Annotated in this window: 55 protein-coding genes, 2 tRNA genes and 3 pseudogenes (2 of these 60 running past the window's edge); 25 read left to right on the top strand and 35 right to left on the bottom strand. The window is 73.7% G+C overall.

All coding sequences use genetic code 11. From position 1 onward, the window contains the following. Both ACSUPR_RS16755 and acs read right to left on the bottom strand, forming a co-directional pair. Positions 1-28 carry the beginning of a phage holin family protein gene (locus ACSUPR_RS16755; protein ID WP_436885543.1) on the bottom strand. Its footprint begins 443 nt before the window's first position, so only the first 28 of its 471 coding nucleotides appear in the window; its start codon is at positions 26-28; the stop codon falls past the left edge of the window. Between the two features lie 200 nt (positions 29-228). After that, the gene (acs, locus tag ACSUPR_RS16750) at positions 229-2,199 is read right to left on the bottom strand and encodes an acetate--CoA ligase (RefSeq protein WP_436885542.1); all 1,971 of its coding nucleotides are present in this window, start codon (positions 2,197-2,199) and stop codon (positions 229-231) included. Positions 2,200-2,447: 248 nt separating this feature from the next. Between acs and ACSUPR_RS16745 the strand changes: the two genes are divergently transcribed. From ACSUPR_RS16745 to ACSUPR_RS16725, 5 genes are all read left to right on the top strand, one after another. After that, positions 2,448-3,272, top strand: a complete 825-nt coding sequence (locus tag ACSUPR_RS16745; RefSeq protein ID WP_436885541.1) for an oxidoreductase — start codon at positions 2,448-2,450, stop codon at positions 3,270-3,272. Between the two features lie 1,425 nt (positions 3,273-4,697). Continuing rightward, positions 4,698-5,762, top strand: a complete 1,065-nt coding sequence (gene ssd, locus ACSUPR_RS16740; protein WP_436885540.1) for a septum site-determining protein Ssd — start codon at positions 4,698-4,700, stop codon at positions 5,760-5,762. A gap of 65 nt (positions 5,763-5,827) precedes the next feature. Continuing rightward, positions 5,828-6,967 (top strand): TadA family conjugal transfer-associated ATPase, encoded by a 1,140-nt coding sequence (locus ACSUPR_RS16735; RefSeq protein WP_436892038.1) that lies wholly within the window; start codon positions 5,828-5,830, stop codon positions 6,965-6,967. A 67-nt stretch (positions 6,968-7,034) separates the two neighbouring features. Then, positions 7,035-7,718 carry a type II secretion system F family protein gene (locus ACSUPR_RS16730; protein ID WP_436885539.1) on the top strand — a complete coding sequence of 228 codons (684 nt, stop codon included), beginning with the start codon at positions 7,035-7,037 and terminating at the stop codon, positions 7,716-7,718. A 49-nt stretch (positions 7,719-7,767) separates the two neighbouring features. Beyond that, on the top strand, positions 7,768-8,472 hold the full coding sequence (locus ACSUPR_RS16725; protein ID WP_436885538.1) for a type II secretion system F family protein: 705 nt from the start codon (positions 7,768-7,770) through the stop codon (positions 8,470-8,472). A 275-nt stretch (positions 8,473-8,747) separates the two neighbouring features. Here the strand turns inward: ACSUPR_RS16725 and ACSUPR_RS16720 are convergent, their stop codons facing one another. The 5 genes from ACSUPR_RS16720 to ACSUPR_RS16700 all read right to left on the bottom strand — a co-directional run bounded on the left by ACSUPR_RS16720 (position 8,748) and on the right by ACSUPR_RS16700 (position 11,374). Then, the gene (locus tag ACSUPR_RS16720; RefSeq protein ID WP_436885537.1) at positions 8,748-9,185 is read right to left on the bottom strand and encodes a hypothetical protein; all 438 of its coding nucleotides are present in this window, start codon (positions 9,183-9,185) and stop codon (positions 8,748-8,750) included. A 141-nt stretch (positions 9,186-9,326) separates the two neighbouring features. Continuing rightward, a complete protein-coding gene (locus ACSUPR_RS16715; protein WP_436885536.1) occupies positions 9,327-9,518 on the bottom strand; it encodes a hypothetical protein in 192 nt (63 codons plus the stop codon). 890 nt (positions 9,519-10,408) lie between these two features. Next, complete coding sequence (locus ACSUPR_RS16710) at positions 10,409-10,807, bottom strand: Rv3654c family TadE-like protein (RefSeq protein WP_436885535.1); 399 nt, start codon at positions 10,805-10,807, stop codon at positions 10,409-10,411. Further along, positions 10,804-11,166, bottom strand: a complete 363-nt coding sequence (locus ACSUPR_RS16705) for a TadE family type IV pilus minor pilin (protein WP_436885534.1) — start codon at positions 11,164-11,166, stop codon at positions 10,804-10,806. Before ACSUPR_RS16705 ends, ACSUPR_RS16710 begins: the two co-directional genes overlap by 4 nt. Then, entirely contained in the window at positions 11,144-11,374 is a 231-nt protein-coding gene (locus ACSUPR_RS16700; protein ID WP_436885533.1) for a DUF4244 domain-containing protein, read from the bottom strand. Before ACSUPR_RS16700 ends, ACSUPR_RS16705 begins: the two co-directional genes overlap by 23 nt. A 186-nt stretch (positions 11,375-11,560) precedes the next feature. On the opposite strand from ACSUPR_RS16700, the gene ACSUPR_RS16695 reads away from it, so the two are divergent. After that, positions 11,561-12,250 carry a hypothetical protein gene (locus ACSUPR_RS16695; protein ID WP_436885532.1) on the top strand — a complete coding sequence of 230 codons (690 nt, stop codon included), beginning with the start codon at positions 11,561-11,563 and terminating at the stop codon, positions 12,248-12,250. A gap of 30 nt (positions 12,251-12,280) precedes the next feature. Here the strand turns inward: ACSUPR_RS16695 and ACSUPR_RS16690 are convergent, their stop codons facing one another. Beyond that, complete coding sequence (locus ACSUPR_RS16690; protein WP_436885531.1) at positions 12,281-14,551, bottom strand: DEAD/DEAH box helicase; 2,271 nt, start codon at positions 14,549-14,551, stop codon at positions 12,281-12,283. A gap of 169 nt (positions 14,552-14,720) precedes the next feature. On the opposite strand from ACSUPR_RS16690, the gene ACSUPR_RS16685 reads away from it, so the two are divergent. After that, positions 14,721-15,068, top strand: a complete 348-nt coding sequence (locus ACSUPR_RS16685; protein WP_073381848.1) for an STAS domain-containing protein — start codon at positions 14,721-14,723, stop codon at positions 15,066-15,068. A gap of 13 nt (positions 15,069-15,081) precedes the next feature. Then, the gene (locus ACSUPR_RS16680) at positions 15,082-15,624 is read left to right on the top strand and encodes an ATP-binding protein (RefSeq protein WP_436885530.1); all 543 of its coding nucleotides are present in this window, start codon (positions 15,082-15,084) and stop codon (positions 15,622-15,624) included. 121 nt (positions 15,625-15,745) lie between these two features. On the opposite strand, the gene ACSUPR_RS16675 is transcribed toward ACSUPR_RS16680, so the two are convergent. From ACSUPR_RS16675 to nth, 3 genes are all read right to left on the bottom strand, one after another. Further along, positions 15,746-16,924 (bottom strand): MarP family serine protease, encoded by a 1,179-nt coding sequence (locus tag ACSUPR_RS16675; RefSeq protein WP_436885529.1) that lies wholly within the window; start codon positions 16,922-16,924, stop codon positions 15,746-15,748. Positions 16,925-16,978: 54 nt separating this feature from the next. After that, positions 16,979-17,632, bottom strand: coding sequence for an NUDIX hydrolase (locus tag ACSUPR_RS16670; RefSeq protein ID WP_436885528.1), 654 nt, complete (start codon positions 17,630-17,632; stop codon positions 16,979-16,981). A 235-nt stretch (positions 17,633-17,867) separates the two neighbouring features. Next, positions 17,868-18,611, bottom strand: coding sequence for an endonuclease III (nth, locus tag ACSUPR_RS16665; RefSeq protein WP_436885527.1), 744 nt, complete (start codon positions 18,609-18,611; stop codon positions 17,868-17,870). A gap of 279 nt (positions 18,612-18,890) precedes the next feature. On the opposite strand from nth, the gene ACSUPR_RS16660 reads away from it, so the two are divergent. Further along, entirely contained in the window at positions 18,891-19,577 is a 687-nt protein-coding gene (locus ACSUPR_RS16660; protein ID WP_084737744.1) for a Crp/Fnr family transcriptional regulator, read from the top strand. 400 nt (positions 19,578-19,977) lie between these two features. Here the strand turns inward: ACSUPR_RS16660 and ACSUPR_RS16655 are convergent, their stop codons facing one another. Genes ACSUPR_RS16655 through ACSUPR_RS16640 form a run of 4 tightly spaced genes read right to left on the bottom strand, consistent with a single transcriptional unit; the run spans position 19,978 to position 22,246 of the window. Beyond that, positions 19,978-20,784, bottom strand: coding sequence for an MBL fold metallo-hydrolase (locus ACSUPR_RS16655; protein WP_436885526.1), 807 nt, complete (start codon positions 20,782-20,784; stop codon positions 19,978-19,980). Positions 20,785-20,790: 6 nt separating this feature from the next. Next, a complete protein-coding gene (locus ACSUPR_RS16650) occupies positions 20,791-21,594 on the bottom strand; it encodes an NUDIX hydrolase (RefSeq protein ID WP_436885525.1) in 804 nt (267 codons plus the stop codon). 14 nt (positions 21,595-21,608) lie between these two features. Continuing rightward, complete coding sequence (locus tag ACSUPR_RS16645) at positions 21,609-22,070, bottom strand: RidA family protein (RefSeq protein ID WP_436885524.1); 462 nt, start codon at positions 22,068-22,070, stop codon at positions 21,609-21,611. 2 nt (positions 22,071-22,072) lie between these two features. Continuing rightward, a complete protein-coding gene (locus ACSUPR_RS16640) occupies positions 22,073-22,246 on the bottom strand; it encodes a DUF4177 domain-containing protein (protein WP_013156298.1) in 174 nt (57 codons plus the stop codon). Between the two features lie 115 nt (positions 22,247-22,361). On the opposite strand from ACSUPR_RS16640, the gene ACSUPR_RS16635 reads away from it, so the two are divergent. Both ACSUPR_RS16635 and ACSUPR_RS16630 read left to right on the top strand, forming a co-directional pair. Further along, complete coding sequence (locus tag ACSUPR_RS16635; RefSeq protein WP_436885523.1) at positions 22,362-23,399, top strand: ArsA-related P-loop ATPase; 1,038 nt, start codon at positions 22,362-22,364, stop codon at positions 23,397-23,399. After that, a complete protein-coding gene (locus ACSUPR_RS16630; RefSeq protein WP_436885522.1) occupies positions 23,396-24,526 on the top strand; it encodes an ArsA family ATPase in 1,131 nt (376 codons plus the stop codon). The genes ACSUPR_RS16635 and ACSUPR_RS16630 overlap by 4 nt, the downstream gene beginning before the upstream one ends. 133 nt (positions 24,527-24,659) lie before the next feature. On the opposite strand, the gene ACSUPR_RS16625 is transcribed toward ACSUPR_RS16630, so the two are convergent. Continuing rightward, positions 24,660-25,004: a WhiB family transcriptional regulator gene (locus ACSUPR_RS16625; protein WP_436885521.1), complete on the bottom strand. Its 345-nt coding sequence runs from the start codon at positions 25,002-25,004 to the stop codon at positions 24,660-24,662. 430 nt (positions 25,005-25,434) lie between these two features. On the opposite strand from ACSUPR_RS16625, the gene ACSUPR_RS16620 reads away from it, so the two are divergent. Beyond that, the gene (locus tag ACSUPR_RS16620; RefSeq protein WP_436892037.1) at positions 25,435-27,819 is read left to right on the top strand and encodes a penicillin-binding protein; all 2,385 of its coding nucleotides are present in this window, start codon (positions 25,435-25,437) and stop codon (positions 27,817-27,819) included. Positions 27,820-27,931: 112 nt separating this feature from the next. On the opposite strand, the gene ACSUPR_RS16615 is transcribed toward ACSUPR_RS16620, so the two are convergent. Further along, positions 27,932-28,387: a GatB/YqeY domain-containing protein gene (locus ACSUPR_RS16615; protein WP_436885520.1), complete on the bottom strand. Its 456-nt coding sequence runs from the start codon at positions 28,385-28,387 to the stop codon at positions 27,932-27,934. A gap of 167 nt (positions 28,388-28,554) precedes the next feature. On the opposite strand from ACSUPR_RS16615, the gene ACSUPR_RS16610 reads away from it, so the two are divergent. The 3 genes from ACSUPR_RS16610 to ACSUPR_RS16600 all read left to right on the top strand — a co-directional run bounded on the left by ACSUPR_RS16610 (position 28,555) and on the right by ACSUPR_RS16600 (position 30,422). Continuing rightward, the gene (locus tag ACSUPR_RS16610) at positions 28,555-29,484 is read left to right on the top strand and encodes a metallophosphoesterase (protein WP_436885519.1); all 930 of its coding nucleotides are present in this window, start codon (positions 28,555-28,557) and stop codon (positions 29,482-29,484) included. A 74-nt stretch (positions 29,485-29,558) separates the two neighbouring features. Further along, a tRNA-Pro gene (locus tag ACSUPR_RS16605) sits at positions 29,559-29,632 on the top strand. Between the two features lie 238 nt (positions 29,633-29,870). Beyond that, on the top strand, positions 29,871-30,422 hold the full coding sequence (locus tag ACSUPR_RS16600) for a hypothetical protein (RefSeq protein WP_436885518.1): 552 nt from the start codon (positions 29,871-29,873) through the stop codon (positions 30,420-30,422). Between the two features lie 93 nt (positions 30,423-30,515). Here ACSUPR_RS16600 and ACSUPR_RS16595 read toward each other — a convergent pair whose 3' ends face one another. Further along, complete coding sequence (locus tag ACSUPR_RS16595) at positions 30,516-30,671, bottom strand: hypothetical protein (protein ID WP_436885517.1); 156 nt, start codon at positions 30,669-30,671, stop codon at positions 30,516-30,518. Positions 30,672-31,038: 367 nt separating this feature from the next. Then, positions 31,039-31,245, bottom strand: coding sequence for a hypothetical protein (locus ACSUPR_RS16590; RefSeq protein ID WP_436885516.1), 207 nt, complete (start codon positions 31,243-31,245; stop codon positions 31,039-31,041). Positions 31,246-31,688: 443 nt separating this feature from the next. Between ACSUPR_RS16590 and ACSUPR_RS16585 the strand changes: the two genes are divergently transcribed. After that, positions 31,689-32,165: a hypothetical protein gene (locus ACSUPR_RS16585; protein ID WP_436885515.1), complete on the top strand. Its 477-nt coding sequence runs from the start codon at positions 31,689-31,691 to the stop codon at positions 32,163-32,165. A 13-nt stretch (positions 32,166-32,178) separates the two neighbouring features. Here the strand turns inward: ACSUPR_RS16585 and ACSUPR_RS16580 are convergent, their stop codons facing one another. The 6 genes and pseudogenes from ACSUPR_RS16580 to ACSUPR_RS16555 all read right to left on the bottom strand — a co-directional run bounded on the left by ACSUPR_RS16580 (position 32,179) and on the right by ACSUPR_RS16555 (position 34,943). After that, on the bottom strand, positions 32,179-32,526 hold the full coding sequence (locus tag ACSUPR_RS16580; protein WP_436892036.1) for a ribosomal protein L7/L12: 348 nt from the start codon (positions 32,524-32,526) through the stop codon (positions 32,179-32,181). 59 nt (positions 32,527-32,585) lie between these two features. After that, complete coding sequence (locus ACSUPR_RS16575; RefSeq protein WP_436892224.1) at positions 32,586-32,771, bottom strand: hypothetical protein; 186 nt, start codon at positions 32,769-32,771, stop codon at positions 32,586-32,588. A gap of 61 nt (positions 32,772-32,832) precedes the next feature. Next, positions 32,833-32,952: pseudogene (locus ACSUPR_RS16570) on the bottom strand (ABC transporter permease); the annotation flags it as partial. A gap of 80 nt (positions 32,953-33,032) precedes the next feature. Further along, a pseudogene (locus tag ACSUPR_RS16565) lies at positions 33,033-33,155 on the bottom strand (ATP-binding cassette domain-containing protein); the annotation flags it as partial. A gap of 216 nt (positions 33,156-33,371) precedes the next feature. Continuing rightward, entirely contained in the window at positions 33,372-33,917 is a 546-nt protein-coding gene (locus tag ACSUPR_RS16560; RefSeq protein WP_436885514.1) for a lytic polysaccharide monooxygenase auxiliary activity family 9 protein, read from the bottom strand. A 501-nt stretch (positions 33,918-34,418) separates the two neighbouring features. Further along, complete coding sequence (locus ACSUPR_RS16555; protein ID WP_436885513.1) at positions 34,419-34,943, bottom strand: hypothetical protein; 525 nt, start codon at positions 34,941-34,943, stop codon at positions 34,419-34,421. Between ACSUPR_RS16555 and ACSUPR_RS16550 the strand changes: the two are divergent. Next, positions 34,864-35,852: pseudogene (locus tag ACSUPR_RS16550) on the top strand (oxygenase MpaB family protein). The gene ACSUPR_RS16555 and the pseudogene ACSUPR_RS16550 sit on opposite strands and share 80 nt — an antisense overlap. Here ACSUPR_RS16550 and ACSUPR_RS16545 read toward each other — a convergent pair. Continuing rightward, complete coding sequence (locus ACSUPR_RS16545) at positions 35,785-38,697, bottom strand: BTAD domain-containing putative transcriptional regulator (RefSeq protein WP_436885512.1); 2,913 nt, start codon at positions 38,695-38,697, stop codon at positions 35,785-35,787. The pseudogene ACSUPR_RS16550 and the gene ACSUPR_RS16545 overlap by 68 nt on opposite strands. A 197-nt stretch (positions 38,698-38,894) precedes the next feature. Beyond that, complete coding sequence (locus ACSUPR_RS16540) at positions 38,895-39,056, bottom strand: hypothetical protein (protein ID WP_436885511.1); 162 nt, start codon at positions 39,054-39,056, stop codon at positions 38,895-38,897. Between the two features lie 756 nt (positions 39,057-39,812). Here ACSUPR_RS16540 and ACSUPR_RS16535 point away from each other — a divergent pair. The 3 genes from ACSUPR_RS16535 (at position 39,813) to ACSUPR_RS16525 (ending at position 42,551) form a co-directional block, all read left to right on the top strand. Beyond that, entirely contained in the window at positions 39,813-40,427 is a 615-nt protein-coding gene (locus tag ACSUPR_RS16535) for a hypothetical protein (protein ID WP_436885510.1), read from the top strand. A gap of 2 nt (positions 40,428-40,429) precedes the next feature. Then, positions 40,430-41,068, top strand: a complete 639-nt coding sequence (locus ACSUPR_RS16530; protein ID WP_436885509.1) for a hypothetical protein — start codon at positions 40,430-40,432, stop codon at positions 41,066-41,068. 928 nt (positions 41,069-41,996) lie between these two features. Next, on the top strand, positions 41,997-42,551 hold the full coding sequence (locus ACSUPR_RS16525; RefSeq protein WP_436885508.1) for a hypothetical protein: 555 nt from the start codon (positions 41,997-41,999) through the stop codon (positions 42,549-42,551). Positions 42,552-42,557: 6 nt separating this feature from the next. On the opposite strand, the gene ACSUPR_RS16520 is transcribed toward ACSUPR_RS16525, so the two are convergent. After that, positions 42,558-43,829: a hypothetical protein gene (locus tag ACSUPR_RS16520; protein WP_436885507.1), complete on the bottom strand. Its 1,272-nt coding sequence runs from the start codon at positions 43,827-43,829 to the stop codon at positions 42,558-42,560. Positions 43,830-43,981: 152 nt separating this feature from the next. Between ACSUPR_RS16520 and ACSUPR_RS16515 the strand changes: the two genes are divergently transcribed. Next, positions 43,982-44,467, top strand: coding sequence for an NUDIX hydrolase (locus ACSUPR_RS16515; protein ID WP_436885506.1), 486 nt, complete (start codon positions 43,982-43,984; stop codon positions 44,465-44,467). Between the two features lie 31 nt (positions 44,468-44,498). On the opposite strand, the gene ACSUPR_RS16510 is transcribed toward ACSUPR_RS16515, so the two are convergent. Further along, on the bottom strand, positions 44,499-46,136 hold the full coding sequence (locus ACSUPR_RS16510; protein WP_436885505.1) for a serine hydrolase domain-containing protein: 1,638 nt from the start codon (positions 46,134-46,136) through the stop codon (positions 44,499-44,501). A gap of 335 nt (positions 46,137-46,471) precedes the next feature. On the opposite strand from ACSUPR_RS16510, the gene ACSUPR_RS16505 reads away from it, so the two are divergent. Both ACSUPR_RS16505 and ACSUPR_RS16500 read left to right on the top strand, forming a co-directional pair. Then, positions 46,472-46,870, top strand: a complete 399-nt coding sequence (locus ACSUPR_RS16505; RefSeq protein ID WP_436885504.1) for a hypothetical protein — start codon at positions 46,472-46,474, stop codon at positions 46,868-46,870. Positions 46,871-46,958: 88 nt separating this feature from the next. Next, positions 46,959-47,765 (top strand): DUF2786 domain-containing protein, encoded by an 807-nt coding sequence (locus ACSUPR_RS16500; RefSeq protein WP_436892035.1) that lies wholly within the window; start codon positions 46,959-46,961, stop codon positions 47,763-47,765. A 278-nt stretch (positions 47,766-48,043) separates the two neighbouring features. Here ACSUPR_RS16500 and dnaN read toward each other — a convergent pair whose 3' ends face one another. Together dnaN and ACSUPR_RS16490 are read right to left on the bottom strand one after the other, a co-directional pair. Continuing rightward, positions 48,044-49,177 (bottom strand): DNA polymerase III subunit beta, encoded by a 1,134-nt coding sequence (gene dnaN / locus ACSUPR_RS16495; RefSeq protein WP_436885503.1) that lies wholly within the window; start codon positions 49,175-49,177, stop codon positions 48,044-48,046. 149 nt (positions 49,178-49,326) lie between these two features. Beyond that, complete coding sequence (locus tag ACSUPR_RS16490; protein WP_436892034.1) at positions 49,327-49,785, bottom strand: DUF4442 domain-containing protein; 459 nt, start codon at positions 49,783-49,785, stop codon at positions 49,327-49,329. A gap of 129 nt (positions 49,786-49,914) precedes the next feature. Here ACSUPR_RS16490 and ACSUPR_RS16485 point away from each other — a divergent pair. After that, positions 49,915-50,003, top strand: a tRNA-Ser gene (locus ACSUPR_RS16485). A gap of 232 nt (positions 50,004-50,235) precedes the next feature. Here the strand turns inward: ACSUPR_RS16485 and ACSUPR_RS16480 are convergent. After that, complete coding sequence (locus ACSUPR_RS16480) at positions 50,236-50,925, bottom strand: hypothetical protein (RefSeq protein ID WP_436885502.1); 690 nt, start codon at positions 50,923-50,925, stop codon at positions 50,236-50,238. A 98-nt stretch (positions 50,926-51,023) separates the two neighbouring features. Here ACSUPR_RS16480 and ACSUPR_RS16475 point away from each other — a divergent pair, with 98 nt between their 5' ends. Further along, complete coding sequence (locus tag ACSUPR_RS16475; protein WP_436885501.1) at positions 51,024-51,398, top strand: VOC family protein; 375 nt, start codon at positions 51,024-51,026, stop codon at positions 51,396-51,398. Between the two features lie 51 nt (positions 51,399-51,449). Here ACSUPR_RS16475 and ACSUPR_RS16470 read toward each other — a convergent pair whose 3' ends face one another. The 3 genes from ACSUPR_RS16470 to ACSUPR_RS16460 form a co-directional block, all read right to left on the bottom strand. After that, the gene (locus tag ACSUPR_RS16470) at positions 51,450-52,373 is read right to left on the bottom strand and encodes a universal stress protein (protein ID WP_436885500.1); all 924 of its coding nucleotides are present in this window, start codon (positions 52,371-52,373) and stop codon (positions 51,450-51,452) included. 91 nt (positions 52,374-52,464) lie between these two features. Beyond that, positions 52,465-53,334, bottom strand: coding sequence for a universal stress protein (locus ACSUPR_RS16465; RefSeq protein ID WP_436885499.1), 870 nt, complete (start codon positions 53,332-53,334; stop codon positions 52,465-52,467). Between the two features lie 61 nt (positions 53,335-53,395). After that, positions 53,396-54,524 carry the 3' portion of a MinD/ParA family ATP-binding protein gene (locus ACSUPR_RS16460; RefSeq protein ID WP_436885498.1) on the bottom strand. Its footprint extends 464 nt past the window's final position, so only the last 1,129 of its 1,593 coding nucleotides appear in the window; its start codon lies off the right edge, out of view — the gene reads right to left on this strand; its stop codon occupies positions 53,396-53,398.

Genomic DNA, 54,524 nt, shown 5'->3' with positions numbered 1-54,524 from the left:
CTCCGGCGGCACCCGGCTTGTCCACCATCGCGGGGTTTCCCTTCTGTCGGTCCGAACACGCGGATGATCCTCCGCATCCTCGCACACGGGGCCCCGCCGATGTCCCTCACGGCACGCACAACGCGGGCTCCCGCTTTCGTCACCGGGGTGAGCCTCCGTGCCCGGATACGGAGGCGGCGGGGCGCCCCGGGCCGGATGCGGGCCCGGGGCGCCCCGCGCTCCCCCGGGTCAGTCGCCCTGCTTGACGGAGGGCAGCTGCTTGGCGATGACCTCCATGATCGAGGAGTCGGTGAGCGTGGAGGTGTCACCGACCTCGCGGTTCTCGGCGATGTCGCGCAGCAGGCGGCGCATGATCTTGCCCGAGCGGGTCTTGGGCAGCTCCGGCACGGCCAGCAGGCGGGCCGGCTTGGCGATCGGCCCCAGGGAGGCGCCGACGTGGTCCCGCAGGGCCTTCATCATCTCCTCGGAGACCTCCTCGGCCCCGCTGCGCAGGATCACGAAGCCGACGATGGCCTGGCCGGTGACCTTGTCCGTGGCGCCGACCACGGCGGCCTCGGCCACGCTCGGGTGCGAGACCAGGGCGGACTCGACCTCGGTGGTGGAGATGTTGTGGCCGGAGACGAGCATGACGTCGTCGACGCGGCCCAGCAGCCACAGGTCGCCGTCCTCGTCCTTCTTGGCGCCGTCGCCGGGGAAGTACAGGCCCTCGAAGCGCGACCAGTAGGTGTCCTTGTAGCGCTCCGGGTCGCCCCAGATGCCGCGGAGCATGGACGGCCACGGCTCGCGGATCACGATGAAGCCGCCGTCGCCGTCGGGGACGGAGGCCCCGTTCTCGTCCACCACGTCGGCGACGATGCCGGGCAGCGCGCGCATGGCCGCGCCCGGCTTGCCGTCGGCGACGCCCGGCAGCGGGCTCACCATGATGGCGCCGGTCTCCGTCTGCCACCACGTGTCCACGACCGGCGTGCGGTCTCCGCCGATGTACTTGCGGTACCAGACGTAGGCCTCGGGGTTGATGGGCTCGCCCACCGAGCCGATGACGCGCAGGCTCGACAGGTCGAACTTGGCGGGGATGTCGTCGCCCCACTTCATGAAGGTGCGGATCGCCGTGGGGGCCATGTAGGCGATGGTGACCTTGTACTTCTCGATGATCTCCCAGAACCGGCCGCGGTGCGGGGTGTCCGGGGTGCCCTCGTAGAGGACGGTCGTCGCGGCGTTGGAGAGCGGGCCGTAGACGATGTAGGAGTGGCCGGTGACCCAGCCGATGTCGGCGGCGCACCAGTAGACGTCGGTCTCGGGCTTGAGGTCGAAGACCGCCCAGTGGGTGTACGACGCCTGGGTGAGGTAGCCGCCGGTGGTGTGCAGGATGCCCTTGGGCTTGGCCGTGGTGCCGCTGGTGTACATGATGTACAGCGGGTTCTCGGAGTCGTGGGCCTCGGGCGTGTGCTCGGTGCTCTGGGAGTCGACGAGGTCGTGCCACCACACGTCGCGGTCGGTCCACTCGACGTCCTGGCCGGTGCGGCGGACGACGAGGACGTTCTCCACGGCCGGGCGGTCGGCGACCGCGGCGTCCACGGCGGGCTTGAGGGCGCTGGCCTTGCCGCGCCGGTAGCCGCCGTCGGCGGTGATGACGAGCTTGGCCTGGCTGTCGTCCAGTCGCTGGCCCAGGGCGTCGACGGAGAATCCGCCGAAGACCACCATGTGGACGGCGCCCAGGCGGGCGCAGGCCAGCATCGCGACGATCGTCTCGGGGATCATCGGCATGTAGATGGCGACCCGGTCGCCCCTGGTGACGCCGAGCTCGGTGAGGGCGTTGGCGGCCTGGGAGACCAGGTCCTTCAGCTCGGCGTAGGTGATGGTGCGGGTGTCGCCGGGCTCGCCCTCCCAGTGGTAGGCGACGCGGTCGCCCAGGCCGTTGGCGACGTGGCGGTCCACGCAGTTGACGGAGGCGTTGAGCCTGCCGTTGACGAACCACTTCGCGAAGGGCGGCTGCCAGTCCAGGACGGTGTCCCAGGGCTGGTCCCACTGGAGCCTGCGGGCCTGCTCCTCCCAGAAGCCGAGGCGGTCCTCGGCGGCCTCGGCGTAGGCCTCGGCCTTGACGTTGGCGTTCGCGGCCAGGTCCGCCGGCGGGGGGAAGCTGCGCGTCTCATGGAGAAGGTTGGACAGTGTCTCCTGGCTCGGGGGAGTGCTGTCTGCCACTGTGATTCTCCTTACGTAGGCTGGTTCACACCCAATTAATCATGTGGTCTGTACCTGTGGAACAGGGAGGGCCGGTTCCAGCGCCGGGGCAGACGGGGTGCGCGACGAACGGCCGGTGAGCGGTCGCCGCCGGGCGACGAACGGTCGCCCGACCGGGCGGAAGAGGGCGTGCGGGTGCGTGTCGGGCGTGTTCCGCGCGTGTCGCGGCCGGGCGCCGGTCGCCGGGACGGACGGTGTTACCGGCGCGTATGTTGGATCCCGTGAGCGAAAAGACCTCTACCGCCCAGACCGATCCGCTGGCCAGGATCGCCGCACTCCCCGGTGTGGCCGAGGCCGTGGAGGAGACCCGGACGCTGGTGGACCGGCTGCTGGGGCACCGGATCCTGCGCCGGCGCAGCAGTGACGTGTCCATGGAGTCCTCGCTGCGCGGGGCGTGCGCGTCCGCCGCGCTGGAGGGCGCCGAGGTCTCGATGGACGAGATCCGCGCCGGGCACGTGTACGACACCCGGATCAAGGGTGCGCTGCGGGTGGGCGGAGAGCTGGGGACCCTCGTGGAGACCTGGCCCAGGGCGCCGCGCCAGGTGCTGGCGCGGCTGCACACGCTCGCCGCCGCGGACGCGGTGTCCGCCGAGGCCCTGGGGCGGCCGCGCATGGCCGGGGAGCGGGTCGAGGACCCGCTGGAGCTGGGCGCGCCACCCGCCCCCGAGGTCGCGCTGGCGCGGATGGAGGGCCTGTACGCGCTGCTGGCGGCGCGCGCCTCGGTGCCCGCCCTGGTCACGTCGGCCCTGGTGCACGGCGAACTGATGGCGGTCCGCCCGTTCGGGTGGGGCGACGGTCTGGTGGCGCGTGCGGCCGAGCGCCTGACGCTGGTGGAGCGGGGCCTGGACCCCAAGTCGCTGGTGCCGTCCGAGCTGGGCCACCGGACGCTGTCGGAGGAGTACGCGACCGCGCTGCGCGGATACATGTCCGGGACCGCGGAGGGCGTGGCCGGATGGGTCGTGTACTGCTGCCGTGCGGTGCGGGCGGGGGCGCAGGACTCGCTGGCGACCTGCGAGGCGCTCAAGCGCGGCTGAGGGACGGGGCGGCACGGGGCGCGCGCGGCGGTGCCGTGCGCGGTGGCGCGGAGCGCGAACCGCGGGGCGAACGGCGTGCCTTGAACGGAAACCATGCTTGTTACTCGTCCATTTACCGACGGGTAGAGGTACGAACGATATCGGTTCGGTCACGCTTGTCCGTTACTGAATGTTTCGGGATTGCTCCGCACTCTCGCCGAACACGGCGAACGGTGCCCCGCGGAGAATCCGCGGAGCACCGCGTCCGACCGGTTACACCCGGCTAACAAGCGTCCATTCGTCTGGCCTGACCAGGCACTCCATCGAGCGTCTCGGTCGAGGCGGGCCCTACGGGGCCTGCTGGCGCGTGGGTTCCGGGTTCACCTGCCAGGGTGGGACTCAGCCACCGATCCCTTTCTTTCTACGCCGGTCTCCGGGATCCGAAAAGGTGGTTGGTCCAACTTTTCATCCTGGATTCCCGAACCGATACACAGTGTCACGTGGTAACGTCGGTTCCGTCGTTCCGGACGGCAACCGGTTCCCACGGTTCCCAGCACTTCGGCAAATGCCTCGGCATGCGCGCATTCCGTGTGCGATGCGGCGGGACCGGCCCGGCACGGAACATACGTCCCTACACGCTTTTCGGTGGTCCGGGGGATCCCCTCCCCCCGTCGACCCTCCCGAGGGGCGGGCCCGGTTCTCCCCCCAGAGCCGAGAGGGCGACCCACCCGCGCTCCCCCCTGTCGCGGGATGTCGCACGAGGCCCGCTCGCCGAGCCTGCGGGCGGGATGTGCATCCGCCCCCGTGTGCGCATCCCGCCCGCAGGTTCTCGGAATCCGCGGACCCCTTCCCTGCCCCCTCCCTCGGCGGCCGTGTCGCCCGCGAACCGCGCCCGCACGGGGCCGGCGCGGCGGACCCGTGGACGGCCGGCCCGGCCGCGTTCCCTGACACCCCCGACACCCCGCCCCCGTGCTGGGACCGGGGTGGACCGGACACCGGACGCGACTCACGGAGCCGAGGAGGGGCCCGCACCCCGGGGCCGGCGCGCACGGCGTCGTGAGGGGACCGGAAGGGGCGGTCACGGCCTCCGTACACCCGGTTCACCCGAGACACGCGGGGCGGACCCGGCCCCCACCGCGTGCGAACGCACCCGGTGCGAGGAGAGGCGGGGCGGGTGCGCGGACCTCCCGGGCGCGGACGCCGCTCCCACCGCGCGAGCACACGGCGATCCGGTCGGCGTGTGCCGACCGCTCTGGTCGTCCGGCCGCCGCGCACGGGCGCACGGAGCCGTGGGATCGGTGAGAGGCGGGAGGCACGGCGCCCCGCCGCCCGAAGCCGTGCGGTGGCGCTCCGGGCGGAGTTGTCCACAGGTCGCCGATCGGGCTTTCGTGCGGCCGCCGCATCGGCGATGGTCGAAGGGTGCCCCTCCCCCTCCCCGGAGGCCCCATGGACGCCGTTCCGCTCATCGCCACCGCAGACACCGGACTGCTCGACGACCTGCTGCGGTTGTCGGCCGCCGCGTCGGTCCGGGTGAACACCGCCGACAGCGTCGACCGGGCGCTGCTGTCCTGGCCGCGCTCGCCGCTGGTGGTGCTGGGCGCCGACCTCTACCCCGAGCTGCGTGCCGGGGAGCGTCCACCGCACGCCCGGTTCGTCGTCGTGGACCGCGGTGACCGCCGCGGTCCCGGCGCCGGTGGGTCGGCCGCCCCCGGGGGTCCGCTGCTGCTGCCCCGCGACGAGGACCTGCTGACCGGGCTGATCGCCGCGGGCGGAGAGCCCGCGAGGCGGGCGCCGACCGTGGCCGTGATGGGCGGGCGCGGCGGGGCCGGGGCGAGCCTGCTCGCCGTCGCCCTGGCGCTGGCCGGAGCCCGGGGCGGGCACGGCACCGCCCTGTTGGACGCCGACCCGCTGGGCTGCGGCCCCGACATCCTGCTGGGGTGCGAGCGCGACCCGGTGGACCGCAGGCTCGGCTGGGACGGGCTGGTGGACCGGCGCGGCCGACTGCGCTGGTCGGACGTGGCGCCGCGGCTGCCCGGGCCCGCCGGGATCTCCGTGCTCACCTGGATGCACGGGCCGGACGCGCACCGGGGCCCGCTGCCCGCGGCCACCGCCCGGGCGATGCTGGAGTCCGCCCGGCAGGGGTGCGACCTGGTGGTCGTCGACCTGCCGAGGTCGTTCGGGGCCGCGGTCACTGCGTTCCTCAACCGGTCGGACCTGGTGCTGCTGGTCGTCCCCGCACAGGTGGCCGCCGTGGTGGCGGCGTCGGCGGTGGTGCCGCGGCTGTGTGCGGAGTCCCGGGAGGTGCGCGCGGTGGTGCGCGGGGCGTCGGGCGGGCTGACCGCCGACGTGGTGGCCCGGGGATTGGGACTGGCGTTGGGAGCCGACCTGCCGCCGGAGCCCGGGTTGGAGCGGACGCTCGCCGCCGGGCGGCGGCCGGCCGACCATCCGCGCTCGCCGCTGGCCGCGTTCGCCGACCGGCTGGTCGCCGAGCTGACCGGGGTGCCCCGGTGAGCGCGCCGACCGAGCGGGTGCCGCGGCGGCCGACGGAAGGCTCCCCCTCGGTGGACGGCCCCGGCCTGGTGGAGGCGGTGCGCAACCGGCTGGTGGTCTCCGGGTCGGTGGTCAGCCCCGGCACCGTGGCGGCGGCCCTGCGGGCGGAGGGCGGGGTGCTGGGCGACGCCGAGGTGCTGTCGCTGACCCGGCGGCTGGCCGCGGACCTTGCGGGGGCCGGGCCGCTGGAGGAGCTGATGGTCTCGGGGGTCACGGACATCCTGGTCAACGGACCCGACGAGGTGTGGGTGGACGACGGCGGCGGGCTGCGCCGGGTGGGGGTGCGGTTCGAGTCCCCGGAGGCGGTGCGGCGGCTGGCCCAGCGGCTCGCCGCACAGGCCGGTCGTCGGCTGGACGCGGCGGTGCCCTACGTGGACGCGCGCCTCCCGGGCGGGGCCCGGCTGCACGCGGTGCTGCCACCGGTCTCCCCCGCCGGGGCGTGCCTGTCCCTGCGGATGCCGCCCCGCCGGGTGTTCACCCTGGACCGGCTCGTGGACTGCGGGACCCTCACCCCGTACGGGGCGGCACTGATGCGGGCGGTGGTGGCGTCGCGGGCGGCGTTCCTGGTGAGCGGCGGCACCGGGACGGGAAAGACCACCCTGCTGTCCACGCTGCTGTCCCTGGTGGCCCCGGGCGAGCGGATCGTGCTGGCCGAGGACTCCCCCGAACTGCGCCCCGAGCACCCGCACGTGGTGCGCCTGCAGACCCGCCCCGCGAACATCGAGGGCACCGGCGAGGTGACCCTGGAGGTGCTGGTCCGCCAGGCGCTGCGGATGCGTCCGGACCGGCTGGTGGTGGGCGAGGCGCGGGGGCCGGAGATCGTCTCCCTGCTGGGCGCCCTCAACACAGGCCACGAAGGCGGCGCCGGCACGCTCCACGCCAACGGCGCGGGGGACGTGCCCGCCCGGGTGGAGGCGTTGGGCTGCGCGGCCGGGCTGGGCCGGGAGGCGGTGCACAGCCAGCTGGCGGCCACCGGGGTGCTGGTGGTGCACCTGGTCCGGGACGCCGGGGGGCGGCGGCTGTCGGAGGTCCGGGTGCTGGACCACGACGGGCGGGGGCTGGTGCACACGGTGCCCGCGGTGTCGTTCACCGCTGGGGGCGACCACTGCGAGCACCCGGGGATCGACGCGCTCGCCGCCCGCCTCGGCGGCTCCTGGCCCCCATGACCCCGGCCCGGGGGAGCCGGGCGGGCACGGAAACGGGCGGGGCGTTCACGTGGATCGGGGGAGCGACGTGGTCTGGGTGTGGGCGTGTGCTCTGGGGCTGGTGCTGCTGGGAGCGGTGGCCGACGCCGGAACGGGGCGGATCGGATGGGTGGTGTCCCGTCGGCCGGGCCCGGTGAAGGCCCTGGAACGGGTGCGGGCGATGCGCCGGGAAGCCGTGCCGGGGCGGGAGAAGCGGCGGGGGGTGATCACCCTGTGCCGGGTGCTGGCCGCCGAGCTGCGGGCCGGCCGGCCGCCCGAGGACGCGCTCGGGGCGGCGCTCGTCGAGGCCGGGCCGGAGGTGGCCCGGGCGGTCGGCGACGGGTTCGGCACCCGGGTCCCGGTCCGGGCCGCCGAGGCGGACCCGGATCTGCGCGCCCTTGCCTACCTGGCCGTGTGCTGGGAGGTGGCCTCGGACACCGGGGCCGGGCTGGCCGATGTCGTGGACGCGCTCGCCGCCGAGCTCACGGCACAGGAAGAGGTCCGCGCAGAGATCGCGGCGCGGACAGGCGGCCCGAAGACCACCGCGATCGTCCTGGGCGTGCTCCCCGTGGTGGGACTGCTGCTGTCGACCGGGCTGGGCGGTTCGCCGCTGGTGTTCCTGTTCACCACCCCGCTGGGCCTGCTCTGCCTGGTGTTCGGGGTGCTGTTGAACCTCTGCGGGCTGTGGTGGATCGCGCGGCTGGTGCGCGCGGCCGTGGACCGGGGGGACTGATGAGCCGGCGGGGCCGGCGGCGGAAGGCCGAGGAGAGCGGGGGTAGGGCGTGTTCGGTGTCATCGCCGTGGTGTGCGGGGCGGTCGGGGTGTGGGTGGCGATGGGCGGCGGCCCTGGAAATCGGCTGCGGCCGCCTCCGGTGCCGAGGGCGCCCTTCCCGAAACGGCTGCTGGCGGTGCTCGCGGCCGGAGCGGGTGCGGTGGCGCTGGCCGGGGCCCTCTTCGGTGTGCTCGGGGCGGTGGTCGCCGCGGTCGCCGGGTCCGTGTGGTGGGCGCGGGTCCGTGGGAGGGGGCGGGGCGGGCGGATCGCGCTCACCGGAGACGTCCCCGTGGTGATCGGGCTCATCGCGGCCGGGATGCGGGCCGGGGCACCGCTGCCGTCCTGCCTCGCGGCCGTGGCCCGGGCCGCCCCGGGCGGGCTCGGCACGGAGTTGGCGTCGGTGGCCGAGCGGTTGCGCCTGGGTGCCGACCCCGGAGCGGCCTGGGCCGAGGCGTCGGGGGTGCTGCCGGAGCCGCTGGTGGCGGCCGGGCGCGACCTGGCCCGGGCCGCCGACACCGGAGCGCCGGTGGCGGACCTGCTGGACAGGCACGTCTCGGATCTGCGCAGGGAGCTGCGGTCCCGGGCGGCCGCCCGGGTCGAGCGGCTGGGTGTGCTCGTGGTGATGCCGCTGGCGCTGTGCTTCCTGCCGTCGTTCCTGCTGGTGGGGGTGGTCCCGATGGTGGTGGACCTGCTGTCCCGCGCGCTGGGGAGGTGACCCCGGACGCGCCGCCCCGCTGGGGGAACGGCGTACGGAGCCGGGCGGGCCCGGGCGGAACAGCGGTCGGACGGCGGAGCCGGCCCGCGGAGCGAGGGAGCCGGAGAGGACCGAACCGCGGTCCCGGGAATGTTCGCGGAACGGAACCGGGAGGGGCGGCCGCGGAGCGATCCCGGGGCGTGGAGCCGGGAGCGGAAAGAGGTGTCCGGCGCGGGGCCGGCCCGGAGCGGGGTCACGGCGTGGAGCCGGGAGTGCGGAGCCCGAAGACGCGGGAGTCAGGCCTCGTCCTCGCTCAGGCCGTCGATGATGTCGTCCAGGACGAGGGAGCGGTCCCGCAGGGGCATCAGCCGCAGCTCCTTGAGGGCGGACAGGGTGTTCACCCGGGTGCCGCGCGGTCCCTCGACCGTGCACAGGCGCATGCAGTGCTGGGTGGGCGGGCGCCAGAAGTCGCGCTCGTCCACCGGGGCCAGGCGGTACACCGTCGCCGGATAGCGGGGAGCGCGGCCCGGCACCCGCCACTGCTGGACCCGGGCGAGCACGAAACCGCTGATGAGGGAGTCGAACACGCCCTCCTGGTCGAGGTCGCCCAGGGCCTCCCGGTCGCCTTCGGCCCGGCATTCCGTGCACCCGGCCAGCTCGGCCCGCAACAGCCACCTGGCCCGGGCATGGCCCACCTCGGTGTTCTTGAGCTTGCTCGGGTGTCGGTGTCCCATACATCGGAGGGTACGGCCGTCGCGGCTGTCGCGTGGCCGACCTGGGAGTACTCGGGGGTGAAGGGGAGGGTGCCGGCGGGGCGGCGGTGTGTCCGGGCGGGCGCGCCCCCGGACACGGTCTCTCCGGCGCTGGCGGTGGCATCAGTGGGCGTCGCGGTCTCCCCGTGCCCGGCGGCGGCCCAGGTAGGGCTCCGGAAAGCGGGGCCAGCCCACGGTGAGCCGCAGGGCGAGCACCGCCACCCCGAGCAGGGCGAGGAGCACGGTGGAGGCGTTGCCGACGAATCGGGCGACGGCCTCGGCCGGGGCCGGGGTGGTGGAGACGTGGTGCACCATCTGGACGGTTCCGGGCCCCGTGCCCGGGCGGCCGTCCCACTCCGCCTCGGTCGGCCGAGCCGCCGGTGCCGGATCGCCGTACGGGCCGGGGCCGCCGCGCGGCGCCTCCGCCGTGGCGGAGGCCGGCTCCGCCCTCGGCCCCTCCACGCCGGAGACCGGTCGGGCCGGTGGGACGGTGACCGGCTCCGGGCCGTCACCGGTCTGGCGGGGGCCGGAGGCCGTCCACCCGGTGGGGACGCGCCCGGTCCGCTCCGGGGCGGCAGCGGGCCGTTGCCCCGACCGCGGCGGACCGGCCGTGGCCGCGGCCCTCGGGGCGCCGGGCCGGAGGAGCCGGGCGGTCCCGTCCGCCGTGGCCGCCGTCCGGGCGGAGGGCGGGAGGGGCGCCGGGCGGGACGGGTCGAGGGTGATGACCGGGTCGACGGCGGTGACGACGTACGGCGCGCGGCCGGGGTGCCGGGGCCGGACGGCACGGGGGTCCCCAAGCGCCCGCGACCGCCCCGATCCCGTCGCCCCCTCGGCGGAGGCCTCCGCGCGGAACGCCACGGACGCCGAACGCGCCGTGGACGGGTCCGCCCGGAGCACCCCGGACGACGGATGCCCCGTGGGCGGGCCCGGGTGCGCCGGGACGGCCGTCCGGGTATCCGGGGGCGGGTCTGCGCGCAGTACCACGGACACCAGTGCCTCCGCGAACGGAGAACGCTCCACGAACGGGTCCGCGCGCGACGCCGAGGGCGTCGGGGCATCCGCCCGCGTAACCGCGTACGGCGTCGCGGACACCGGTGACTCCGCGGACGAGTCGGCGCGGAGTGCGGCGGACGGGGGACATGTGGCGGGGCGGGCGGGGTCGGGCACGGCGCTCAGGAGCAGGGCGCACATCAGGACGGGCACGGTCATGGTTCTTCCTCCGGAAGGGCTCCGTGGACGGGTCCGGCACGCGAGCGCGCGCTGACGGACAGGTCGAGAACGGAGGGGACGGCGACCACCACTTCGGCGGTGGAGCCGGTGATCTCACAGGTGTCGAGGGAGGCCCCGTTGGCCTCCGCGGTGCGGCGGGCCCGCTCGCAGGCGGTGTCCGCCCCGTGGACGGCGACGGAGGCGGCCGCGAGGGCGGCCAGGTCCGCCGCCGTGCCGGCGCGGTCCCGGTCGAACCGGGCGCCGGCCGCCAGGACTGCGGCGAGGGCCACCGTCCACAGCAGGACCGCCAGGGCGACCCAGTGGACGGCGGCCGCGCCGGTGTCGGCTTCGGCTCCGGTCCCGGCTCCGGGCGCGGATCCGGGCCGGGCGGTCATGGCAGGACCCCGGGTTCGAGCAGGACCGCGGCGGTGCCGCTCACCTCCAACGTGTGGAGGTGGACCCGGCCGAACCGGACCCGGGCGGTGACGGTGACCCGGGCCGTCTCGCCGTCCCGGCGCAGGTCGACCCGCGCCCCGGCCGGGGCGGCGCCGCGGGCCAGTTCGCCGGCCTGCGCCTCGCTCTCTCCCCTGGCCAGCGACCGGGCGCCCACGCGCGCGGCGTCGCCGCAGGCGAGCCGGGCTTCGGCGGCGGTGACGGCGCCGACCGCCAGGGCCAGGACGAGGAGGAGGGCGGGCAGGGTGAGGGCGAACTCGACGGTGACGGCGCCCCGGTCACAGGCCGTTGCCGAGCGCATTGATGACGATCCCGGTGAAGGCGTCGTTGACGGCTTGGCTCTTGGCGATCGCGTACATGATCCCGGCGAAGGCGGCCGCGGTCAGGATGCACAGGGCGTACTCGGTGGTCGTGATGCCGCGGTCGGTGTCCGCGGGTGCGGGCCGGGGCCGCGCGGCGGGGGAAAGCGGACGGGGGCGTGCGGTGGCCGGACATGCCGGAGAGAACACGTGACCTCCCTGGTAGGAGGGGCGACAGGGGTGTCGCCCTGTTCTCCAGGGTGGGCGGCGCGGGGGAGGCACGGAAGGGCTTTCCCCAGCCTGTGGATAACTTCTGCCGGTCTCCGGGGACGGGGCCCGGGCGCGGGCCGTGCCCCTCCCCCCGGAGGTGTCCGCACCCCGCGCGAGGATGTCCCCGTGACCACCGCCGAGAACCCCCGCCCCCGTCCCCCGGCCGACACCGCCGAACGCGGCCGCACCTCCCCCGGCGGACCGCCCCCGCCGCCGGAGGACCCCACCCCGCAGAGCCCTCCGGCGGACCCACCGTCCGAGGCCGCCGTCCATCCGGCGCCCCCGCCGCGGAGCACCGCCGCCGACCTCCCCACCGACGTCACCGCCCGCCTGCGCCTGATCGACGCGGACCTGGCCCGCCCCTTCACCCCGGGATCGGCGCCGCCCTCCGGAGACGCGGACTTCCACCTGGCGGTCCTGGCCATGAGCCGCGCCTTCTGGCAGGACCGGTCCACGGAGACCGTCGAGGCGGCCTGGGCCGCGATCGGGGCCGATCTGGCGGAGGTCGCCTCCCTCCTGTCCGAGCGGTGGGGCGCCCCGGCGTTCGTCGACCCGGGCCCCTACGTGGACGCCGCGGTCGAGGGCGCCGAGTCGCCGTCCGCATTCGTGTACCTGTACACGGCGGTCTGCGACCTGCGGGTGTGGCGGCCGCCGGGGACCGGCCGGTGGGTGGCGCTGGCCGTCGTCCATGACGACACCGAGCTCCCCTTCATCCTGTACGCCGCGGTGGGCGCGGACCCCTTCCCGGAGCCCCCAACCCCGCCGGACGCCGCGCCCCGCCTGTCGGCGCGCCCCCGCCCGCTCCCGGGCCTGTGACCACCCGCCGGGCGCCCCGGCCAGGTGCGGCTACCGGTCGGCGGCCCCCAGTACCTCGTCCAGCATCCGCAGCGCGCCCGACTTGCTCAGCGGCTCGTTGCCGTTCCCGCACTTGGGCGACTGGATGCACGAGGGGCAGCCCTCCTCGCAGGAGCAGCCGGCGATGGCCTCACGGGTGGCGGTGAGCCACTCCCGGGCGGCAGCGTAGCCCCGTTCGGCGAACCCGGCACCGCCCTCGTGGCCGTCGTAGACGAAGACCTCCACCCGGCCGGTGGCCGTGGACACGCCGCCGATGTCCCATCGGTCGCAGGTGGCCAGCAGCGGCAGGATGCCGATCGCCGCGTGCTCGGCGGCGTGCGCGGCGCCGAGCAGGCCGACCTCCTCCTTGCGCAGCCGCTCCTCGGAGTCGGGCGGCAGCGTCCACCACACGGCGCGGGTGCGCAGGGTGCGCTCGGGCAGGTCCAGGGACTGCTCGCCCAGGACCGCGCCGGTGCGCACGTCCCGCCTGAGGTAGCCGACCACCTGCCGGACCACCTCGACCTCGCCGAAGCGCAGTACGGCGCCGCTCTCCCACTCCTCCTCGCGGATGACCGACCGGACGGTGATGTCGGTGGTGTCGCGCGCCCAGGTGCTGTACGGCGGCTCGGCCGGCTCCACCAGGGCCACCCCCTCGTCGAGGTCCAGGTCCCGGACCAGGTAGGTGTCGCCCTGGTGGAGGTAGACCGCCCCGGGGTGGACGGTGCCGTGGGCGGCCGCCTCGTCGATCTCGCCGAGCAGCCCGCCGGTGGAGACATCGACGATCTGAACGGGGGAGCCGCCCGAACCCCGAATATCGGCGAGGTCACTTGCCCTTTCGTTGCTCGTCCAGAACCACCCCCTCGGGCGCTTCCTGAGGAATTTCCGGTGAACGAGTCCGTCGAGCACCTCACGCGTGGAGGGACCGAAGAGGGAGAAGTCGTCCTCCGTGATCGGGAACTCCTGGGCGGCCGCGCACAGGTGGGGGCCGAGGATGTGCGGGTTTTCCGGATCGAGGACGGCGGTCTCAACGGTCTGACCGAAAATCGCCTCCGGGTGGTGCACCAGGTAGGTGTCCAGGGGGTCGTCGCGGGCCACGAACACGGCGAGTGCCGCGTCGTCCCCGCGCCCGGCGCGCCCCGCCTGCTGCCACAGGGAGGCCCGGGTGCCGGGCCACCCGGCGATGATCACCGCGTCCAGGCCGGTGATGTCCACCCCGAGCTCCAGGGCGTTGGTACTGGCCAGCCCGAGGATCTCCCCGGTGCGCAGCGCCTCCTCCAGGCGCCGCCGCTCGGCGGGCGGGTAGCCGCCGCGGTAGGCGGCCACCCGGCGGGCCAGGTCGGGTTCCAGCAGGCGCTGGGCGGTGAGCGCCACCAGTTCGGCGCCCTGGCGCGAACGTACGAAGACGAGCGTGCGCACGCCTTCCCCGACCAGCTCGGCGAGCATCTCGGCGGCCTGGGAGGGCGCGGTCCGGCGCACGGGTGCGCCGTGCTCGCCGGTCAGGTCGGTGAACTCCGGCTCCACCAGCGCCACCGACATCCCCGGGCGCGGCGACCCGTCCTCGGTGACGGCGGTGACCGGGATCCCGGTGAGCCGGGTGGCGCTCTCCCCGGGGCTGCCGGAGGTGGCCGAGGCGAGCACGAACACCGGCTCGGAGCGGTGGCGGGCGCACACCCGCCGGAGCCTGCGCAGGATCTGGGCGACGTGCGAGCCGAACACCCCGCGGTACAGGTGCGCCTCGTCCACGACCACGTAGCGCAGCCGCCGCAGGAAGCGCCGCCAGGCCTCGTGCCGGGGCAGCATGCCGTGGTGGAGCATGTCCGGATTGGTGAGCACGTAATTGCCGTGCTCGCGGACCCAGGTGCGCTCCTCGGGCCGGGTGTCGCCGTCGTAGACGGCCGCCCGCAGGCCCGGCAGGCGCAGGTCCTCGAGGGCGCGGAGCTGGTCCCGGGACAGTGCTTTGGTCGGCGAGAGATAGAGCACGGTTCCGCCCGCGTCAACCGCCTCCACCGCGGGCATAAGGAAGGCAAGTGACTTTCCCGAGGCGGTACCCGTGGCTATGATCACATCACGGCCCGAGCGTGCGAGGTCGGCGGCGGCCACCTGGTGGGACCACGGCTCCGTGATCCCCCGGTCGGCCAGGCGTTCGACCAGGAGGGCCGGGGTCCATTCCGGCCACCGCCCGCTCACCCCGTCGTGTCGGGCCACGTGTTCGACGTGGGTCACTTGCGGGTACCGGGTATCGTCACGCCACACACCGGGAAGCACGGGCTCCGGTCGCCTCATCCGAGACCCCTCCTCACAGGTGGACATTGGTTTCAGTGTGGCATCCGGGGGAACGGTCGCGCGGTGTCATGGTTTTTCCGTGCATCACGGAAGGACCGGCACGACACCCGTGGTTGAATGCGTGCTGGTGGGGTAACGCCCGGCAGAGATCATCGGCGCTGGAGGACTAGTGGACTTGAAGCTTGATCATTACACCGAGGGCGACACCGAGATCGTCGTCGTTGAGGGTGAGATCGACGTCTATACCGCACCCCGGCTCCGCGAGCTGCTGATCGACCTGGTCAACAAGGGCAACTTCCACCTCGTGGTCAACATGGAGAAGGTGGAGTTCCTGGACTCGACGGGTCTGGGCGTGCTCGTGGGCGGCCTCAAGCGCGTGCGCGCGCACGACGGCACCCTGGACCTGGTGTGCACCCAGGAGCGCATCCTCAAGATCTTCCGGATCACCGGTCTGACCAAGGTCTTCGGTATCCACAACACGGTGCAGGAAGCCATCGACAAGCGTTCCGCGAAGTAGTACAGAGCGAGCGATGGCGACCATCACGCTCACGATCAGTGCGCTTCCGGCCCACGTGCGCACGGCCCGGCTCATGGCCGCGACCGTGGCCCGGCGGGCGGGCATCCCCGCCTCCACCATCGACGAGATCCGGTTGGCGGTCGGTGAGGCGTGCTCCCGGGCGGTGGCGGCGCACAAGCTGCACTGCCCGACGGAGTCGATCCTGCTCCAGCTGATCGACGACGGCGGGCCTGATCCGGTGTCGGACTCCCGTACCGACACCGCGAGCCGTATCCTGCGCGCCAACGGGAGCGCGACCCGACGCTTCGAGGTGGTCGTCTCCGACCGGGCCCCGGCCACGGAGGCCCCGGAACCGGCCGACCACACCGAGCCCCTGCTCGACGGACTGTTCCTCGACGGTGAGGACACTCCTCCCGGCGGGATCTCGGGGTTCTCCCCGGGGCTGGGGCTGGCGGTCATCACCGGCCTGGCCGACGAGGTGAAGATCGACCCGGGTGAGCACGGCACCATCGTGCGCATGAGCTGGCCGATCACACCGGACCCGAGCTCCAACTAGGGTTCCGGGACGATACGACGAGGGCGCCCCCCGCTGCGGGGGGCGCCCTCGGACGTTCACCGGTCCCCCCGGCCGCCCGCCCGGCTCCGCGCGCCCGGGCGGACCCGGGCGCACGGTCCGGTCAGTCGCAGGTCTGGGAGGACACCTCGGAGCCGGCGGTGAGCCCCTGCTCGGCGTTGGCGGAGACCTCGTCCGCGGTGAGCACGTACCCGGTCTCGGGCTCGTTGGTGGCGGCGGCGAACACCACCCCGTAGACGGTGCCGTCGGGGGCGAGCAGCGGTCCGCCGGAGTTGCCGGGCCGCACCACGGCGCGCACCTGGTAGATCTCCCGGCTCACCTGCTGGGAGTGGTAGAAGTCGGGCCCCTGAGCGGTCTGACGGGCCCGCACCCGGGCCGGGACGGCGGTGAACCCGCTGTTGCGCGGGAACCCGGCGACGACGGCGTCCCCTCCCTGCGGCGCTTCGTAGGTGAACTCCAGCGGGGTCAGGTCCAGGTCGGGCACGTGCAGCACGGCCAGGTCCTGCTGGGCGTCGAACAGCACCAGGGTGGCCTCCAGCTGGTGGCCCTCCCGGGTGACCACCCGCAGGTCGTCGGTGACCCCGGCGACCACGTGGGCGTTGGTCATGACCCGGCCGTCGGAGTACACGAACCCGGTGCCCTCCACCCGGCGCTGGCAGGACGGCGCGGTGCCCAGCACCTTGACGACGCTGCGGCTGGCCTCGATCAGCTCGGGGGTGGTGAGCACGTCGGGGTCGGGCGGTTCGACCTCGGCCAGTTCCCCGGTGCCCAGCCCGCTGAACACCTGTGGGAAGGCGCTCTGGTCCACCACGCGGCGGAACGTGGAGAAGCCGCTGTGCGCCGACTCCGGCATGAGTGCGTCGACGGACTGGAGGATGCGGGACCCGCGCACCTGCTCGGCGACGAACGGCAGCGCCGAGTTGGCGACCGTGCTGCCGATGAACCAGGCCACGAGCAGCACCGACAGCCCGCTGACGACGGCACCGCCCATGGCGTCCACGACCCGGGCCGAGTCCCAGGTCACCCTGTTGCGCACCATGGTGCCCAGGTAGGAGAGCAGGAACTGGCCCAGGGCGGCGGACAGGAACACCACGGCGATGGCCACCAGGGCCTGCCGGCCGGGGTCCTCCACCCATCGCTGGATGTACTCGGGGCAGGTCAGCGCGGCGAGCACGCCGCCGCCGATGAACCCCGCGAAGCTGAAGACACCGACGATGAAACCCTGTCGGTACCCGGTCACCGCGAACAGCAGCAACAGGGCGATCAGGATCACGTCGAGCACATTGCCCTCCAAAGGTGAGCGCTACCCACGGGAGCGAGGTGAGCGGTGTCGGCCTCAGCCGACGGGCCGCAGCCCGTCCGGTGTCGCTTCGAACACATCGGTGAGACCCTCCCGGCGCCAGGGAAGTTCCCATCCGCCCAGGAAGAGCAGGCGGTCGACGATGGAACCGGTGAACCCCCACACGAGCATGCCGTCCACCCGGAACCCGGGCCCCCACCGGGTGCCGTCGCCGTAGCGCACCATGACCCGGTTGGCGGGGTCGGCGAGGTCGGCGACGGGGACGCGGGAGACGGCGGCCACCTCGCCCAGGTCGGTGGGGCGCACCTCGCTGGGGTCGCGCCACCAGCCCAGGACGGGGGCGACGCGGAAGTCGCTGTAGCTGAGGTAGAGCTCGGGAAGGCGGCCGACGATGTCCACCCCTCCGGGCACCAGGCCGGTCTCCTCCGCGGCCTCGCGCAGGGCGGCGGCCTCGGGTGAGGGGTCGGTGGGCTCGATCCGGCCGCCGGGGAAGGCGGGCTGCCCGGAGTGCCTGCGCAGGCCTTCGCTGCGCTGGATGAGCAGCAGGTCGGGGCCGTGTGGCCCCTCGCCGAAGAGGATGAGGACCGCGGACTCGCGGCCGCCGCTGCGCGGCGGCCGCATCTGCGGGGGCACGGTCATGCCGGACGCCGCGTCGGAGAGCGAAGCGAGCCAGGACGGCATCGGGTTCATGGTCGGCACCTGTCTTCGGAGGGGAGTGGGGGCGGCGGTCCGCCCGTGGCGGTCCGTCGGCGCTGCTCCGGCACGTCCCTCCTCTGGATCGTCATGTGATGGGACCCCGGCAGGGCGACTCTGCGGTGTCAACGCTCACACCATCAGAGTACAAAGCACGACACCCGCTCCGGACGGGTGCGCGCACTCCCTCCGGAGCGCCCGGACGGGCGCGGTCGGGCGCGTGCGGTCGTGCTCAGGCGAAGGAGCGCATGCGCAGCAGCTTGGCCGCGGTCTCCGGGTCGGTGGGGCCCTCGCCGAAGGAGGGGCACCAGCGGGCGACCCTGCACGCCCCGCAGGCGGGCCTCCGGGCGTGGCAGACACGGCGGCCGTGCCAGACGACGCGGTGGGAGAGCATCGTCCAGTCGCGGCGCGGGAAGAGCTCCCCGACGGCGTGCTCGACCTTGACCGGATCCTGCTCGTCGGTCCATCCGAACCTCCGGACGAGGCGCCCGAAGTGGGTGTCGACCGTGATTCCGGGCACATCGAAGGCGTTACCGAGCAGTACGTTTGCGGTTTTCCGCCCTACACCGGGTAGTTTGACCAGGTCGGCGAGGTTCCCCGGGACCTCGCCTCCGTGCTGTTCGCACAGTGCCTGCCCGAGGCCGATGAGGCTGTTCGCCTTGGCCCTGAAGAAACCGAGAGGTCGGATGATCCCCTCAAGCTCATCGCGATCAGCGGAGGCGTAGGCCTCGGCGTCGGGGTAGCGCGCGAACAGGGTCGGGGTGACCTGGTTGACCCGCTTGTCCGTGCACTGCGCGGACAGGATCGTGGCGACCAGCAGTTCCAGGGGGGTCGTGAAGTCGAGTTCGGCATGGGCGTCCGGGTAGAGCTCGGCGAGCTCCCGGTACATCCTGCGGGCGCGGCGGACCAGGGCGAGGCGGCTCTCTCCCGTCGGGGTGGGTGCGGGCACGCTCGCGTTCGGTGTGTCACGGGGCATCGTCACAGGGTAGGCGGCCCCGGGGGCCCGCGTGCGGCCCGCCCCCTCCACCCCCCTCGCGGGGCGGGGGGCGTCCAGCGGGATTATGTAACCAATGTCCCGCTGGCACGGCGCGGAGATCCCTGCTAGAAGCCGATCACGACTAAGATCGCAGGGGCTGACGTCGGCCAGTCGTGGGCACGTGGTCTCCCGGCGGACAAGCCGAGGTAACGACCTGGTTTCACACCCGGGTGCGATATACGTCACACTGTTGGCGGTCAGGTTTTAGTAGGAGGACATGTGGTGGACGACATCAACGAGGTGCTGCGCAAGGCCCCCTTGTTCGAGACCCTGGATGAGGAGGACACCGCTGCACTGCGCTCCTCGGTCAACGAGGTGCGCCTGGGACGGGGCCAGACCCTGTTCAACGAGGGCGACGAGGGCGACCGCCTGTACGTCATCCTCAACGGGAAGGTGAAGCTGACCCGCACGGCCGTGGACGGCCGCGAGAACCTGCTCGGGGTGCTCGGCCCCGGCGAGATGTTCGGCGAGCTGTCGCTGTTCGACCCGCGCCCGCGCACCGCGAGCGCCGTCGCGGTGACCGACTCCGTGCTGGCCGGGCTGGGCCACGACGACCTGCGCCCGTTCCTGTCCAGCCGCCCCCAGGTCTCGCTCCAGCTGCTCAAGTCCCTGGCCGAGCGGCTGCGCCGGACCAACGACGTGATGGCCGACCTGGTCTTCACCGACGTCCCCGGCCGGGTCGCCAAGGCGCTGCTCGAGCTCGCCGAGAAGTTCGGCAAGGAGGGCGACGACGGCCTGCACGTCCACCACGACCTCACCCAGGAGGAGCTGGCCCAGCTGGTCGGCGCCTCCCGCGAGACGGTCAACAAGGCCCTCGCCGAGTTCGCGCTGCGCGGGTGGCTGCGCATCGAGGCCAAGGCCGTGGTCCTGCTGGACGTCGAGCGCATGCGCCGCCGCGCCCGCTAGGTGCGGCGACGACCGCCCCCCTGCGCGGGAGCCCGGCGGGCTCCGGCCCGCGTCGAATCCCCTCAACCGGGAATCGCGCGGACCGGAGCCCGTCGCCGTTCCCGGGCCGGGATCCCGCCGCGTCACGGCACCGGTCGCAGCGGCCACCCGCGCCCGGCGGGAGGTCCGCCGGGGCCGGGGCCGGGCCGACCGTGCGGCGGATGCGCGTGGGGCGCCGGCGGGGGCCCTGGGACCTCGGCTGAGACCGTGGGGCGTCGGGGGCTCCCCGGACGGGTGAGGGGCCCGGCGGTCCGCACCGGGACCGGAAAGCCTCCCCTCCCGTGCCGGACGGGGCGGGTGTGCCCCCGGCCAGGGACCGCCGCGGCCGGGAGGACGGGGCGTGGGAGGTACGGGGCGCGGGTCAGGCCTCGACGCCGTCGGGGAGGCCGCCGTTGAGGGACAGGTAGCGCAGCTGGGCGCGGACCGACGACATCGCCGCGAAGCGGACCTGCTCGGTGATGTCCGGGTACACCCGGTCGACGATCTCCTCCACCCGGACGGCGCCCGAGTCCACCGCGTCCCGCACCTGGGCGAGGCGGGACTCGCGGTGGTCGATGTAGGAGTCCAGCACCGCCGCGGGGCTGGTGATGATCGGCCCGTGGCCGGGCAGCAGGGTGCGCACCTGGTGCTCGCGGACCAGGTCGCGCAGCCGGTACAGCGACTCCATGTAGGGGCCCAGTCCGTCGTCGCCGTCGATGACGGTGGTGCCGTGCCCCAGGACCGTGTCACCGGTGAGGATCGCCCCGTCCGCCTCCAGGTACAGGCAGACGGAGTCGTCGGTGTGCCCGGGGGTGGCCAGCACGCGCAGGCGCAGCCCGTCGGCCTCCAGCAGTTCGCCGTCGACCGGGCCGCGTCCGCCCACCCGCATCTCGGGGTCGACCGCGTGCACCGGGGCCCCGGTCAGCTCGGAGAAGTAGCGGGCGCCCTCGGAGTGGTCGGGGTGCCGGTGGGTGAGGACGGCCATGAGCACCTGCGCGCCCTGCTCCTGCACCGTGCGCGCGACCCGCTCCAGGTGCCGCTCGTCATGCGGGCCCGGGTCGACCACCACGACCCCGCGGGCGCCGGGCTCGCGCAGGATCCACGTGTTGGTCCCCTCCAGGGTCATCGGACCGGGGTTGGGGCACAGGACACAGCCGGCGCGCAGTGTGCCGGAGCCGTCGATCCTCATCGCACCTCACTCACTCGGAAGGGGATAGTCGATCCCGCCGGGGACGAAGACCCGGGTCCGGCCGTCGACCACGCGCACTTCGGGCTCAATGGGGACGATATCCCGTTCGGCGTTCCTCACCCCGTCCAGGGTGCCGCACGCCGCCACCTGCCCGCAGGTGACCAGGGTCGGCGGGAGCATCGGCATCCGCCCCCGCTCCCACTCCCCCGCCACCAGGGCCGGGTCGATCCACCGGGTCAGGTCGGCCTCCCCGCCGACGTCGCGGGAGACCTGTCCGGGCGGCAGCTCCGCGGTGAAGAACCACGTGTCGAAGCGGCGCTTCTCCGCCGCCGGCGTGATCCACCGCGACCAGGCGCGCAACCACTCCGAGCGCAGCACCAGGCCGCGGCGGGACAGCACCTCGGTGAAGGAGCGGGAGCGGTCGATCAGCCCCAACCGGTCCCGCTCCCACTCCTGCGACGTCGTGTCCAGGACGAGGTCGTCGCTCCCGGGCTCCCCGGCCAGGAGCACCCCGGTCTCCTCGAAGGTCTCGCGGACCGCGGCGCAGACCAGGGCCCTGGCCCGGGGGACGTCGACGCCGAGCACGTCCGCCCACTCCCGGGGGGACGGTCCGGTCCAGGGCAGGTCTCCGGCCTCGTCGCGCACGTCCACCCCGCCGCCGGGGAAGACGTAGGCGCCGGGGGCGAACCCCATGGAGCGGACCCTGCGCATGAGCAGGACCTCCATGCCCGCGCCCGCCGGGCGCAGCAGCACCACCGTGGCGGCGGCGCGGGGCACCACCGGCCCGACCCCACCCGAACCGCTCGACATCGGCTCCTCCTCGCTCAGACGACCTCGACGATCATGTCAACCTCGACCGGCGAGTCCAAGGGCAGGGCCGCGACACCGACCGCCGCCCGGGCGTGCACGCCCGCGTCGCCGAAGACGGCCGCGAGCAGGTCGCTGGCCCCGTTGACGACCCCGGGGTGCCCGGTGAAGTCCGGGGCACTGGCCACGAACCCGCCGACCTTGACGATGCGCACGACACCGGACAGGTCGCCGATCTCGGCGCGCACGGCCGCGATCGCGTTGAGGGCGCACAGCGCCGCCAGCTCCTTGGCGGCCTCCGGGGTGACCTCGGCGCCGACCTTGCCGGTGGCGGGGAGCTTCCCCTCCACGAACGGCAGCTGGCCGGACACGTACACGTGGGAGCCGCTGCGGACGGTCGGCACGTAGGAGGCGACCGGGGCCGCCACCTCCGGCAGGGTGAGCCCGAGTTCGGCGATCCGCTCTTCGGGGGTGGCCATCTCTAGAGTTCCCGCTTCATGTAGGCGACGTACTGCTGGTTGCGCGGGTCGGTGCCCTCGGGCAGCGGCGCGGGGACGACGGAGACCAGCTCCCAGCCGTCGGCGCCCCAGTTGTCGAGGATCTGCTTGGTGGCGTGCGACAGCAGCGCCACCGTCTGGTACTCCCACTTGCTCATGTGTCACTACCCCCTGTGCGGTGCGCCCGGCGGGTCCGGGCACGTCGACGCCGCCACATTACTCATCCGGGCGGTCCCCCGTGCGCGGGGATGACGCCCGCATAGACTCCGTGGGGTGAGCGAGCGAGAGGACCGAGCACGGTATCCCGACCCCGCGCGGGCATGCGCGGGCGCCCGGCTGCACATCGTCACCGGCAAGGGGGGCACCGGCAAGACGACGGTGGCGGCGGCGCTGGCCCGGGCCCTGGCCGCCGACGGCGGGCGGGTGCTGCTGGTGGAGGTCGAGGGACGGCAGGGCCTCGCCACCCTGTTCGGGCTGCCGCCGCTGCCCTACGAGGAGCGCGAGGTCGACGCCGTGCCGGGGGGCGGCCGGGTGTTCGCGCTGGCCGCGGACGCCGAGGCGGCGCTCATGGAGTACCTGGAGATGTTCTACGGGATGCGCCGGGCCGGGCAGGCCCTCACGAAACTGGGCGCCGTGGACTTCGCCACCACCATCGCGCCGGGCCTGCGGGACGTGCTGCTCACCGGCAAGGCCACCGAGGCGGTGCGCCGCCGGGAGGGCGGGCGGCGCCGCCAGGAGGGCCCCTTCCACTACGACGCCGTGGTCATGGACGCGCCGCCCACCGGGCGCATCGGCCGGTTCCTCAACGTGAACTCCGAGGTGGCGGGGCTGGCCCGGGTGGGGCCGATCCGCAACCACGCCGACCGGGTGATGGACGTGATCCGCTCCGGCCGGACGCGGGTGCACTTCGTGTCGCTGCTGGAGGAGATGCCCGCCCAGGAGACCCGGGACGGTATCGCCGAGGTCGGCGCGCTCGGCCTGGACGTGGGCATGGTCGTGGTGAACATGGTGCGTCCGCCGCTGCTGCCGTCCGACTCGCTGGCGGCCGCGGCCGCCGGGGAGGTCGACCTGGAGGAGCTGGCCGCCGGGCTGAAGGCCGCCCGGCTGGACGACCCCGGAGGCCTGGCGGAGTCTCTGGCCGGCGAGGTGGGCGCGCACGCCCGGCGGGTCCTGTTGGAACGGCGGGTGCGCGGGGAGCTGGCGGGCGCCGGGGCGCCGTTGCTGGAGCTGCCCCTGCTGGAGGGCGGGGTGGACCGGGCGGCACTGGACGGACTGGCCCGCCGCATGGCCGAACAGGGGGTGCGCCGGTGAGCGCCGCACGTCTGGACGTGGACGCGCTGCTGGACGACCCCGGGACGCGGATCGTGGTGTGCTGCGGGGCGGGCGGGGTCGGCAAGACCACGACCGCCGCCGCGCTGGGGCTGCGGGCCGCCGAACGCGGCAGGCACGCGGTGGTGATCACCGTGGACCCGGCCCGGCGGCTGGCCCAGTCGATGGGACTGGAGTCGCTCGGCAACACCCCGAGCCCGGTGCCGCTGCCGGAGGGGACCCCCGGGAGCATGCACGCGATGATGCTCGACATGAAGCGGACCTTCGACGAGGTCGTCGAGGAGCACGCCGACCCGGAGCGGGCCCGGCAGATCCTGGCCAACCCCTTCTACCAGACCCTCTCCACGAGCTTCTCCGGAACGCAGGAGTACATGGCGATGGAGAAGCTGGGGCAGCTGCGCCAGTCCGGGGAGTGGGACCTCATCGTGGTGGACACCCCGCCCAGCCGGTCCGCGCTGGACTTCCTGGACGCGCCCGGTCGGCTGGGGAGGTTCCTGGACGGGCGGCTGGTGCGGTTCCTGAGCGCTCCGGCGCCCAGCGGCGCGTTCAAGCTGCTGGGCGCCGGCATGGGGCTGGTCACGTCCGTGCTGGGCAGGATCCTGGGGGCGCAGCTGCTGAACGACCTGCGGTCGTTCGTGGCGGCGTTCGACACGGTGTTCGGCGGGTTCCAGGAGCGCGCGGAGCGGACCTACCGGCTGCTCCAGGCGCCCGGGACGGCGTTCGTGGTGGTGGCGGTGCCGGACACGGACGCACTGCGGGAGGCTTCGTACTTCATGCGGCGGCTGGCCACCGACGCGATGCCGCTGGCGGGGCTGGTGCTCAACCGGACGCACCCGCTGCCGGCGGGGGCCGGCGCAGGGCTGGGCGCCGACGCGGCGACGGCGGCGGCCGAGGCGCTGGAGTCGGCGGGGACGCATCCGGGGGCGGCGGCGGCACTGCGGCTGCACGCCGACCTGGTCCGCACCCACCTGCGGGAGCGGGGGCTGCGGGAGCGGACGGAGGCCGCCCACCCGGGGGTGCCGGTGGCGGAGGTGCCCGCCCTGCCCGAGGACGTGCACGACCTGGACGGGCTGCGCGGGATCGGCCGGGCCCTGGCCCGGGAGGCGTAGCGGCCGACCCGGTGGGGGCGCGGAGCAGAGCGGGGCGCCGAGTGGAAGCAGGGCGCCGGACTGGGCGGTGGGGAGCGGACGGGCGGGAACGCCGGCGGATCAGGGGCGGTCGGCGGTCAGGGGCGGGCGGCGGTCAGGGGCGGTCGGCGGGCGCGGTGGCGGCCACCGCGGCGTCCGCGTGGCGGACCAGGTCGCGGACGAGGTCCTCCTCACCCTCGCGGCAGGCCACCTCCAGGACCGGGGCCCAGTCGGTGACCTGTGGGTGCTTGCGCAGCAGCGCCCGGCGCTCGCGCTCGGTCATACCGCCCCACACCCCGAACTCCACCCGGTTGTCCAGCGCGTCCACCAGGCATTCGGTGCGCACCGGGCAGTCCCGGCAGATGAGTTTGGCGCGGTTCTGGGCCGCGCCCTGGACGAACAGTACGTCGGGATCGACCCTGCGGCAGCGTGCCCGGGTCGTCCACTGGTGAATCCACATGTGCGCTGCACCCCCGTGGGTGGGCCGTGACCGCGGGGAGGCCGGGTATCCGTGTGCTCCGAGCGGTTGCCGGGAAAGGGTAGGCTCCGGCTGACGAGTGGAACGGACGAAGGCCCGCCCCGCTGTGCAGAAAGTTACGGACTCCGGGGCCGTCGCGACAGAACCCACTCGACCCACTTTCCATCTCACCGAATATGGTCCGCTCGGGCCATTGCGCGGCTGGCGCGAACCCTCCCGCCGTGATGGCCCGGCTCCCCTGCGCAACCGAACCGAAGGCCGCAGGGGCTGCGATAACACGTGAAAAGATGGTCTGGTGGCAGGGCCCGCGCGGTGCCGCGGGCGTTTCGGTACGTCCGAGCACCATCCGATCCACAGCGCACCTCTCCGCGCTCATGTGGTCACTTAGTCTGATGGGGTGGGTCAGGGGACATTGCTTCAGAGAATCAGCCAATTGGTCGTCGTCAGTGCGATTGCGGGCCTTCTGGTCGCCGCGCTGGCGCTGCCCGCGGTCGGCGGTGTGGGCATCACCGCGCGCAACGTCGCCGCCGGGTTCCTCGACATGCCCAGCAACCTGGAGACGCCGCCTCCCCCGCAGCGCTCCACGATCTATGACGCCGAGGGCGGCGTCATCGCCGAGATCTTCGACCAGAACCGGGAGCTCGTCGCCCTCGAGGACGTCTCCCCGGTCATGGTCGACGCCATCCTCGCCATCGAGGACGCTCGCTTCTACGAGCACGGCGGGCTGGACGTCGCCGGCACCCTGCGCGCCGCCCTGCGCACCCTGGGGGGCAACACCCAGGGCGCCTCGTCCATCACCCAGCAGTACGTCAAGAACGTCCAGATCGAGGCCGCCACCTCCCAGGAGGAGCTGGACAGCGCCCGTGAGGAGACGATCGCCCGCAAGATCCGGGAGCTGCGGTACGCCGTGGCCCTGGAGAAGCGGATGACCAAGGACGAGATCCTCGAGGGCTACCTCAACATCGCCTACTTCAGCGACGGCGCCTACGGTGTCGAGTCGGCGGCCCAGCACTACTTCAACGTGCCCGCCAGCGAGCTGGAGCTGCACCAGGCGGCGACCATCGCGGGCCTGGTCCGCTACCCCTACCTGTACAACCCCCGCTTCTTCCCCGAGCAGACCGTCGAGCGCCGCAACGTCGTCCTCGACCGCATGGTCGCCTCGGGCTCCATCACGGAGGCGGAGGCCGAGGAGGCCAAGGCGGAGCCGCTGGAGGTCGACCTGGACACCCCGCCCAACGGGTGCGTCCCCAGCGACGAGCCGTTCTTCTGCGACTACGTGGTCCAGGAGATCGAGAAGGACGAGCGGTTCGGCCCCAACGAGACCGAGCGGGCGCGCTGGCTGCGCACGGCGGGCCTGGAGATCCACACCACCCTGCGGCCCCAGGTCCAGCAGGCCTCCCAGGAGGCCGTCGACAAGTGGGTGCCGCGCGAGAACGAGTCCCGCAAGGTGTCCGCCCAGGTGATCATCGAGCCCGGCACCGGACAGATCCTCGGCATGGCGCAGGGCCGCAACTACGGTCCGGACGAGAGCAAGCTCGGCGAGACCTCCATCAACTTCGCCACCGACGCCGACCGGGGCGGCAGCACCGGCTTCCAGGCAGGGTCGACGTTCAAGGCGATCACCCTGGCGGCGGCGCTGGAAGAGGGGCTGCCGTTCAGCACGGCGTTCAACTCGCCGACCAGCGTGTCGGTGTCCGGGCAGCGCAGCTGCAACGGCGGGTACCTCGCGACGTGGACGCCGAGCAACGCCGGCGACACGGCGTCGGGGACCACGCACAACATGGTGTCGGGCACCAAGGCCTCGTCCAACACCTACTTCGCTCAGCTGCAGGCCAAGGTCGGCATCTGCGACGTGATGGAGATGGCCGAGAAGCTGGGCCTCAAGCGCGCCGACGGCACCCTGTTCACCGAGAACGAGAACTCGCTGGCCAACAGCAGCTTCACGCTCGGCAGCGAGGAGGTGTCCCCGCTGCGGGTCGCCAACGCCTACGCGACCTTCGCCTCGGGCGGCATGTACTGCGAGCCGCAGGCCATCACCAGCATCGACGACAAGCAGGCCGGCACCACGATCGAGATCGAGCCGGAGTGCGAGCGGGTCCTGGAGGAGGACGTCGCCGACGGCGTCAGCTACCTGCTGTCGCAGACGTTCAACGGCGGCACCGCCAGCGCCCTGGGGATCGGCCGACCGGCGGCCGGCAAGACCGGCACCACCGACGGCTCCGCGGCGGCCTGGTTCGCCGGGTTCACCCCGCAGATGGCGTCCGCGGTGTTCGTCGCCGACCCGCGCGGCCCGCAGCAGTACCCGCTGCGCAACGTCACCATCGGCGACCGGTACTACTCGGTGGTGTACGGGGCGACGATCTCGGGCCAGATCTGGAAGGAGAGCTTCCAGAAGGCCCACGAGGGCCTGGAGGTCGAGCAGCTGGCGTCCGCGCCGGGCAGGTTCGGGTCCACGTCGGTGCCCAGGCCGCCCTCGGCCGAACCGGACGACGACCCCAGCCCTGCGTCCGACGACGGCGGTGTGCCCAACGTGATCGGGCAGACCGAGGCCGACGCGGTGGCGACCCTGGAGGAGGCCGGGTACACGGTGAACGTGTCCGGCACCCGCCTGAACTCGCGGGAGCCGGAGGGCAGGGTGGCCGCGGTCAACCCCGACCCCGGGACACGGCTGCCGCGCGGGGCCACGGTCAACGTCTTCCTGAGCCGGGGCGGCGGGACCGCCGACGCGCCGGAGGACGACGACGGCTGGTTCCGGGGCCGGCCGGCGCACGTGCCGACGACCGGTCCGCGGGACTAGCGGAACACAAGAGGAGGGGGCCGCGGAGGCCCCGAGAGACACCGAGGGGGCCGCGGCGCACGCCGCGGCCCCCTCGGGCGTTCACAGGCCCCGCCCCGCGGCCCGGGGGAGGTCAGCCCGCCAGCCGCCGCTTGACCTCGGCGGCCACCCGCGAGCCCTCGGCCCTCCCGGCGATCCGGGGGTTGACGACCTTCATGACCTTGCCCATGTCCCGGGGCCCCTGCGCGCCGGCCTCCTCGACGGCGGCGGCGACCAGGGCGGACAGCTCGTCGTCGGTGAGCTGCTTGGGAAGGTAGTCCGAGATGACCTCGCTCTCCGCGCGCTCGGCCTCGGCCTGCTCGGGGCGACCGCCCTTGTCGAACGCCTCGGCGGCCTCGCGGCGCTTCTTGGCCTCACGGGTCAGCAGCTTGACGACCTCGTCGTCGCCGAGGGCGCGCTGGGCGGAGCCGGCGGCCTCCTCGGTGGAGATGGCGGCCAGGACCATGCGCAGGGTGCCGGTGCGCACCTTGTCACGCGCCTTGATGGCGGTGGTCAGGTCGTTCTTGAGGCGGTCTTTGAGTTCGGACATGGGCCGATCCTACGGTGGTCCCCCTGGGGGCCACCAACGTTTTGTGCGCGGACGGCGCTGATCTGAGACCATCGGAGGGGGTGCCGGAACGGCGTCTCGCGACCTCTCCGGTCCGTGCGGAGCGCGTGTCCGCACCCCGATCCGAGCCCGACGAGGAAGAAGGCCGCATGGGCATCGACAAGGGACGACTCCTGCGCAACACGGGCCGGGCGGTCGCGGTCACGGGGGCCGTCGGAGTCGCGGGGCTGGCGTACGCCTCGGTGATCGAACGCAACTGGTTCCGGCTGCGCCGGTACGAGCTGCCCCTGCTGCCCCCGGGCAGCCCGCGCCTGCGGATCCTGCACCTGTCGGACGCACACCTGACGCCGGGCCGCCGGATGCTCATCGACTGGATCCGCGGCCTGGAGCGGTACGAGCCCGACCTGGTGGTCAACACCGGGGACTCGCTGGCGCACCCGGAGGCGGTGGAGCCTTTCATCGGCGCCCTGGGGCCGCTGCTGGACCGGCCGGGCGCGTTCGTGTACGGGTCCAACGACCTGTTCTCGCCCCAGCTGAAGAACCCGGCCCGCTACCTGTGGCGGACCAGCAAGACCGACTACAACAAGCGCCGGGTGCCGGACCTGCCCTGGCGCGAGCTGGGCGCGGCGATGTCCGCGTCGGGCTGGCTGGACCTCAACAACCGCAGGGGGGCCCTCAAGGCGGGCGGACTGGATGTGGCGCTGGGGGGCGTGCACGACTCGCACATCAAGCTGGACCGCTACGACGAGATCGCGGGCCCGGCCGACCCGTCGGCGGACCTGCGGCTGGGCGTGCTGCACTCGCCCGAGCCGGCCAACCTGGACCGGTTCGCGGCCGACGGCTACCAGCTGATGCTGGCCGGGCACACCCACGGCGGCCAGCTGTGCCTGCCGTTCTACGGGACGCTGGTCACCAACTGCGGCATCGACCGGCGGCGGGCGTGGGGGCTGAACGAGTACGCCGGGGCGTGGCTGCACGTCTCGGGCGGACTGGGCACCTCGCCGTACGCACCGGTGCGGTTCTGCTGCCGCCCGGAGGCCTCGCTTCTGGACCTCGTGGGAGGTCCGGGAGAGGACTGAGGAGGCCTGGGCCACAGTCCCGTAATCGATTACCCGAGCACTCCCGACGTCCGCTAGACTTGGGCTCGTTGCTTCGGGGTGTAGCGCAGCTTGGCAGCGCGCTTCGTTCGGGACGAAGAGGTCGTGGGTTCAAATCCCGCCACCCCGACAGAGCGAGAGGCCGGTCCTTCGGGACCGGCCTCTCGGCGTTCTCGGTCCCCTGAGCCGTTCCCATCGCGCGGAGAACCCGGGGGAGAGTGGCTCCCCTTCTGCAAGGCGCCGCCCCATGGCGGAGCCCGCCTCTTTTCCGAAACCCCCCGTACCCGCCGCCACCAACGGCTACGATCGCCGCATTCCCGCGGCCGCCCGCTCCCGTCGCACCCCTCCCAGGAAACCGGAGCATCGCCATGTCCTACCCCGGCGGCCCCCAGATGCCCTACCCCCCGCCCTCCGGCGGGCCGCCCCCGAAGCAGGGCATGTCGACCGGTGCCAAGATCGGCATCGGCTGCGGCGGCTGCCTCGGCATCTTCTTCTTCCTCGCGCTCCTGGGCGGATGTATGTCGCTTCTCTCCGGAGACACCACTCCTGAGGCCCGCCCGTCCGCATCCGCCTCTCCCGAGCCCGTGGAAGAGCCCTCTGAAGAGACGGAGGCCGCACAGGAGGCCGAGGAAGAACCCGCCGCGGTGGAGACCCCCGAGGAAGAGGAAACCTCGGCCTCCGTGGGAGACGGTGTGCACCGGGTCGGCGACGACATCGAGCCCGGTATCTACACCACCGACGGCCCTGACCCCGACGGCTTCCTCCCGATGTGTTACTACGCGCGCCTGTCCGGCCTGTCCGGCGAGTTGGACGACATCATCGCCAACAACAACATCGAGGGCCCCGGCACCGTCGAGGTATCCGAGTCCGATGCGGCGCTGGAACTGTCCGGCGGCTGCGAGTGGACGCTCCAGGACTGACTCCGACCGGCGAAGGGACCGCAGCTCTGCATCCCCCGCGGTGACGTGAACCCGCCCTCCCCCTGTCGAGACCCCTTCGAGGTGGGGCGGGGATCACGCCCCTGCGGCCCCGGCCACGACGCCGTAGGCCAGCAGGAACACGAAGCCGATCCCGGCCAGCGCGACCAGGCACCCGCAGCCGATCCCGATCTTCGCAGCGGTGGGGATGCGGGTCGGCGGGCGCCCGTTGGGCGGGGGAGGTGTGTACATGATGGCCCCAGAATAGGTGCCGTCCCGCTACCGGCCACGTCAGACCCCTCCGGCTGTGTCCGGGGCGGGGACGACGGACCTTCGGGGGCGGACCGGCCGGGGCCCTTCGGGGCGCAGCCTGGTACCCCGGACCGAGGGTGTGTGGGAAAGGGTCACGGTTCCGGTGCGCGAGGCCAGCACGTGCTGGCCCAGGATGACCCCGGCACGCGGGGCGCGATCCCACGATCCGCCGTCCACCATGGCCCGGCCACCCGGCCGGAGCCGCACCCCTTTTTGTAGAACAGGCACGAGAACGGCCGAACCGGCACCGGGAAGGGGGCTCACGTCCGAGGTGATCAGCCGACTGCCCCGGTCGGGGCTCCGGGCCTCAGGCGGTCTCGGGGGTGTCCCCCATCGCCTCGAACAGCTGGTTGCGCTGGAAGGTGCCGAGCCGTTCGTCGTCGCTGACGGCCGACGCCTCCAGGTCTCGGCCGGCCCACGTCGGTGCCAGACCCTCTACGAGCACCTCGACGCCCTCGTGGTCCTGCTCTCCGGGAGTGGATCGATCACCGGTGGTGCTGGTCGGGTCTGCCATGACGGTTCCCTTCCGTGCTCCGGGCGGAGGGAGTGGAGCACGTTCGATTCACGGTAGCACCGGCGTACAGGGGCGGGCCGACCCGTTACTTCCGCCCGCAGCCAATCCCCGCGTGGGAGGGGTGGCGTGACGACCGTGGTGCGATGACGAAGGGCTCCGGTTCGTGGAGGGCCGGACATTGGGAGGGTTCGCACCGGCTTCGGGCATCGTGCAGTGGGACCGGTCCGGAGGCGGTGAACCAACCGTGCACCGCCACAGCACGCTGTTCTTCTCCCGCCTCCCGAGGAGTGGGGGGCTGGTGTGCACTGCACCCCGGGCCGGGGTGCGGGCCCCCGGGTGCGGGGGTGTGCACCACTGCGGAACCGGCATCCGGGCACCCCTGATCCGGGCGGCCCGGCGGACCAGACTCGTTCCATCGACGACGGGACGGACCGGGAGCCACGATGGAGACGACGACACGGACCGACGCCCGCCCCCCAGGCCGGGGGAGGCCTCCGGCGGCGCTACGGGCGGCCTGTCTCCTGTGGCTGGCGGCGATCGGCGCGGGGGTGGTCGAGTCGGTCATCGGGGCCACCGGCGAGATCGCCGCGGACGGGTTCGGGGCCGGGGTGGCCGCGCACATCGCGCTGCGCGCGGCGGTCTACGGCGGTGCGACGCTGCTGGTGCTCCAGCTGTACCGGGGCCGCCCCTGGGCCCGGGGCGTGCTCGCCGTCCTGCTCGGCTGCATCGGGCTGGCGTCCCTGGTGGTGCCGCTGGCCGACTGGTTCGCCGCCGACGGGAACGTCGGGGCGGCGCTGGCCGCGGCCGGCGGGGCCGACCTGCTCCACTACGCGGTGCGGGGGCTGCACATCGCCGCGGTGCTCGGGGCGATGGCCGCGATGTTCCTGCCGTCGAGCAGCGCCCACCTGCGCCGCCGGTGACCGCCGACCGGGGTCAGCGGTCGAGGCTGTCGATGAAGCGCGCGGCCTCGGTCTCGGTCATGCCGGTCTCGCGGGAGACCAGGACGACGGCGTCGGCGACGCGGTCCCGCGCGAGGAGTTCGCGGACCCGGTCGGCGAGACTGTGGCCCGGGGCCGGTTCGACGGGGACGGACCGGCCCTGCTCCAGCGCGTCGACCGTGTCCTTGGCCTCGGCCAGGCCCATGCCGGTGCGCTCGCGCACGACCTTGATGGCCTCGATCTTGCGACGGGCCCGGACGAGGGCGAGGGCCTCGTCCACGGTGGCCTGGTCCAGGGGCCGGACCGGCGCCGGGGGCTTGCGGAATCCGTCGAGGAAACCCATGGCCGTGCGGCCCTTTCCGGGAGCGTTCCGTTCCGCCCGCAGTGTAGCCCCAGCGGGTCCTAGGGCGTCCGGCGGCGCAGGGTGGCGGCCCCCAGGAGCAGTGCCGGCACGGCGCAGCCCAGCACGATCCCGGTGTCCGCGAGCAGGGCGCCGGTGACGTCGGGCTGCTCCACGGCCTCGGTGATGGCGTCCACCGCGTAGGACAGGGGCATCACCGCGGAGACCCGGTACAGGAGGTCGACCATGTCCTCGCGGGGCGAACAGCCCGCACAGCAGGATCTGCGGCATGACGAACGCCGGCATGAACTGGACCACCTGGAACTCGGTGCGGGCGAACGCGCTGGCGAACAGCCCCAGGGCGATCCCCAGCAGCGCGTCGGCCAGGGCGATCGCGCCGGATGTCCCCCGGGCCCCCTCGGTCTCCATGCCCGGCCCCAACGCCACCGCGATGACCGGACGGTGGGGTCGGCGTAGACGGAGGGGGTCTGCGCCGCGTACCCGATCAGGGTGCGCAGCGGGGCCGCTCCGGCCGGGTGGCCGGGCACCGTCACGGTGCCCGCGGTGATCCGCTGCACGCCGGTGACGGCGCGCATGGGCGTGGTCTTGCCGCTGCCGCTGGGCCCGAGCAGGCCGACGACCTCGCCCGCCGGAACGCTCAGGTCGGGTGCGGTGAGGACGTCCTGACCGCCGCGCCGGACGGTCGGCCCGGTCGCCGTGACCGCTCGGTGACCGCTCGGGTGTCCATGCTCGAACGGTAGGCCGCTTCCGGTGCCGGACCAACGGGCCGCGGCCCCCGGCCCGGGCGCGGGGCCGGGCCGGGGGCCGCACGGGGGGTGTGGTGGAGGTCAGCTGCGGACGTTGACGTCGATGCAGGCGTAGAAGGCGTTGGCGGTGTCGTAGACGTTCCACACCGCGAGGATCTTCTGCGGTCCGTTGTAGCCGGACAGGTCGAGGGTGTGGGAGAAGGTCGAGGGCGGCTGCGCGCCGCCGTCGTCGAAGACCGCGATCCGCTGGCCGCCGATGTAGTACTCCCAGGTGGAGGTGCGGTGGTTGGCGGTGATGGTCCAGGTGAAGGCCTGGGTGCGGCCGACGTCGGTCCGCTGCCAGCCGCGGCTGTCGTCGTCGAGCTCGGCGAACCGCTCGTTGCCGCCGGAGCAGCTGGTCAGCCCCTTGGGGCCCTCGACGCTCTGCGGCTCCCACTGGATGGGGCCGCACTGGACGGTGCCGGCGGCGCACTGGGCCTGGCGGCTCGGCGGGTTGGAGATGTAGCCGTGCGCGTTGGCCGTTCCCACGGGCATGAGGCCGAAGAAGAGGGTGGTGGCGGCGGCGAGCGCGGTCGCGGCGCGGAGCCTGCGGTGCTTGCGGGGGGTGTCGGACGTGCGGATCTGCATGCGGGGCCCTTCCGTGCGGGTCATGGTCCCCGTGCGTGCCGGAGCAGGCGGGGGACGCGTAGCGGGATGACCCGGACCGTGTCCGGTCCAGGGCGGGGCTGGGCGCTCGGGGTTCGGATGGGCCCCGGGCACCGGACATCGTCGTCCCGGAACCCCTGTGCACCGGGGGTTCCCGCCCGTCGCGCAAGACCGTAGGCAGGCTGTGACGAAGAGTGCAAGGGGCCTGGTGACACGGAAGGGGAGGGTGGGACCGGACCGCGTTCCGGACCACTGCGCACCCCGCGCCCACTGGTACGGGTGGCGACCGTTCGGGCACATGGAGTGAGAGCAGGAGAGACGGGCGCCGAGCGCGAGTGCGGTCCGGGCGGAGAGAGGTGTAGACCAATCCGGGTCGGCGGGGCCCGGGCACTGGACCTCACCAAAGGGATAGTTTTCCCTTACCCGACTCCGGCGGCCCCTCTCACGGGAGCCCGGTCGGGCCCGACCGGACCGGATCCGGCGTCAGTCCGAGAAGTCCGGGGTGTCCGGGTGGTCGAACCGGAACGGAACCCCGAGCCGGGCGGCGAGGGCCGTACCGACCTCCCGCCCCTCCACGGCCTCGGGCCGGGACGGCACCTCCCCGGTGGAGGTACGGAGGCCGTCGCGGCGGCGGAGCCGCCCCAGGTGCAGGATCGACCCGTCCTCGCAGGGAGCCTCCAGGACCAGGTACCACCCGAAGTCGTCGCCGTCCCAGACCGCCGCGATCTCCCGGGGCCGGGAGGAGTACGCCCGGGCCCGGGCGACCAGTCCATCGACGTCCAGCGGGGGCGTGGGCGGGCAGGGGTCGATCCCGAGTTCGGCGAACCGCGCGAGGACCATGTCCCGGGCGTCGTACAGGTGCAGGCCGCCCCAGGGGAGGAAGGCCTCCCGCACCGCCACGACCCCCGCGAGGTATCCCCGTTCCCGGATGGCGGCGTCGATCCGGTTCCGCCCGCCCTCGTCCAGCAGGCGCAGGAGGGCGGTGTCGTCGTCGCGGATGGCTCCCATGAGGGGACGGTACGGCGCGTGCCACCACCGGGGGAAGCGGTTTTCTCCTACCATCCTGGGCATGGGCCGACCGTCCGATGGATCGCCGCTCCGGCGGATCACCGCCGAGGCCTGCCTGCTGGGTGGGGCCGGGTACGCCGTACTGCTCCAGATCGCCCACCCCAGCGTCGCGCACGGCGTGTACCACCACAGCGACTTCGACGACCGCCCCTTCAAGCGACTCTTCGGCACCCTCGCCTACGTCTACGGGACGGTCTACGGCACCGACGAGGAGCGCGAACGCCTGCACGCCGTCGTGAAGGCGATGCACAGGAAGGTCAACGGCCCCGGCTACCGGGCCCTGGACGACGAGCTCCTGCTGTGGGTCGCCGCCACGCTCTGCCACAACGCCGCCCGCCTGCACACCCTGGTGTTCGGCGGGTTCCGCGACGAGGACGAGTACGCGCTCTTCCTACGGGAGGCCTCGGTGTTCGGCACCGCGCTGGGCCTGCCCCCGATGCCTGGCCGGACACCCCCGAGGCGTTCGACGCCTACTGGGAGAGTGCGCTGGCCCGGTTGGAGGTGGGCGAGGAGGCCCGCGACATCACCCGCCGCCTGTTCCGTCCCCGACAGCCGGTGCTGCGGGTGCTGATGCCCCTCCAGCGGCTGCTCACCGCGGGGCTGCTCCCGGAGCGGCTGCGCGAGGGGTTCGGCCTGCCCTGGTCGCCGGGCAGGCAGCGGGTGTTCGACGGGATCCTGGCCGTCACCCGGGCCGTCTACCCCCGTGTGCCCCGGCCGGTGCGGGTGCTGCCGGCCACCGTGTGCCTGTGGTCGATGCGCCGGGCGGGGGACCCGGTCCGCTTCAGCCGCCGAGGCGGTCGGCCAGGGCCGCGCGGGCGCGTTCGGCGTCGGGCGACCCCACCTCGGTGAGGATCTCCGCCGCCGTGCGCAGGAGTTCCTCGGCCCGGTCCGCGGTCACCGTGGGCGCGGGGAGGGTGCCCAGGGCCAGGCAGGCACGGGCGACCATGTAGCGCTCGTCGCGCTCCAGGGCGATGGCGTGCGCCTTCTCCAGGGCGGCCGCGGCCTCCTCGTGGCTCCCGGCGTCGGCGTGGGTGATGCCCAGGTCGGTGAGGATCTCGGCGTCGCCGCTCCGGTCCCCGGACTCCTCTGCCAGGGCCAGGGCGGCCCGGTGCGCCTCGACGGCCTCCTCCGGGCACCCCGCGGCGCGGTAGGCGATGCCGAGGGAGTTGTGGATGTAGATCTGGTCGCCGACCAGGCCCAGCCGGTGCGAGAGCTCCAGGGCCTCGTCGAGGTCGAGCAGGGCCGCGTCGACGTCGCCCAGGCCGACCTTGGCCTCCCCCATGACCCGCTTGACCAGGGTGATCGTTTCCTGGTGGTCCTCCTCCGACGCCTTGGCCAGCGCCTGCTCCGCGCAGTGCAGGGCCTCGCGGTACTGGCCCAGGCTCTGGCGCACCACCGCCAGGTTCCCCCACTGGAGCGCCTCGAGCCTCTGGTCGCCCAGGGACACCGCGTGGTCGAGCACTCCCTGGATGGCCTCGGCCGACTCCCGCAGGCGGCCGACCCGCTCGTAGACCATGCCGAGGTTGGCCAGGGCCCGGATGATGCCCCGGCTGTCGCCCACCCGGGTGAGCAGGTCCCTGGCCTCGAGGAGCATCCGCAGGGCGTCGTCGAAGCGGCCGGAGAAATAGTGCGCGATGCCCAGGCCGATGAGGGTGACGGCGCGCCCCCGGAGGTTCCCCTGCCGGTCGCTGATCTTCAGGGCGCGCTCCTGGGAGCTGATGAGCAGGCCCATCTGCCGGTGCAGGGCGTAGAAGCGCCACACCGACTCGGCCATGCGCCAGGCGTACTCGCCCCGGTCGTGCGAGGCGAAGTGGTCGATGGTGTCCGCCAGGCTGTCCCGGTGGCGGTCGAACCAGGCCTCGGCGTCCGACCGGCTCAGCAGCTCGGTCCGGTAGCCCTGTTTGAGCGCCTCCTCGTTCTCGAGGGCGCGCGGCCCCAGGAGTTCGGCGGCGTGCTGGGCGGTCGCCAGGTAGTGCTCGGCCAGCCGGGTCCTGAGCCGCTCCACCCGCTCCGCGCCGAACTCGGCGACCGCCCGGTTCAGCGCGAACTCCCTGATGAGGTCGTGCATGCGGTACACGTCCCCCTGGGGCTCGTCGAGCAGGCAGACGCCGACGAGCTCCTGGAGGATGTCGTCGGAGTCCTCCGCCGAACCCTCGAGCAGGGCCGCACCGCCCGCCAGGTCGATGACGTTGCCGATCATCAGCCCCAGGGTCAGGAAGGCACGGCGCTGCTCCTCCGTGAGGCTGAGGTAGGAGAGGTCGATGGCGGTCTCGACGCTCTGCCCGTCGACCTGGAGCTCGCGGAACTTGCGGTTCTGCTCGGTGAGCCGGCGCACCACGTGCTCGAAGGTCCACCGGGGGCGGCTGAGCATGCGGCCGGCGATCACGCGCAGGGCCAGGGGGAGGCCGCCGCAGATCCGAGCGATCTGCCGGGCCAGGTCCTCCTCCCGCCGGACGCGCTCCTCGCCCAGGACCCGGGAGAAGAGTTCCAGGGAGGACTCCTCGTCGAACATCCCGAGGGAGACGAAGCGCGCCCCGCTCAGCCCGGAGAGCTCGTTGCGGGTGGTGATGAGTGTGAGGGAGCCCGGCGAGGACAGCAGCATCGGGCTGACCTGCGCGTAGCTGGCGGCGTTGTCCAGTATGAGCAGGGTCCGGCGGCCCATGAGGGTGGCGCGCCACAGGGCGGCCCGCTCCTCCAGCGTCTCGGGGATGGTCTCGGGGGGCACCCCCACCGCGCGCAGGAGGGAGCCCAGCGCGGAGGACGCGTCCAGGGGCTCCTTGCCCGCGGTGTAGCCGTACAGGTCGATGAAGAGCTGGCCGTCGGGATAACGTTTGGCGGTTTCGTAACCGAAGCGCACCGCCGTGGTGGTCTTGCCCTCTCCCCCGGGGCCGGTGATGACGCAGACCTCCGCCCGCCCCCCGTAGCCCAGGGACACTTCTTCCAGGCGGCGCAGGGCGTCGCGGCGCCCGGTGAAGTCGGGGAGGTCCCTGGGCAGGTCGTTGCGGATCCGGTAGGGCCTCCCGGATTCCGTTCGCCCCGCGGGCGTCTCCCGGACCTGATCGGCGTCCTCCTGGAGGATGCGCGAGTGCAGGGCGGTGAGTTCGGGGCCGGGGTCGACCCCGAGTTCGTCCGCCAGGCGCGCACGGAAGTCCTCGTAGGCGGCCAGCGCCCGGGCCTTCTCGTTGTCCCGCCACAGGGCGGTGATGAGCAGGTGGTGCAGGCGCTCGCGGAACGGCTCCTCCCCGGCGAGCGGGGTCAGGCGGGAGACGACCGCGCCGTACCTGCCCAGTTCCAGGGCACAGGTCGCCCAGGCGATGACGGCGGCCCAGCGCTCCTCGCGCAGGGGCGCGACCACGGTGTGCTCCAGGGCCTCCGACCCGACCCCGGAGAACGGGACTCCGCGCCAGCAGGCCAGCGCGCGCTCGAGGAGCGGCAGCGCGGCCTCGGGCTCGGACCGGGCCGCGTCGTCCCGCAGACGGCGGAACCTGTGCAGGTCGACGCTCTCCGGGTCGACGTCGAGGACATAGCCGCCGGCGGTGGTGGAGATACGGTCGGGGAGAAGTCGGCGCAGGTGGGAGACCTGGACCTGGATGACCGAACGCGCGGTGCGGGGCGGGTCGTCGCTCCACAGATAAGTGATGAGCCGGTCCACGGTGACCTCGCGCCCGAGGTCCACCAGAAGTGCGCCGAGCACACAGCGCTGCCGCGGTCCGCCGATCGAAACCGGACGCCCTTCGGACCAGGCGGCGATGGGGCCGAGCACACCGAATTCCACAAGGAGCAACCCTAGCAAGGTGAATTGCGCAAAACCGGAATCCGGGCGTGCGAAAGACTCCGAGTATCCCCCTCTGCAATAGATACTCGGAGTGACCTTTCGGCTACTTCAGATCGCTACTTCTCTTCTTCCCCCGGTTCCGCTCCGGCCGGAACCTCTCTGTCCGGCTCCCCGGCCGGGGCCGGCACCTGGGGGTCGGGCTCCTGGAAGGGGCGCATCTTGGCCCCGGGAGCGACGTCGGCGACGATCGCCTCGAACCGGTCATCGAGAGTCAGCATCTGGGGGACTCGCAATCCTCGTCTCACCGCACTCGCGTAGAGCCGCAAGGTGGCCCTACGTCTTCTTCTGTGAACCATCACGGACTTCACCGCCCTTCGGGCGGACGGGCCACCCGTGGCGGACTCCGCCTCGGGAACGCCACGGGTGGCATGTGTCCAACGAACGCCGACCCGGCCGAAGGGTTCGCGAGCCGTCCTCTCGCGGCGGCCGGTCGTGCCGAACGTGTTCAACACTGGACCGAGTCTCTTCCACGCCGCTTTCAGTCCACTTACAGCCCCGGGCGGGGGCGGCCCGCAGGCGGGGCGGTGCCCGCGGACGTGGCACGGGAACACCCGCGCGGGGCGGGACGGCGGTTTTCCCGGAAGTCCGTCGGCCACCCGGGGCCGCCTCCGGAAAACGGAGCGGGAACGACGCAGAGTGGAATGGGAGTGCACCCGGGGTGAGACATTCGCCTTTTCCGATACCCCGGCGGACATCGGGCAAACGGCGCCCCGAGCACCATTCACCCCGGCGGTGACACTTCTTCGGGAACGGGAGGTCCCGCCCGGGAGGACCCGAGAGGAGAAGCCGTCCGGGAGAAGCGGGAGAGCACGCGGAGGTGGTGCCGGGCGCCGCCCGCGCGTCCCCGGGGGGAGCGGTCTCCCGCCGGGCGGCGGCGGGCACCGCATCCGTGCGGGAAGTGGTCGGCGGTACCGGTGTGACCTCTTCCGGCCGTTTGCGGCACGTCAGCGACGTTTGCACCTAAACTGCGGCGCGTGGCCCATCACGCCCACTCGGACGGAACCCCCGGTCGCCCCCTTCCCTTCCTCCCCGGCGACCGTGTTCTGCGTGCCGCGATACTGTCCGTCGGGGCCGCCGCCGTCGCGGTCACGGTGCTGGGCCTGTACCTGTTCGGCGGACTCGACGCCGCCGCCCCCGAGCCGAAACCGCCCGGCACCGAACTGCGCAACATCCTGTACAGGATCACCCCGCAGGAGGCGGAGCCGGCCTCCGACGAGGTGGAGGGGGCGGTCGTCCGGGTCCTCGCGAACGTGGAGCTGCACGGCTCCGACCTGCCGGTCTCGATGTTCGACATCGCCTCGACCATGGACGTGCGCCTGCTGCCCGGCGAGCACGAGGTGAAGTTCCCGGACCTGACCCTGGCGCGCTACCCCCAGGGCGTCACCTCGCGGTTGCAGCCGCACATGCCGGAGGAGGCCCTGATCAGCTGGCCCCTGCCCTCCGGTGTCGCCCCCGACGAGGTCGAGGCGGTCCGGATCACCGTGCGCCAGACCGAGAAGATCACCGTGACCGACGGCAACGGGTTCCTGTGGAGCGCGATCCCCGGTTCCAGCGTCGGCACGGTCGACCTTCCGCTCCGGGAGGGCTGACCGTGCGCTCCAAGCCCCGTTCCGGCCCCGGCCGCCGCGTCCTGGCCTTCGTGCTGTGCGTGGGCCTGATCGCCGCGATCCTCTTCGCCCAGCGCTTCATCGTCACCGGGCAGGCGCTGGTCGCGCCCGTCGCGACCGCGGGGGCGCGGGGGGCGGCGGTGGCCACCCGCGCGTTCGAGGCCGAGGTGACCCGGGTGGACGTCGCCGCCGAGATCGAGGTGACCGGCAGCGTCATCGGGGAGCCCGAGAAGGTTCCGGCCAACGGGGTGTGGGTGGTCGTGTGGACGCGGGTGAACGCCCTGGAGGACACGGTCCACGGGGTCTCGGCTGAGCTGCGGATGTCCGGCGGGGTGGTCTACGAGGAGCGGGGCTGGTTCTGGGCGTCCCTGGAGCAGGCGACCTTCTCCCCCGGCATCCCGCAGCGGGGGGCGTTCGTGTTCGAGGTGCCCGCCGACCGCCTGGACGGGCCGACGCTGGTGCTGACGCACCGGCCCGGGTTCGAACGCCGGCTGTCCTCCCAGGTGGAGATCGACCTGGGCGGGGTCGACGCCGAGCCGGGGGCGGACGCGGTGGTCCTGGCCGCGCCCGAGATCGACATGGGTGAGAGCGACACGGGGGAGCCGGCGGATGCGTCCGAATGAGCCGGGGGAGCCCGGAGACCGCCGCGGGGACCGTCGCGGCGGCGGGCCCGGTGGCGGCTCCGGCGGCGATGAGCCGCCCGCGTCGCCGTACCGCGTGCCCGGGCCGCCGGCCGGACCGCCCCCGGTGGGGCGGCCCGACGGGTACGGCGGGTATCCGGGGGGAGCCCCCGGGCCCGGGGCCGGGGGGCGTCCCGAGCCGTCGGACCGGCGGATCCCCCGCCGTCCCGTACGGAGGCGGCCGGGGCCGGTGGACCGGGCTCCGGGAGCCGCGGAGTGGCCCGGGGGCGGGCGGCCCTCCGGGGCGTACCCGCCGCAGGACCCGCGTGGTGGACGGCGCAGAGAACAGGGACCCGGCAACGGGGAGGCGCCCTCCGGCCCGGCCCCGGACGCGTACCCGCCGCAGGACCCGCGCGGCGGACCGCGCCGGGCACCGCAGGGCCCCGGGAGCGGCGCGGCACCGGCCGGAGGGGCGCCCTTCGGTGCGGACCCGGACGGGTATCCGCGCGTGGAAAGGCACCGAGGACAGGGACCCGGCGACGGGGGGACTCCTCCGGGCCGGGGCTCGGACGCGTACCCGCGCGGGGGGCGCCGCCGGGCACCGCGGAACCCCGTGGACGGTCCTGTGGCGCCGGACGGCGGCGGGTACCCGGGGGAGCGGCCCGGGAGCGGGCGGCTCCCCGGGGCGTACCCATCGCAGGACCCGCGCGGCGAAGACCGTGCACGGGGGGCGTTCGACGGGCCCGCACGCCCCGGACCGCACCCGGGCTCCGGGGTGTACGGGGGCCCGCCCGGCCCCGGGCGCCCGGCCCACGGAGAGCCCGCTCCCCCGGCCGGCGCCCCCGGCGGACCGCCACCGCCCACCGGGGCCGGGGGCCGGTCCGTCCGGCACGCCCGTCCGCTGTGGAAGCGCCTGCACCTGCCCTACGCGGTGGTCCTGGTACTGCTGTTCCCCGTGATGCTGGTCTGGCCCTACATGACGGAGGTCCGGGCCGGGCGCGAGGCCGGAGCGATCCCGCCCGAGCCGCGGCCCGTGGACGTCGGCGACACCGCGGAACTCGCGGGCAGCGAATGGCGGGTTACCGGTTACATCACCGGCTTCCTGGGCGGGTCGGAGCCCCCGCCCGAGGGGGTGGAGCTCCTCGACGTCGGCTTCCGCGTCACCCCCGGCGACGAGGAGTCCGCCGAACTGCTGCGCCACAGCTGTGAATTCCGGGCCGTGGACGGGCGGGGGCGCTCCTGGGAGCGCACGCACCTGTTCTCCATGCGCGACTTCGGCGAGGAGGCGGGCGACGGAGCCTACGGCTGCGCCACCGCCGACGGCGAGACCATCGCCCCGGGGCAGGAGCAGTCCATCATCCTGTCGTTCCTGGTACCCGCGGACGCGGTCGGGGACCTGCGCTTCGAGGTCACCGTCGACACCTCCGACGACCCCGTCCGCCCCCGGCCCGACTCCCTCGTGTTCGAGGCCGAGCCCCTGGACTAGAAGGGTTCAGCGGGCGTGGCGGGAGCTGCGGGAGGGGACGTGCGTCGCGGCCCGGCGCACCCGGCGCCCGACGCTGTCCTCCTCGGCCCTGCGCAGAGCGATCTCGAAAGCGGCCGCCAGCAGGCACACCCGCATCAGCATGTGCAGGGAGGTCACCGCGAAGTCGATGGGCTGCAGCCACGGCCACCACTCGGCGTGCAGCGGGCCCGGTCCGCCCAGGAGGAACACCAGCCGGTGCAGCCGGGTGAACGCGACCTCCAGCAGGACGAAGTACAGGGAGTACGACAGGTAGAACACCGGCCCGAGGAGCAGGACGAAGCGCAGCGCGTTCAGGCACGGGTACAGCTGGTCCTTGAGGTCCCCGCCGAGGATCCGGTCGAAGAAGCGCCCGGTGCCGGCCAGCCGGTTGACCGCCCGGTCGAAGGTGCCGCGGGCGCGGCGCTCCTCGAAAACGCTGTCGTGGTCGTCGACCTGGGCGCGGTAGATCACCGCGGCGATCGTCAGCCACAGCAGCGGTCCCACGAACCCCGCTGAGACGGCCTTCCACACGGCGGCCCGCCAGACCCGGATCTGGTCGTACAGGTCGGGCCGGCCGATCAGACCGCCGACCCCGTTCAGCACGTCCCTGGCCCCGCTCTGGATCTCGACCCAGAAGACCCGGCCGGTCAGCCACAGCTCCGCCTGGGTGATGGCCGATCCCAGGGAGAACAGGAACATGAACACCCACACGCCCTCGAACAGGGCGGTGAGCACGCCCAGGACGGCGCTGTGCCGCTTCCGGTAGAGGTGCGAGCAGAGCTTGCGCAGCAGCCACGCGGATACGGCCACGACCAGCGGCAGGCCGTACCAGGGCACCTGCAGGGGCGCCGCGAACGCCTCCAGCCCGCCGCTGTTGATCAGGGCGATGCTGTAGACGTCGTACTGTTCGCGGATCAGCCCCCAGGCCGCGTAGAACAGCAGGAACGGCAGGATCGCCAGGGCCACCCCGTCCACCACCCGGCGCTCGCGCTCGGCGAAGCCGCGCTTGTCCTCCCGGACCACCTCCGAGCTCAGCTCGGCGTCGATCATGGGCAGCCCCGGGCGCAGCAGCTGGAACATGATCACGAACGTGACCAGGGTGACCAGCAGGGTCAGGCCCAGGCCCGCCATGGAGAGCGTCTGCTCGACACCGGCCAGGCGCACCAGGCCGCGCATCAACACCGTGTGCACCAGCATGCCCACGGTGTGGACGCACAGGAGGGGGACCCAGTAGCGTGCGGCCAGACTGAGTGCGTACACGGGCAGGAGGGCTGCGGAAGTCGTCGAGCGGACCATCGGTTCTCGAAGAGTAGAGGGCTGTGGAGAGGCCCGGCGGACCGCGTCCGGCTTCCGGTCGCGGGCGGTGCGGCCGGCGCGCGGGTGCCGGGCGCGCGGGAATTCAGGAGGGCTTGATGGAGGACGGCGACGGCAACGGCTGGGTGCACCTGCCGGACGGGTCCAGGCGCTGGGGAGTCTACGGGGCCGCGGGGCTGTTGTTGTACGGGACCGACGTGGCCGGAAGCGGACATGTGCTGCTCCAGCACCGCGCCGAGTGGACGCACATGGGCGGCATGTGGGGCATCCCCGGCGGTGCGCGCAACCGCGACGAGACGCCGCTGGAGGCCGCGGTCCGGGAGTTCCGTGAGGAGATCGCGGGCGACCTCGGCGGGTACACCGTGGTGGGCGTGCACGAGCACGACCTGGCGGTGTGGCGGTACGACACGTTCCTGCTGAGCGTGCCGGAGCTGGCTCCCTTCTCCCCCGGCAACGAGGAGAGCCTCGAGGTCCGGTGGGTGCCGGTGGCGGAGGCGGAGTCGCTGCCGCTGCTGCCCGCGTTCCGGTCGGCGTGGCCCACCCTGGTGGCGGACCTGCGGCAGGCCGTGGAGACGGCGGGCTGAGCCGGGCGGGCGTCCTGGCCGGACCCGGGCCTCAGCGGTCGGGGGCCGCGGCTCCGGCCGGGGACCGGTCCGGGTTCCGCGGGCGGCCCGCCCCCGCCACCGCCGCGAGGTGCCCGACCCGGGCCGCGAGCACCGCGCAGCAGCCCAGGGAGCACACGGCCAGCGCCGCCCAGAACGCGGGGAAGAGGTAGGGCGGCTGGAACCAGGCCATGTCACGCCCCTGGAACAGCCATCCGAGCACCTCGTGCAGGCTCACGAACAGGGTCGGCGGCAGGGCGTACGGCAGCAGGCGCACCGCCGTCGCCCACCGCGGCCGGCCCGAGCGGGCGAGCGCCCAGCCGCCCGCCCGGCGCACACCGCGGACGCCGAGGGGCACGGCCGCGACGGCCGGGGAGAGCAGTGCCGCGTCGGTCCACGCCGCCCACGCCCCCTCGTCCCCCGGCCGTTCCGGAGCCGCACCGGAGTCCACGAGTTCGATGAGCGCGTCGGCCAGGCCGCTCGCCCCCGCGCCGGAGGTACCGCTGTTGGCCATGACGGCGATGCCGTATCCGCTGTCCGGCAGCAGGGCCTGGTGGGAGGTGGCGGTCATGATCTGCCCGCTGTGCTCCACGACGGGGGCGCCGGAGGCGGTCTCCCCCAGCGACCACCCCAGCGCGTAGGAGCCGGACGCCTCCGAAGGGGTGTGCAGCTCCTCGAAGCCCCCGGGCGACAGCAGGCCCGTCTCCGCTCCGCCCGGCCCCCGCCCCCCGGTGCTGTGGGCGATGAGCCAGGCCCCCATGTCCTCGGCGCTGCCGACGACTCCGCCGGAGCCGTTCCCGAACCCGGGCGGCTCGTCCGCGGGGAGGGCCAGGCCGAGCACGACGATGTGGCCCCGCGCGTCGGCGGGCAGGTCCAGGTCCGTGTCGATCGTCGTGGTGGCGTCCATACCGAGCGGGGCGAACACCTCCTCGCGCAGGTGGTCGGCGAAGGGCCGTCCGCCGACAACCTCGACCAGCCGGGCGGCGACCTGGTAGTTCGGGTTGTGGTACTCCCAGCGGGTACCGGGCTCGGCCGCCAGGCGGACATCGCGCAGGTCGGCCACCGACCCGCGCAGGGTGAGGGTCTCCCGGCCCCGGCTGTAGGAGGCGAACTCGGTGTCGGACATGCCGGAGGTCTGGTCGAGCAGCTGACGCACGGTGATCCGCTCCGCGCGGGGATCGGCCATCGTGAACTCGGGCAGGTGCTCGCGCACCGGGTCGTCCAGGTCCAGTTCCCCCGCCTCGGCCAGCCGGAGGACCGCCAGGGCGGTGAACGACTTGCTGACCGATGCCAGGGCCATGGGCGTGCGGCCGGTGACCGGGGTGCCGTCCGGGGTGGTGCCGTAGCCGCCCACGTGCACGACGTCCGTGCCGCGGGTCAGGACCACCGCCGCCCCGGGCAGGCCGGTCGCCTCCCGGTAGGCCTCCACCAGGGCGTCGACGGCCTCCGGTGCCGGTGCGGCCGGGTCTGTTCCGGCGGCGGGGGGCGGGGCGTCGGGAGGGTCGGCCGCGGCGGGGGCCGCGGACAGGAGCAGCAGCGCGCAGGCCCCGAGAGCGGACGACACGGCGCGGAGGGGGCCTGCGGGTCCGCCGTGGCGGGCGGGGCGGGGGTCGGCGGGGACGGCGCCCCTGGCGGACGCGGGGAGGGTCATACGGAAACGCTAGGCACCCGGCGCGTTCCGGCCCATGGTGTGCTCCCCCCGGTCCTCCTGGGGTACTCCTCAGGGTCGTGAGCCGCGGCCCGCGGGTCGGGCCCCGGGACGCACGGCCGTACCGCACGCCGGGCACTTCCGGCGCGTGCCGTTCGTTGACCGGTCGTGGTCCGCGCTCCTCCGTCCGTCCACAGGCCGCCCCGCGGGGTGCGCCGCCGGACACTCCGGGGTAAGTCAGGGATGTGCCCTGATGTGCGCGCGGCCCGGGGCATTGCATGCTGGTGGAGACGGCCCGGCCCAGAGCGGTCGTCACGCGAACGACTGGAGCGGTGGACATGACGCTGGAGCGCGGTAACGCATTCACTCCCGTCGCCTCGGCGACGATGATCTGGCCCTGGACGACGTCCGTGCTGGGCGGCGCCGCGGGCGGCGCCCTCTTCTTCCTGCTCAGCCTGGGCGGCGGGCTGCTCCCCGCGGTCATGTCGGGCCTGGGCGCGGCCGTGATCTTCTTCTCCCTCGTCGGCGGTGTCGGCGGAGTGATCAGCAAGAAGTCCGACCGGCGCGGACGCCGCTACGCGGCCAACTACCCCTTCCGCTACGCCGCGGTGCCCGCCGTGGTGGGCGGTGTGGGCTACGGGATCCTCTCCCTCAGCCTGTTCGGCGGCCTGTTCGCCGCGCTCGCGATCTGGGCGACCGTGGGAGTGATCGCGATGGTACTCGGCGACAAGAAGTAGGCTCGGTGTTTTCCGCCCAGGTGCGGAAGAGGGAGAACACACCTACGGGAGCAACCGGGCGCCGATGACTGAAGCTGCTCGTCAGAAGATGGTCGAGCGGGTCCGAGGGCTCCTCCGCATGGCGGAGGACCCCTCGGTCACTGATGCCGAGAGCCAGGCGTTCACCGCCAAGGCCGCCGAGCTGATGACCCGCCACGCGATCGCGGAGGCCGAGGCCCGCGCCGAGCGGGGCGAGGAGCCCGACGCGATCGGACGCATGGACTACACCGTCTCGGGGGTGGGCGGCCACGGCAAGGCGCGGGTGCGGGCGCTGGCCGACATCGCCGCCGCCTACGGCTGCCAGTCGGCGGTCCGCGGCAACTCCTCGGAGAACACCGACAGGGTGCTCATCCTGGTGGGGACGGTGAGCGCGCTGGACGCGCTGCGCATGCTCATGCCCTCGATCTCCATGCAGATGGAGTCGTCGGCGAAGTTCATGAGTTCGGGGCACGTGACCGATATCCGGGAGCTGCGCAACTACACGCGCTCCGAGCTGGAGACCGAGCGCAAGCGGTACTACCGCTCGTTCGTGCGGGCCTACGGGCAGGCGGTCGCCGAGCGCATCCGCGAGTTCCGCCGCCGCCTCCAGGAGATGGCGCAGCCGACCGGCACCGGTTCGGCCGCCGAGAACGAGGTGGCGTCGCGGCGCGGTGCGGAACTGGTGCTGCGCGCCGACGTGCACCGGGTCCAGGAGGAGTTCCAGAAGCAGTTCCCGCAGCTGCGCAAGCACCGGCCCGAGCGGACGCACAGTGCCGCCGGGGCCCGGGCGGGGTACCAGCGGGGGCGGCAGGCGCAGCTCGGCCTGGAGACGTCCGTAACGGGTGGGGCTTCATCCTCTCTGCCCACGAGCGAGTGACGGAGTCCGGTTCACACCAACCGAGCAAATTGTCCTGTTTTATGGTGATTCGCAACGCCGGAAAGGGTCCGGTTGCGCGGAGTTTTCCACAGGCTGTGCACAGGATCGCTCCTGACGACGTTCTCGCACGTCAAAGCGGAAATGCGAGCACAGGCCGCGGGTGATTCGGGTGATCCTGGGGCTGATTACCCCGGGTTATCCACAGGCTGGCCGCAGTCCTGTGGAAAACCGTGTGGATAACCCGGCGGCAAGCCGGGGATAAAGCCCGAATCCGCTGATCAGGACACCCGCAACGGCTGCACCAGATACCGGAAGGACGGGGACTCGCCCTCCTTCGCCGGGACATCGGTGAACACGGCGGGTTTCGTCGGCTCCGTGAAGTTCAGGTGGGCGGTGTCCGTACCCATCGCCGCCAGGCCGTCCATCAGGTAGTCGGGACGGAAGGCCACCCGCAGCGGATCGCCCTGGTAGTCGACGGAGATCGCCTCCACCGCCTGGGCGTCCTCGCCCGAGCCCGCCTCCAGCGACACCTCGCCCTCGGTGAACGCCAGCCGCAGCGGGGTGTGGCGGTCCGCCACCAGCGCCACCCGCTTCACCGCCTCCATCAGGGGGGCCACCGCCACCTCGGCGCGGGAGGCGAACTCCGCGGGGAACCAGGCGGCGTACTTGACGAAGTCGCTGTCGATCAGCCGGGTGGTGCTGCGCCGGTCACCGTTCTCGAAACCGATCGTGCCCTCCCCGGGCGCCAGGCCGCCGGCCGCACCCGACGACAGGGCCACCTCGATGTTCGAGCCGCCGATGACACCCCGCACCATGTCGTGCAGGGTACGGGCGGGCACCAGCGCGGACGTGTCGACGGCGGGGTCCTGCGGCTTCCACCACAGCTCGCGCACCGCGATGCGGTAGCGGTCGGTGGCCACCACGCTCAGCGTGTCCGCGGTGAAGTCCAGGTATGCGCCGGTCAGCATCGGCAGCGTGTCGTCGCGGCTGGCCGCGGGGGTGACCTGGCGGACGGCCTCCGCGAACGCGTCGGCGGGCACCGAGCCGATGCGTTCGGGCATGCCGGGCAGCGTGGGGTAGTCCTCCAGCGGCATCGTGATGAGCGTGAACCGGGCGGCCCCGCCGCTGATCCGCACCCTCGTGCCGTCGGTGTCGATGTGCACCGAGCCGCCGGGGAGGTTGCGCACGATCTCGGCGAGCAGCCGGCCGGGGACCAGCACCGCGCCGGTCTCCTCCGCCAGCACCTCCACCGAGGACCGGGCCGAGACCTCGTAGTCGAACCCGGACAGGTGGAGGGAGGAACCGCCCTCGGGGACCTCCAGACGCATCCCGGCCAGCACCGGCACCGCCGGGCGGCTCGGCAGGGCGCGGGCCGTCCAGGCGACGGCCTCGGCGAAAGCGTCTCGGTCCACACGCAGTTTCACGATCTCTGCCTCCTCGTCGGGATGGTCAGGGTCAACCTACCCATCGGCGCCGACAAATCGACGAGCCCCGGGCGGGCCCTCGGAACAGGGCGCGACCAGGGCCGATCGTGTTCGGTGTGCGGCTGTGGGGGCGGATGTCACCCGCGGTTCGGCTTGAGGGTCCAGATGATCGTCATCCTGCCGGTGACGGTGCCGTCCGCCATGCGGATCTCCACATCGATGGGGAACTCGGGGCGTCGGCCTCCGTCGAGCTCGGCGATGACCTCGTCCCGCGGGCGGCCCAGCACGGCCTCGGCGGTCATGTCGCCGGTGGCCATCTTGAGGAAGTGGATCTCGGCCTTGGTCGGCAGCGGCAGGGCGCGGTCCATGGTGTCACCGAAGGTGCCGATGATGATGGCCCCGGAGGCGGACTCGGCCAGGGTGAACATCGCCCCGGCGTGCGCGCCGCCGATGTGGTTGTGGTGCTCGGCCCTGTCCGGCAGGTTCATCACGGCCCTACCGAGGTCGAGCTCCTCGAACGACAGGCCGAGCGTGCGGGCGAAGGGCACCGCGGCCAGGAAACCGGACTTGACCATCTCCGCCGTCTCGGCGTTCATGTTTGCCATGCCCCGCATGTTACTTGCGAGTAACCCAGGCGCGCCACCCGCCGTCGGCGACTTCCCCGGCGGGCGCGTACCGGGGGGACGGTTCGGCTACGATGACTCGCGGAGACCCTAGGGTCCCGGGGAGGGTTCGCATAGCGGCCGAGTGCAGTGCTCTTGAAAAGCACCAAGTCCTTGACGGGGCTTCGTGGGTTCAAATCCCACACCCTCCGCGGTGGGGCCGCCTGCTCGAGGAGCGGGCGGCCCTTCGTGTTGCGGGGCGGGGTCGCGCAGGGAGGGCGGTCCCCGTTCCGGGGGTGCCGTGTCCGCTCGTCCGAGCCCTTCCCCGGCCGTCGGCGCGGGCCGCCGGCGGGTGCGGGTACCGGGGCGGTGTCCCGGTGGAGGGCCCCTTCCCCGGACCGGTCTGCCGCCGGTCGCGCCGGGTGTGACCGCCGCGGTGGCGCTCTACGGGTGGTCGCGGCGGCGGTGCCCGGGGCGGGCGCGGTGGTGGTGATGGACCGGCACGTAGGCCAGGCGCATCGCGACGGCGGCCGTCAGGGTCCGGGGGACGCCGCCGACGCCGCCGGGCGGGGTGACCGATGCCGAGGGGACCGGGCCGGGACGGCCGCGGGGGTCGTAGGTGATGTCCAGGGCGTCCCCCGCCGAACCCAGCGGGGAGCCGTGCGTCACCGCCGACGGGCCGCCCTCCGGGCAGTCGAGGGCGTGGTCGTACTCGGTGCGGGTGCGGGTCGACGTCGTGCCGTCCGCGTTGGTGGTGGTCGTCACGACCGTGCGCGAGGCGACGTCCGTCAGGGTGCACTCCACCCGCACCCCGCGGTCGTGCAGCGCGGTGTCCTCGATCCGGTCGGCGGTCTCGCCGCCCGCCGAGACCAGGAGCACGCTCGCGGCGGACCCGTGGAACGGCTGCGGGAAGGCCCATGCCTCGCCGCGGACGTAGAGCATGAGGGAGGAGAACCCGCCGAAGAAGGCCGCGATTCTCAGCAGGTGCCCCCGGACCGGCGTCGGCCGGCCCTCGCCGTGGCCGACCACCAGGGCCGGGAGGAAGTACGCGCCGGCCACCGGCAGGGGTATCGCCACCGCGGCGAGGAGGTCGACGAACAGGTCGGGGGAGGGTGGCTTCGGGCGTGGGCGCATGCGGACCGTCCGGGGTGGGGGCGCGGCACCTGGACTCATTCCCCGGAACTGCGGTGAGTGGTGTCGACATGGGGGCGGGTGCGTGGGAGGGTGCGGGGATGATCGGACGGTTGCACACGTTTGTCTACGACTGCCCCGACCCCGAGGCGCTGGCGGGCTTCTACGCGGAGCTGCTGGGGAGGCCCATCGGTCAGCGGGACGATGGCTGGGTGACGATCGGCGACCCGGAGCAGTGGCCGGTGCTCGCGTTCCAGAAGGTGGCCGGGCACCGGGCCCCGGCGTGGCCGGACCCCGAGCGGCCGCAGCAGGCGCATCTGGACGTGTGGGTGGAGGACATCGACGCGGCGCAGGCGCGGGTGCTGGAGCTGGGCGCGGTGCTGCTGCGCACGGCGGAGGAGGGGACACAGGAGCGGTTCCGGGTGTACGCGGATCCCGCCGGACACCCCTTCTGCCTGGAGTACGACCCGCGGTGAGCGGGGGGCGAGCGGCCCCGGCGGGCCGTCCACGGCCCGCCGGGACGCACGTCAGTCCTCGTCGGCCTGCTTGGGGAGCACGACCACCGGGATCTTGGAGTGGTGCAGCAGCCCCTGGCTGACCGAGCCCAGGAGGAGGCCCCGGACGGTACCGCGGCCGCGGGAGCCCACGACGATCGCGTCGGCGCCCTCGGCTGCCTTCAGGATGGCGTTCACCGGGGCGTCCTGCGTGCGCACCACGGTGACGTCGATGGCCACGTCGTCCCGCTGCTCGTCGATGGCCTCGGCGAGCATCTCGGCGACCAGCTGCTCGGACTGCTTCTCGAACAGGTCCTCCTGGGGCTGGAACCCCGAGGCGGTCAGGGCGACCGGGTCGTACGGGTAGGGCACCTCCCAGCTGTGCACCACGACCAGCTCCCCGCCGGTCCCGGCCACCAGGTCGACCGCCGCACCCAGGGCCCGGCGGCTGTTGGGGGAGCCGTCGACGCCGACGACGATCCGCTTCAGCCCGGTCGCCGTGGGCTTTCCGTCGTGTGCGGGCACGACCGCGACCGGGCAGGGCGCCTGCGCGGCCAGCCGGACGCTCACCGAGCCGACGAACATGGCCTTGACGGTGCCCATCCCGCGGGTACCCACCACCAGGAGGTCGTGCGGGTGGCTCTGGCGCAGCAGGGCCAGCGGCGCCTCCTCCAGGGCGGTGACGGTCTCGGCCTCGACCCCGGGCCGGACCTCGGCGACGTGCGCCGCCGCGTCCCGCAGGACCTCGGCGGCCTGCCCCTGGATCTCCTCGGTCGGCTCGAACCGGGCCGGCCCCCCGTACGCGGTCACGACGAGCGGCATGCCCAGGGCGTGGACGATCCGCAGCGGCACCCCTCTGCGGTCCGCCTCGACCGCCGCCCACTCCAGGGCCGCCCGTCCGTTGTCCGATCCGTCGATGCCCACCACCACGCGCGGTGTGCGGTCCTCGTTCACCATGTGACAACCCCTTTCAGGCAACCATCTTCACCGAGTACAGCAGTCGGGCCCGGGAACGGCACGGGGCCGTAAGGCCACCGGCCCCGGGCCCTCAGTCCGTTCCGTCGGAACGCGGGGGCAGCACGGCCACCGGGATCCCGGCGCGGTGCAGCACCCCCCGGCTGACCGAGCCCAGGAGGAGGCCGCGCACACCGCCGCGGCCGCGGGAGCCGACGACGATCATGTCGGCGTCCGCGCCGGCCTGGAGCAGTGCCTCCACCGGGTCGGCCGCGACGCGCACGGAGCCGATGTCGAGGTCCCCGGCGCGCCCGTCGAGGGCGTCGGCGAGCATTCCGGCGACGACCTCCTCGGACCGCCGGTCGGGCGCCTCGTCGGCGGCCGCCGCTCCGGCTCCGCGGGCGTGGACCAGGGTCACGGCGGCGTCTGCGGCCAGTGCCTCCCGGAGTGCGAAGCGGAGGGCGCGCCGGGAGGACGGCGAGCCGTCCACCCCGACGACGATGCGCCCGCGGTGGCCGCGGGGTTCGGCGTCGGGGACGACCACCACCGGGCACGGCGCGTGCGAGGAGGCGCGCGTCCCCACGGAGCCGGGCATGGTGGCGCGCGCCGAGCCCGGGCCCCGCGACCCCACCGCGATGACGTCGCCGGGGCGGGCCTCCTCCAGGAGGACGCCGGGGGCGTCCTCGACGGCCAGGACGGTGACCACCTCGAGGTCGGGTCGGACCCGGCGGGCGTACTCGGCGTTCTCGGTGAGCAGCTCGTGGGCGGCGGCGCGCACCTCGTCCACTGACCGGCGGTCGGCGGTGGCGGCGCCGATCACCGTGGCCGGGCCCAGCCCGTGCACGATGCGCAGCCGGAACCGGCGGCGGGCCGCCTCTCCGATCGCCCACACCAGTGCGGCGCGGGCGCCGGACGACCCGTCCACGCCCACGACCACCGCCGGCGGACGCTCCCGTGCGTTCATCCTCGGCCCCTCTCGTTGCTCCGTCCACTGCCCACGAGAGAGCCCGGGAATCCCCGGATCTTCACCTGCGGCGGGCGAACCCCTCCCCGACGGTGGCGGCCAGCCGCAGGTAGGCGTCGCGGGTGGCGGGGGCGAGCCGGTCCAGGTCGACCTCGGCCCCCTCCTCGAGGTGGCCGTCCCAGGGGACGCGGACGACGGCGCGGCAGCGGGCGGCGAAGTGGCCCTCGAGCCGGTCGAGGTCGACGCTGCTCTTGCTGTCGGAGCGCACCATGGACAGCACCACCACCGCGTCGCGCACCAGCCCCTCGTGTCCGTGGGCCTCCAGCCAGTCGAGGGTGGCGCTGGCGCTGCGCGCCCCGTCCACGGACGCCGAGCTCACCAGGACGACCTGGTCGGCCAGGCCCAGGACGCCGCGCATGGCGGCGTGCAGCAGACCGGTCCCGCAGTCGGTGATGCAGATGGAGTAGAAGTGCTCGACGATCCGGGCCACCTCCCGGTAGTCCTCGTCGCCGAACGCCTCGGACACGGCGGGGTCGCGGTCGGAGGCGAGGATCTCCAGGCGGCTGGGCGCCTGGGAGGTGAACCCGCGGATGTCGGCGTAGCGGGCCACGAGGTGGCGCTCGTTGAGGAGGTCCCGGATGGTCGCGGCGGTCTCCAGGCGCACCTTGTCGGAGAGGGTGCCCCGGTCGGGGTTGGCGTCCACGGCCAGCACCCGGTCGCCGCGCAGGGAGGCCAGGGTGGCGCCGAGGGCGACCGTGGTGGTGGTCTTGCCGACGCCGCCCTTGAGGCTGAGGACGGCGACCCGGTGGTGGCCTGTGGCGACGGGGGTGCAGGCGCGGGCCACGAGTTCGCGGCGGCGCAGCACCTTGGGGGACTCGCCGGGGTTGACCAGGCCCAGGGTGGCGGTGTGCAGGGCACGCCGCCAGCCACCGCTGGGGCCCTGGTGGCGGTTGCGTACCAGGGTGGCGGCGTTGAGGGAGTCGGAGGTCTGCCGTTCGCCGGGTGCCCCGGGCGCCGGAGGGGCGGGCGCCCGCGGTGTCCCGGACGGCTGCGGGACGGGCTGTGGCGTCCCGGACGGCGGGAGCGGCGGGGCGGTCGCCGCCGGGCCCCGCCCGTCCGCGGGCGGCGTCTGCGGGGCGGGCGGCTCCGGGTCGGCCGCGGACTCCAGCGGCGGCAGCTGCTCGGGTTCG

Source organism: Nocardiopsis dassonvillei, from assembly GCF_964273065.1.
Classification (GTDB): Bacteria; Actinomycetota; Actinomycetes; order Streptosporangiales; family Streptosporangiaceae; genus Nocardiopsis; species Nocardiopsis dassonvillei_B.
Note: the sequence above shows the minus strand (reverse complement) of the source record. Positions and strands in the feature narration are given on the sequence as shown.

Coding starts and splice junctions, on each gene's coding strand:
- ACSUPR_RS16745 (WP_436885541.1), top strand. CDS start 2,448: ATGTTGGATCCCGTGAGCGAAAAGACCTCTACCGCCCAGACCGATCCG.
- ssd (WP_436885540.1), top strand. CDS start 4,698: ATGGACGCCGTTCCGCTCATCGCCACCGCAGACACCGGACTGCTCGAC.
- ACSUPR_RS16720 (WP_436885537.1), bottom strand. CDS start 9,185: ATGGGACACCGACACCCGAGCAAGCTCAAGAACACCGAGGTGGGCCAT.
- ACSUPR_RS16715 (WP_436885536.1), bottom strand. CDS start 9,518: ATGGTGCACCACGTCTCCACCACCCCGGCCCCGGCCGAGGCCGTCGCC.
- ACSUPR_RS16710 (WP_436885535.1), bottom strand. CDS start 10,807: ATGACCGCCCGGCCCGGATCCGCGCCCGGAGCCGGGACCGGAGCCGAA.
- ACSUPR_RS16705 (WP_436885534.1), bottom strand. CDS start 11,166: ATGCGCTCGGCAACGGCCTGTGACCGGGGCGCCGTCACCGTCGAGTTC.
- ACSUPR_RS16690 (WP_436885531.1), bottom strand. CDS start 14,551: ATGAGGCGACCGGAGCCCGTGCTTCCCGGTGTGTGGCGTGACGATACC.
- ACSUPR_RS16680 (WP_436885530.1), top strand. CDS start 15,082: ATGGCGACCATCACGCTCACGATCAGTGCGCTTCCGGCCCACGTGCGC.
- ACSUPR_RS16670 (WP_436885528.1), bottom strand. CDS start 17,632: ATGAACCCGATGCCGTCCTGGCTCGCTTCGCTCTCCGACGCGGCGTCC.
- nth (WP_436885527.1), bottom strand. CDS start 18,611: ATGCCCCGTGACACACCGAACGCGAGCGTGCCCGCACCCACCCCGACG.
- ACSUPR_RS16655 (WP_436885526.1), bottom strand. CDS start 20,784: ATGAGGATCGACGGCTCCGGCACACTGCGCGCCGGCTGTGTCCTGTGC.
- ACSUPR_RS16650 (WP_436885525.1), bottom strand. CDS start 21,594: ATGTCGAGCGGTTCGGGTGGGGTCGGGCCGGTGGTGCCCCGCGCCGCC.
- ACSUPR_RS16645 (WP_436885524.1), bottom strand. CDS start 22,070: ATGGCCACCCCCGAAGAGCGGATCGCCGAACTCGGGCTCACCCTGCCG.
- ACSUPR_RS16640 (WP_013156298.1), bottom strand. CDS start 22,246: ATGAGCAAGTGGGAGTACCAGACGGTGGCGCTGCTGTCGCACGCCACC.
- ACSUPR_RS16625 (WP_436885521.1), bottom strand. CDS start 25,004: ATGTGGATTCACCAGTGGACGACCCGGGCACGCTGCCGCAGGGTCGAT.
- ACSUPR_RS16615 (WP_436885520.1), bottom strand. CDS start 28,387: ATGTCCGAACTCAAAGACCGCCTCAAGAACGACCTGACCACCGCCATC.
- ACSUPR_RS16610 (WP_436885519.1), top strand. CDS start 28,555: ATGGGCATCGACAAGGGACGACTCCTGCGCAACACGGGCCGGGCGGTC.
- ACSUPR_RS16600 (WP_436885518.1), top strand. CDS start 29,871: ATGTCCTACCCCGGCGGCCCCCAGATGCCCTACCCCCCGCCCTCCGGC.
- ACSUPR_RS16595 (WP_436885517.1), bottom strand. CDS start 30,671: ATGTACACACCTCCCCCGCCCAACGGGCGCCCGCCGACCCGCATCCCC.
- ACSUPR_RS16590 (WP_436885516.1), bottom strand. CDS start 31,245: ATGGCAGACCCGACCAGCACCACCGGTGATCGATCCACTCCCGGAGAG.
- ACSUPR_RS16585 (WP_436885515.1), top strand. CDS start 31,689: ATGGAGACGACGACACGGACCGACGCCCGCCCCCCAGGCCGGGGGAGG.
- ACSUPR_RS16580 (WP_436892036.1), bottom strand. CDS start 32,526: ATGGGTTTCCTCGACGGATTCCGCAAGCCCCCGGCGCCGGTCCGGCCC.
- ACSUPR_RS16575 (WP_436892224.1), bottom strand. CDS start 32,771: ATGGTCGACCTCCTGTACCGGGTCTCCGCGGTGATGCCCCTGTCCTAC.
- ACSUPR_RS16560 (WP_436885514.1), bottom strand. CDS start 33,917: ATGCAGATCCGCACGTCCGACACCCCCCGCAAGCACCGCAGGCTCCGC.
- ACSUPR_RS16555 (WP_436885513.1), bottom strand. CDS start 34,943: ATGGGAGCCATCCGCGACGACGACACCGCCCTCCTGCGCCTGCTGGAC.
- ACSUPR_RS16540 (WP_436885511.1), bottom strand. CDS start 39,056: ATGCTGACTCTCGATGACCGGTTCGAGGCGATCGTCGCCGACGTCGCT.
- ACSUPR_RS16515 (WP_436885506.1), top strand. CDS start 43,982: ATGGAGGACGGCGACGGCAACGGCTGGGTGCACCTGCCGGACGGGTCC.
- ACSUPR_RS16510 (WP_436885505.1), bottom strand. CDS start 46,136: ATGACCCTCCCCGCGTCCGCCAGGGGCGCCGTCCCCGCCGACCCCCGC.
- ACSUPR_RS16505 (WP_436885504.1), top strand. CDS start 46,472: ATGACGCTGGAGCGCGGTAACGCATTCACTCCCGTCGCCTCGGCGACG.
- ACSUPR_RS16500 (WP_436892035.1), top strand. CDS start 46,959: ATGGTCGAGCGGGTCCGAGGGCTCCTCCGCATGGCGGAGGACCCCTCG.
- ACSUPR_RS16490 (WP_436892034.1), bottom strand. CDS start 49,785: ATGAACGCCGAGACGGCGGAGATGGTCAAGTCCGGTTTCCTGGCCGCG.
- ACSUPR_RS16480 (WP_436885502.1), bottom strand. CDS start 50,925: ATGCGCCCACGCCCGAAGCCACCCTCCCCCGACCTGTTCGTCGACCTC.
- ACSUPR_RS16475 (WP_436885501.1), top strand. CDS start 51,024: ATGATCGGACGGTTGCACACGTTTGTCTACGACTGCCCCGACCCCGAG.
- ACSUPR_RS16470 (WP_436885500.1), bottom strand. CDS start 52,373: ATGGTGAACGAGGACCGCACACCGCGCGTGGTGGTGGGCATCGACGGA.
- ACSUPR_RS16465 (WP_436885499.1), bottom strand. CDS start 53,334: ATGAACGCACGGGAGCGTCCGCCGGCGGTGGTCGTGGGCGTGGACGGG.